The sequence below is a fragment of the Streptomyces sp. NBC_00631 genome (assembly GCF_045206895.1).
Taxonomy (GTDB): Bacteria; Actinomycetota; Actinomycetes; order Streptomycetales; family Streptomycetaceae; genus Streptomyces.
In genome coordinates this window covers 10,775,915-10,833,585 of record NZ_CP107734.1, presented here as the reverse complement: position 1 = coordinate 10,833,585, position 57,671 = coordinate 10,775,915, and the positions used below count along the sequence as shown (strand labels likewise).

42 protein-coding genes, 1 tRNA gene and 2 pseudogenes (2 of these 45 running past the window's edge) are annotated in these 57,671 nt (G+C 71.0%); 23 read left to right on the top strand and 22 right to left on the bottom strand.

Annotated elements, in window-relative coordinates; genetic code table 11:
• Window positions 1-1,302, bottom strand: the 5' portion of a protein-coding gene (locus tag OHB00_RS48905; protein WP_406445243.1) for an ATP-binding cassette domain-containing protein. Its footprint begins 1,083 nt before the window's first position; 1,302 of the gene's 2,385 nt are visible here — the first part of the coding sequence; its start codon is at window positions 1,300-1,302; the stop codon falls past the left edge of the window.
• A 323-nt stretch (window positions 1,303-1,625) separates the two neighbouring features.
• On the opposite strand from OHB00_RS48905, the gene OHB00_RS48900 reads away from it, so the two are divergent.
• The 3 genes from OHB00_RS48900 (at window position 1,626) to OHB00_RS48890 (ending at window position 5,801) form a co-directional block, all read left to right on the top strand.
• The gene (locus OHB00_RS48900) at window positions 1,626-2,618 is read left to right on the top strand and encodes a phospholipase D-like domain-containing protein (RefSeq protein ID WP_406445241.1); all 993 of its coding nucleotides are present in this window, start codon (window positions 1,626-1,628) and stop codon (window positions 2,616-2,618) included.
• A 131-nt stretch (window positions 2,619-2,749) separates the two neighbouring features.
• Window positions 2,750-3,586: a PaaX family transcriptional regulator C-terminal domain-containing protein gene (locus OHB00_RS48895; RefSeq protein ID WP_406445239.1), complete on the top strand. Its 837-nt coding sequence runs from the start codon at window positions 2,750-2,752 to the stop codon at window positions 3,584-3,586.
• 184 nt (window positions 3,587-3,770) lie between these two features.
• Window positions 3,771-5,801: an NAD(+) synthase gene (locus tag OHB00_RS48890; RefSeq protein WP_406445237.1), complete on the top strand. Its 2,031-nt coding sequence runs from the start codon at window positions 3,771-3,773 to the stop codon at window positions 5,799-5,801.
• A 141-nt stretch (window positions 5,802-5,942) separates the two neighbouring features.
• Here the strand turns inward: OHB00_RS48890 and OHB00_RS48885 are convergent, their stop codons facing one another.
• Window positions 5,943-6,407, bottom strand: a complete 465-nt coding sequence (locus OHB00_RS48885) for a PaaI family thioesterase (protein WP_406445235.1) — start codon at window positions 6,405-6,407, stop codon at window positions 5,943-5,945.
• 79 nt (window positions 6,408-6,486) lie between these two features.
• Window positions 6,487-7,071, bottom strand: a complete 585-nt coding sequence (locus OHB00_RS48880; protein WP_406445233.1) for a TetR/AcrR family transcriptional regulator — start codon at window positions 7,069-7,071, stop codon at window positions 6,487-6,489.
• A gap of 186 nt (window positions 7,072-7,257) precedes the next feature.
• On the opposite strand from OHB00_RS48880, the gene OHB00_RS48875 reads away from it, so the two are divergent.
• Both OHB00_RS48875 and OHB00_RS48870 read left to right on the top strand, forming a co-directional pair.
• A tRNA-Gly gene (locus OHB00_RS48875) sits at window positions 7,258-7,330 on the top strand.
• Between the two features lie 249 nt (window positions 7,331-7,579).
• Complete coding sequence (locus OHB00_RS48870; protein ID WP_406445232.1) at window positions 7,580-8,191, top strand: hypothetical protein; 612 nt, start codon at window positions 7,580-7,582, stop codon at window positions 8,189-8,191.
• Between the two features lie 89 nt (window positions 8,192-8,280).
• Here OHB00_RS48870 and OHB00_RS48865 read toward each other — a convergent pair whose 3' ends face one another.
• Window positions 8,281-8,970: a DUF6215 domain-containing protein gene (locus OHB00_RS48865; RefSeq protein WP_406445230.1), complete on the bottom strand. Its 690-nt coding sequence runs from the start codon at window positions 8,968-8,970 to the stop codon at window positions 8,281-8,283.
• Between the two features lie 159 nt (window positions 8,971-9,129).
• Here OHB00_RS48865 and OHB00_RS48860 point away from each other — a divergent pair, with 159 nt between their 5' ends.
• Both OHB00_RS48860 and OHB00_RS48855 read left to right on the top strand, forming a co-directional pair.
• Window positions 9,130-9,834 (top strand): alpha/beta fold hydrolase, encoded by a 705-nt coding sequence (locus OHB00_RS48860; protein ID WP_406445228.1) that lies wholly within the window; start codon window positions 9,130-9,132, stop codon window positions 9,832-9,834.
• Window positions 9,835-9,890: 56 nt separating this feature from the next.
• Window positions 9,891-11,813 (top strand): glycoside hydrolase family 5 protein, encoded by a 1,923-nt coding sequence (locus OHB00_RS48855; RefSeq protein WP_406445226.1) that lies wholly within the window; start codon window positions 9,891-9,893, stop codon window positions 11,811-11,813.
• A 13-nt stretch (window positions 11,814-11,826) separates the two neighbouring features.
• Here OHB00_RS48855 and OHB00_RS48850 read toward each other — a convergent pair whose 3' ends face one another.
• The 5 genes from OHB00_RS48850 to OHB00_RS48830 all read right to left on the bottom strand — a co-directional run bounded on the left by OHB00_RS48850 (window position 11,827) and on the right by OHB00_RS48830 (window position 24,519).
• Window positions 11,827-12,297, bottom strand: a complete 471-nt coding sequence (locus OHB00_RS48850; protein ID WP_406445224.1) for a hypothetical protein — start codon at window positions 12,295-12,297, stop codon at window positions 11,827-11,829.
• Window positions 12,298-12,320: 23 nt separating this feature from the next.
• Window positions 12,321-12,659 (bottom strand): hypothetical protein, encoded by a 339-nt coding sequence (locus tag OHB00_RS48845; protein WP_406445223.1) that lies wholly within the window; start codon window positions 12,657-12,659, stop codon window positions 12,321-12,323.
• Window positions 12,660-12,772: 113 nt separating this feature from the next.
• Window positions 12,773-13,858: a hypothetical protein gene (locus tag OHB00_RS48840; RefSeq protein ID WP_406445221.1), complete on the bottom strand. Its 1,086-nt coding sequence runs from the start codon at window positions 13,856-13,858 to the stop codon at window positions 12,773-12,775.
• Window positions 13,858-23,409, bottom strand: a complete 9,552-nt coding sequence (locus tag OHB00_RS48835) for a LamG-like jellyroll fold domain-containing protein (RefSeq protein WP_406445219.1) — start codon at window positions 23,407-23,409, stop codon at window positions 13,858-13,860. The genes OHB00_RS48840 and OHB00_RS48835 overlap by 1 nt, the downstream gene beginning before the upstream one ends.
• A 252-nt stretch (window positions 23,410-23,661) precedes the next feature.
• On the bottom strand, window positions 23,662-24,519 hold the full coding sequence (locus OHB00_RS48830; protein WP_406445218.1) for a BTAD domain-containing putative transcriptional regulator: 858 nt from the start codon (window positions 24,517-24,519) through the stop codon (window positions 23,662-23,664).
• Between the two features lie 654 nt (window positions 24,520-25,173).
• On the opposite strand from OHB00_RS48830, the gene OHB00_RS48825 reads away from it, so the two are divergent.
• The gene (locus OHB00_RS48825) at window positions 25,174-26,445 is read left to right on the top strand and encodes an FAD-dependent oxidoreductase (protein WP_406445216.1); all 1,272 of its coding nucleotides are present in this window, start codon (window positions 25,174-25,176) and stop codon (window positions 26,443-26,445) included.
• Window positions 26,446-26,474: 29 nt separating this feature from the next.
• Here OHB00_RS48825 and OHB00_RS48820 read toward each other — a convergent pair.
• The 5 genes and pseudogenes from OHB00_RS48820 to OHB00_RS48800 all read right to left on the bottom strand — a co-directional run.
• Window positions 26,475-26,924: pseudogene (locus tag OHB00_RS48820) on the bottom strand (AfsR/SARP family transcriptional regulator); the annotation flags it as partial.
• Window positions 26,925-26,996: 72 nt separating this feature from the next.
• Window positions 26,997-27,653 carry a ScbR family autoregulator-binding transcription factor gene (locus OHB00_RS48815; protein ID WP_406445214.1) on the bottom strand — a complete coding sequence of 219 codons (657 nt, stop codon included), beginning with the start codon at window positions 27,651-27,653 and terminating at the stop codon, window positions 26,997-26,999.
• Between the two features lie 220 nt (window positions 27,654-27,873).
• Window positions 27,874-28,539, bottom strand: a complete 666-nt coding sequence (locus OHB00_RS48810; protein ID WP_406445212.1) for a ScbR family autoregulator-binding transcription factor — start codon at window positions 28,537-28,539, stop codon at window positions 27,874-27,876.
• Between the two features lie 142 nt (window positions 28,540-28,681).
• Window positions 28,682-29,455: an SDR family NAD(P)-dependent oxidoreductase gene (locus OHB00_RS48805; protein WP_406445210.1), complete on the bottom strand. Its 774-nt coding sequence runs from the start codon at window positions 29,453-29,455 to the stop codon at window positions 28,682-28,684.
• Window positions 29,452-30,183, bottom strand: coding sequence for an HAD family phosphatase (locus OHB00_RS48800; RefSeq protein WP_406445208.1), 732 nt, complete (start codon window positions 30,181-30,183; stop codon window positions 29,452-29,454). Before OHB00_RS48800 ends, OHB00_RS48805 begins: the two co-directional genes overlap by 4 nt.
• Before the next feature lie 395 nt (window positions 30,184-30,578).
• Here OHB00_RS48800 and OHB00_RS48795 point away from each other — a divergent pair, with 395 nt between their 5' ends.
• Window positions 30,579-31,535, top strand: coding sequence for a ScbA/BarX family gamma-butyrolactone biosynthesis protein (locus tag OHB00_RS48795; RefSeq protein WP_406445206.1), 957 nt, complete (start codon window positions 30,579-30,581; stop codon window positions 31,533-31,535).
• 75 nt (window positions 31,536-31,610) lie between these two features.
• Here OHB00_RS48795 and OHB00_RS48790 read toward each other — a convergent pair whose 3' ends face one another.
• A complete protein-coding gene (locus tag OHB00_RS48790) occupies window positions 31,611-32,159 on the bottom strand; it encodes a lamin tail domain-containing protein (RefSeq protein WP_406445204.1) in 549 nt (182 codons plus the stop codon).
• A 508-nt stretch (window positions 32,160-32,667) separates the two neighbouring features.
• On the opposite strand from OHB00_RS48790, the pseudogene OHB00_RS48785 reads away from it, so the two are divergent.
• From OHB00_RS48785 to OHB00_RS48775, 3 genes and pseudogenes are all read left to right on the top strand, one after another.
• Window positions 32,668-34,004, top strand: a pseudogene (locus OHB00_RS48785) (jacalin-like lectin).
• A 170-nt stretch (window positions 34,005-34,174) separates the two neighbouring features.
• Window positions 34,175-34,669, top strand: coding sequence for a DUF5990 family protein (locus OHB00_RS48780; RefSeq protein WP_406446332.1), 495 nt, complete (start codon window positions 34,175-34,177; stop codon window positions 34,667-34,669).
• Window positions 34,670-34,934: 265 nt separating this feature from the next.
• Window positions 34,935-37,232 (top strand): nitrate- and nitrite sensing domain-containing protein, encoded by a 2,298-nt coding sequence (locus OHB00_RS48775; RefSeq protein ID WP_406445202.1) that lies wholly within the window; start codon window positions 34,935-34,937, stop codon window positions 37,230-37,232.
• Window positions 37,233-37,247: 15 nt separating this feature from the next.
• Here the strand turns inward: OHB00_RS48775 and OHB00_RS48770 are convergent, their stop codons facing one another.
• A complete protein-coding gene (locus OHB00_RS48770) occupies window positions 37,248-38,426 on the bottom strand; it encodes an AI-2E family transporter (protein ID WP_406445201.1) in 1,179 nt (392 codons plus the stop codon).
• Between the two features lie 86 nt (window positions 38,427-38,512).
• Window positions 38,513-39,316: a serine hydrolase gene (locus tag OHB00_RS48765; RefSeq protein WP_406445199.1), complete on the bottom strand. Its 804-nt coding sequence runs from the start codon at window positions 39,314-39,316 to the stop codon at window positions 38,513-38,515.
• A gap of 264 nt (window positions 39,317-39,580) precedes the next feature.
• On the opposite strand from OHB00_RS48765, the gene OHB00_RS48760 reads away from it, so the two are divergent.
• On the top strand, window positions 39,581-41,032 hold the full coding sequence (locus OHB00_RS48760; protein ID WP_406445197.1) for a purine-cytosine permease family protein: 1,452 nt from the start codon (window positions 39,581-39,583) through the stop codon (window positions 41,030-41,032).
• 34 nt (window positions 41,033-41,066) lie between these two features.
• Here OHB00_RS48760 and OHB00_RS48755 read toward each other — a convergent pair whose 3' ends face one another.
• Complete coding sequence (locus tag OHB00_RS48755; RefSeq protein ID WP_406446330.1) at window positions 41,067-41,585, bottom strand: transglycosylase SLT domain-containing protein; 519 nt, start codon at window positions 41,583-41,585, stop codon at window positions 41,067-41,069.
• A gap of 402 nt (window positions 41,586-41,987) precedes the next feature.
• On the opposite strand from OHB00_RS48755, the gene OHB00_RS48750 reads away from it, so the two are divergent.
• The 5 genes from OHB00_RS48750 (at window position 41,988) to OHB00_RS48730 (ending at window position 48,344) form a co-directional block, all read left to right on the top strand.
• Window positions 41,988-42,716, top strand: coding sequence for a response regulator transcription factor (locus OHB00_RS48750; RefSeq protein WP_406445195.1), 729 nt, complete (start codon window positions 41,988-41,990; stop codon window positions 42,714-42,716).
• Entirely contained in the window at window positions 42,713-44,314 is a 1,602-nt protein-coding gene (locus OHB00_RS48745; RefSeq protein WP_406445194.1) for a sensor histidine kinase, read from the top strand. Before OHB00_RS48750 ends, OHB00_RS48745 begins: the two co-directional genes overlap by 4 nt.
• A gap of 176 nt (window positions 44,315-44,490) precedes the next feature.
• On the top strand, window positions 44,491-45,096 hold the full coding sequence (locus OHB00_RS48740) for a GPP34 family phosphoprotein (protein WP_406445192.1): 606 nt from the start codon (window positions 44,491-44,493) through the stop codon (window positions 45,094-45,096).
• A 427-nt stretch (window positions 45,097-45,523) separates the two neighbouring features.
• Window positions 45,524-46,939 (top strand): hypothetical protein, encoded by a 1,416-nt coding sequence (locus OHB00_RS48735; RefSeq protein WP_406445190.1) that lies wholly within the window; start codon window positions 45,524-45,526, stop codon window positions 46,937-46,939.
• 28 nt (window positions 46,940-46,967) lie between these two features.
• Window positions 46,968-48,344, top strand: coding sequence for an alpha/beta hydrolase-fold protein (locus OHB00_RS48730; RefSeq protein ID WP_406445189.1), 1,377 nt, complete (start codon window positions 46,968-46,970; stop codon window positions 48,342-48,344).
• A 203-nt stretch (window positions 48,345-48,547) separates the two neighbouring features.
• On the opposite strand, the gene OHB00_RS48725 is transcribed toward OHB00_RS48730, so the two are convergent.
• Window positions 48,548-48,715, bottom strand: a complete 168-nt coding sequence (locus OHB00_RS48725) for a hypothetical protein (protein ID WP_406445187.1) — start codon at window positions 48,713-48,715, stop codon at window positions 48,548-48,550.
• A 324-nt stretch (window positions 48,716-49,039) separates the two neighbouring features.
• Between OHB00_RS48725 and OHB00_RS48720 the strand changes: the two genes are divergently transcribed.
• From OHB00_RS48720 to OHB00_RS48700, 5 genes are all read left to right on the top strand, one after another.
• The gene (locus OHB00_RS48720; protein WP_406445185.1) at window positions 49,040-49,834 is read left to right on the top strand and encodes a helix-turn-helix transcriptional regulator; all 795 of its coding nucleotides are present in this window, start codon (window positions 49,040-49,042) and stop codon (window positions 49,832-49,834) included.
• 257 nt (window positions 49,835-50,091) lie between these two features.
• Window positions 50,092-50,673 (top strand): carboxymuconolactone decarboxylase family protein, encoded by a 582-nt coding sequence (locus OHB00_RS48715; protein ID WP_406445183.1) that lies wholly within the window; start codon window positions 50,092-50,094, stop codon window positions 50,671-50,673.
• 69 nt (window positions 50,674-50,742) lie between these two features.
• A complete protein-coding gene (locus OHB00_RS48710; RefSeq protein WP_406445181.1) occupies window positions 50,743-52,035 on the top strand; it encodes an MFS transporter in 1,293 nt (430 codons plus the stop codon).
• 44 nt (window positions 52,036-52,079) lie between these two features.
• On the top strand, window positions 52,080-53,408 hold the full coding sequence (locus OHB00_RS48705) for a neutral/alkaline non-lysosomal ceramidase N-terminal domain-containing protein (RefSeq protein WP_406445180.1): 1,329 nt from the start codon (window positions 52,080-52,082) through the stop codon (window positions 53,406-53,408).
• Window positions 53,405-54,703, top strand: a complete 1,299-nt coding sequence (locus tag OHB00_RS48700; protein ID WP_406445179.1) for a hypothetical protein — start codon at window positions 53,405-53,407, stop codon at window positions 54,701-54,703. The genes OHB00_RS48705 and OHB00_RS48700 overlap by 4 nt, the downstream gene beginning before the upstream one ends.
• 130 nt (window positions 54,704-54,833) lie before the next feature.
• Here the strand turns inward: OHB00_RS48700 and OHB00_RS48695 are convergent, their stop codons facing one another.
• The 3 genes in view from OHB00_RS48695 to OHB00_RS48685 are tightly spaced (each overlapping or abutting the next) and all read right to left on the bottom strand, a layout consistent with a single transcriptional unit that may run on beyond the window.
• Window positions 54,834-55,703: a carbohydrate ABC transporter permease gene (locus OHB00_RS48695; protein WP_406445177.1), complete on the bottom strand. Its 870-nt coding sequence runs from the start codon at window positions 55,701-55,703 to the stop codon at window positions 54,834-54,836.
• Window positions 55,700-56,662 (bottom strand): carbohydrate ABC transporter permease, encoded by a 963-nt coding sequence (locus OHB00_RS48690; RefSeq protein WP_406445175.1) that lies wholly within the window; start codon window positions 56,660-56,662, stop codon window positions 55,700-55,702. The genes OHB00_RS48695 and OHB00_RS48690 overlap by 4 nt, the downstream gene beginning before the upstream one ends.
• On the bottom strand, window positions 56,656-57,671 hold the 3' portion of the coding sequence (locus tag OHB00_RS48685; protein WP_406445173.1) for an ABC transporter substrate-binding protein. The gene runs 286 nt beyond the window's last position; 1,016 of the gene's 1,302 nt are visible here — the last part of the coding sequence; its start codon lies beyond the right edge, outside the window; it ends in the stop codon at window positions 56,656-56,658. The genes OHB00_RS48690 and OHB00_RS48685 overlap by 7 nt, the downstream gene beginning before the upstream one ends.

Sequence of the window (57,671 nt, the reverse complement as noted above, 5' to 3'; positions counted from 1 at the left end):
CTTGTGCTCCACGACGAGCACGGTATTGCCCTTGTCGCGCAGCCGCAGCAGCAGGGCGTTCATGCGCTGGATGTCGTGCGGGTGCAGGCCGGTGGTGGGCTCGTCGAAGACGTAGGTGACGTCGGTGAGCGAGGAGCCGAGGTGGCGGATCATCTTGGTGCGCTGGGCCTCGCCGCCGGACAGGGTGCCGGCCGGCCGGTCGAGCGAGAGGTAGCCGAGGCCGATCTCCACGAAGGACTCCAGGGTGTGCCGGAGCGCCCCGAGGAGGGGAGCCACCGACGGCTCGCCGAGTCCCCCGACCCAGGCGGCTAGGTCGCTGATCTGCATCGCACAGGCGTCGGCGATGCTGATCCCGTCGATCTTCGAGGAGCGGGCGCCCTCGCTCAGCCGGGTGCCGTCGCAGTCGGGGCAGGTGGCGAAGGTGACCGCCCGTTCCACGAACTCGCGGATGTGCGGCTGCATCGACTCCTTGTCCTTGGAGAGCATCGACTTCTGGATGCGCGGGATCAGACCCTCGTAGGTCATGTTGATGCCGGCGATCTTCATCCGGGTCGGCTCCCGGTGCAGGAAGTCCTGCAGCTCCTTCTTGGTGAACTTGCTGATCGGCTTGTCCGGGTCGAAGAAGCCGGACTCGATGTAGAGGCGGGAGTTCCAGCCGCCGCCCTTGTAGCCGGGGACGGTGATCGCACCCTCGTTGAGGGACAGGGTCTCGTCGTAGAGCTGGGCGAGGTCGAGGTCGGTGACGGCGCCGCGGCCCTCGCAGCGCGGGCACATCCCGCCGGTGATGCTGAAGCTGCGGCGCTCCTTCACCTTCTGCCCGGCGCGTTCGACGGTGACGGCACCCGCCCCGCTGATCGAGGCGATGTTGAAGGAGAACGCCTTGGGCGAGCCGATGTGCGGCTTGCCGAGGCGGCTGAAGAGGATGCGCAACAGGGCGTTGGCGTCGGTGGCGGTGCCGACGGTGGAGCGCGGGTCGCCGCCCATCCGCTGCTGGTCGACGATGATCGCGGTGGTCAGTCCTTCGAGGACGTCGACCTCGGGGCGGGCCAGGTTGGGCATGAAGCCCTGGACGAAGGCGGGGTAGGTCTCGTTGATCAGCCGCTGCGACTCGGCGGCGATGGTGTCGAACACCAGCGAGCTCTTGCCCGAGCCGGAGACTCCGGTGAAGACCGTCAGCCGGCGCTTCGGGATCTCGATACTGACGTCCCTGAGGTTGTTCTCCCGCGCGCCGTGCACGCGGATCAGGCCGTGGCTGTCGGCCACGTGCGGTGTGGGCGTCGTCGTCCCGGTCTCTCTGGCCATGCTCGAACCCGTCTCCGTCTGCTGCGCGGCGTCTGCGTCGATCGCCGCCACGCTAGCCGGGGAGGAAGATCCGTGCTTCTCCATTCCTGACCGGCCCCGCCCGCCCGCCTGCTCCCAGGCGTTCGGCTACGAAGATTTTGCGTTCTCGCGGGATGCCCATGAACCGGCCCCCACCTGGGGCGAGTCCGTTATGTCCGCCTGCTCGCCCCACAGGTAACGGCGAGTTCACCCGCCTTCCCTTCCTCGGCAGTCTACGCGCGTGGTGTCATGCCCACGCTCACCCACCCCCCACGTGAGCGTCTACTCGACTAGGAGTCACGCACATGCTGTCGAAGCTTCTCGTTCGCGCGGGTGTCGCCCTGGCGGCCGGCACGGCCGTGGTCGCCACCGCGGTCCCCGCGAACGCCGCGAGCTACTCCGCGTTCGCCTTCTCGCTGAGCAGCAGCGAGCCCACGATCTACGACTTCGTCAACTCGGCCACCACCTCCCTCGACATGACGATGTACGAGCTGGAGGACACCACGGCCGTCAACGACCTCATCGCCCTGAAGAACAAGGGCGTCACCGTGCGGGTCGTCCTCGACCAGGCACACAAGAGCGCCAACAACTCCGCCTACACCGCCCTCACCAACGCGGGTGTGGGCGTGGCGTGGTCGCCGTCCAGCTTCGTCTACACCCACCAGAAGACCATCACGGTCGACGGCACCAAGTCGCTGGTCCTGACGGGCAATCTGACGTCCCAGTACTACTCGACCGGCCGGGACTACGGCGTCTTCACCGACGACACCCGGGACGTCGCGGCGATCGAGAAGGTCTTCAACGCCGACTACGCCGGCACCTCGATCACCCCCACCGACGGCGACCACCTGCTCTGGTCCCCCACCGACTCGCGCAGCCGCCTGCTGACCGTGATCAACGCCGCCACCAAGACGCTCGACGTCGAGGAACTGGAGTTCAGCGACAGCACGGTGGTCAACGCCATCGTCGCCAGAGCCGAGGCGGGCGTGAAGGTGCGGGTCGTCCTGGAGACACCGGGCGACTACTCCAGCGAGGTCTCCGCCATCAAGGCCGCCGGCGGCACGGTCGTCGGTTACTCCGACCCCGCCGGCTTCTACATCCACGCCAAGGCCATGGTCGCCGACTACGGCCTGTCCACCCAGGAGGTGGAGGCCGGCTCCATGAACATCAGCAGCAACTCCCTCTCCAGCAACCGTGAGTTGGGCATCATCCTCACGGGCACCGGGGTGGCGCAGTCGGTGGCCACGACCGTCGAGACCACGTTCAACAGCGACTACGCGGGCGGCACCGCCGCGTAGCGATCCGGGTTCACCGCCCCGTCCCGGCCGCGCCTCGGCACGGCCGGGACGGGTGTTCCAGGCCGTCGCGTCAGCGCCCGGTGGACGCCCCGTCTCCTTTACGTCCGCCGCATGGCCGTAATCTTGCGCACGTGAACGCCGAGATCGCCCTGGAACCCCTGGACGCCCCGCAACCCCGGCCGCAGTCGCTCCTGCTCGCCTTCTTCGGCAACCACGTACTGGAGCAGGGTCCGCTGGCCGTCTACTCGGGCAGCATCATCACGGTCCTGGGCCGGGCGGGCGTGGGCGAACAGGCCGTGCGCTCCACGCTCACCCGCATGGTCAACCGGAACCTGCTGCAACGCCAACGCCAGGGCCGCAGGATGTACTTCGGCCTGACGCCCCTCGCCGCCCAGATCCTGCACGACGGCCGGCGCCGCATCTGGGAGAACGGTGCCGTCAACGACGACTGGGACGGCTCCTGGACCCTGCTCGGCTTCTCGCTGCCGGAGTCCTGGCAGCGCCAGCGGCACGATCTGCGCTCCCAGCTCGGCTGGTCGGGTTTCGGGCCGCTCTACAGCGGCCTGTGGATCGCGCCCGGCCGGGTGGACGTCTCCGCCGTCGTCGCCGAACTCGGACTCTCCGCGCACGTGAAGATCTTCCACGCGCTGGCCGACCAGGCGACGGACATCGACCTCATGATCCGCGACACCTGGGACCTTGAGTCGATCGCTGCCCGGTACGAGGACTTCCGCACCCGCTGGGAGGCCTGGCGTGCCGGTCCCGGCGACGACGCCGTCGTCACCCGGCTGCGGCTGGTCAGCGAGTGGCTGGACATCATCCGCACCGATCCGCGGCTGCCCGTCCGGCACCTGCCGGCCGGCTGGCCGGCCCACGAGGCGGAGACCACCTTCCACCGCGTCGCGGCCGAGACCGAGGCTCCGGCCCGCCGGATGGCCGCGGCCCTGCTGGAGACCACGCCCCTGTGACCCGGCCGTGCGGCGGCCGGCCGTCGCACGGCCTGCCCGCAATCCCTGGTCAGCCGAGATCATCGGGCGATCTATGCTGCTCGGGGCAGGAGGTTCGCCAGATCGCCGCAGAAGAGGGTACCCGTGTACGGCGACGCTCTCTGTCCGGCATCCGCACCATGTCCGTCTCTCCCGAGGAACCCCGTTGAACTTCTGGTCGATCTATGAGCACGGCTTCGCGCGCATCGCCTCGTGCACGGGCCACACCGTCATCGCCGACCCGCTCGCCAACGCCGAGGCGGTCCTGCGGCAGGCCCGCCGCCGCTCCGAGGAGGGCGTCGCGGTGGCGGTCTTCCCGGAGCTCGGCCTGACCGGTTACTCGATCGAGGACCTGCTGCTCCAGGACGCGGTGCTCGACCGGGTGGAGGAGGCCGTCGCCGCGGTCGCGGCCGGCTCGGCCGGGCTGCTGCCGGTCCTCGTCGTCGGCGCGCCGCTGCGGCACCGCAACCGGGTCTACAACTGCGCGGTCATCGTGCACCGCGGCCGGATCCTCGGGGTCGTGCCCAAGTCGTACCCGCCGAACTACCGGGAGTTCTACGAACGCCGCCAGATCGCCGGGGGCGACGACGAGCGGGGCGGCACCATCCGGATCGGCGGCGAGAGCGTGCCGTTCGGGGTGGACCTGCTGTTCGAGGCGGAGGACGTCCCCGGACTCGTGCTGCACGCCGAGATCTGCGAGGACATGTGGGTGCCGGTGCCGCCCAGCGCGGAGGCCGCGCTGGCGGGCGCGACCGTACTGGTCAACCTCTCGGGCAGCCCCATCACGGTCGGCCGGGCGGACGACCGGAAGCTGCTGTGCCGCTCCGCGTCGCAGCGCTGTCTCTCCGCCTACGTCTACGCGGCGGCCGGGCTCGGCGAGTCGTCGACGGACCTGTCCTGGGACGGCCAGACCATGATCTACGAGAACGGCGCACTGCTGGCGGAGACGGACCGGTTCCCCCTGGGCGACCAGTACGCGGTGGCCGACGTGGACCTGGACCTGCTGCGGCAGGAGCGGGCCCGGATGGGCTCCTTCGACGACAACCGCCGTACCCACGCGGCCCGCACCGGCGGCTTCCGGACCGTTCCCTTCCGGCTCGACCCGCCGACGGCGGACCTCGGACTGCGCCGCCGCGTCGAGCGCTTTCCCTTCGTCCCGGCCGACCCGCAGCGGCTCGCCCAGGACTGCTACGAGGCGTACAACATCCAGGTCGCCGCGCTCCAGCAGCGACTGGCCGCGATCGGCGGCCCGAAGGTGGTCATCGGGGTGTCCGGCGGCCTCGACTCCACGCACGCGCTGATCGTCGCCGCCCGGGCCATGGACCGCGCGGGCCGCCCGCGCAGCGACATCCTGGCCTTCACCCTGCCGGGCTTCGCCACCGGCGAGCACACCAAGGGCAACGCGCACCGCCTGATGAACTCGCTCGGCGTGACCGCGGCCGAGCTGGACATCACGCCGACCGCGCGGCTGATGCTCCAGGAGATGGGCCATCCCTTCGCCGCCGGCGAGCCGGTCTACGACGTCACCTTCGAGAACGTCCAGGCCGGTCTGCGCACCGACTACCTGTTCCGGCTGGCCAACCAGCGCGGTGGCATCGTCCTCGGCACCGGCGACCTGTCGGAGCTGGCGCTGGGCTGGTCGACGTACGGCGTCGGCGACCAGATGAGCCACTACAACGTCAACTCCGGGGTGCCGAAGACGCTGATCCAGCACCTGATCCGCTGGGTCATCAGCAGCGAGCAGTTCGACCCGGAGACCGGCCGGACCCTTGCCGCGATCCTCGACACGGAGATCAGCCCGGAGCTGGTGCCGGGCGAGGAACTGCAGTCCACCGAGTCCAAGATCGGCCCGTACGCGCTGCACGACTTCACCCTCTACCAGGTGCTGCGGCACGGGTTCAGGCCGTCGAAGATCGCCTTCCTGGCGTGGCACGCCTGGCACGACCGGGACGCGGGCGCCTGGCCGCCCGGCTTCCCCGAGGCCGAGCGCAAGGCGTACGACCTGGCGGAGATCCGGCACTGGCTGGAGTACTTCTGCCGCCGGTTCTTCGCCTTCGCCCAGTTCAAGCGCTCGGCGATGCCGAACGGCCCGAAGGTCTCGGCGGGCGGCTCGCTCTCCCCGCGCGGTGACTGGCGTGCCCCGTCGGACAGTTCAGCGAAGGCCTGGCTGCACGACCTGGCCCGCGTCCCGGAGTAACCGCCCGGCCACGAGCGTCCGTGGCCGGGTACGTGCGTGGCCGGGTACGTGCGTGGCCGGGTGCGTGCGTGGCCGGGTGCGTGCGTGGCCGGGTGCGTGCGTGGCCGGGTGCGTGCGTGGCCGGGTGCGTCCGGTCGGCCTTCAGCCGCCGGCCGGATGCATGACAAGGCAGGTGGTGGTGGCGTGGGCGATCAGTTTCCCGCGCTCGTCCAGCACCTTGCCCTCGGCCGTGGCGGTGGAGCGGCCGACGTGGATGACGTTGCCCTCGGCCGTGAGGGTCTGGCCCGCGGTGTGGGCGGCGCGGATGTAGTTGACCTTGAGTTCGAGGGTGGTGTAGCCGACGCCGGCGGGCAGGGTGGTGTGTACGGCGCAGCCCATCGCGGAGTCGAGGAGGGTGGCCGCGATGCCGCCATGGACGATGCCCAGGGGGTTGGCGAAGTCGGGGCGGGTGTCGAGCGAGATGACCATGCGGCCGTGCTCCACCTCGTCGAATCGCATGCCCAGCAGCCGGCCGATGGAAGGGGTCGCGGAGTCGGCGGGCGGCGCGGTCTGTATCCAGCGCATCAGTTCGAGGCCGGACAGGGCGGCGAGGTCGGTGGTGGACACGGGTGGCTCCTCGGTGTGCTGGTGGTGGTGCGGGCCGGTCCGCCTTCGGGCAGCGGGCCGCGGTGGGTGACACTGGTCTTCACCGGCCGTGGAAGGCGTGGCTCAGCAGTTCGCGCAGTTCGGTGGCGGCCGCGTCCAGCGGTGCGGTGGTCTGTTCGGCACGGCACAGGATCACGGCGCCTTCGAGGGCGGCGATGACGAAGGCCGCCAGCCGGGCGCTGCGTGCCTGCGGGACACCGTGCCGGCAGAAGTGCGCGGCCAGCGTCTTCTGCCAGCGCGCGAAGACGGCGGCGGCCGAGCGGGCGAGCTGGGGCGCCTCGTCGTTGGTCTCCGCGGCCACGGCCACGACCGGGCAGCCGACGCGGTAGTCGCTCTCCGCCAGCCGCTGCCGCCACAGCGCGAAGAAGGAGTCGACCGCTTCCAGGGGGTCCTCGGCCTCCATGGCGGCGTCGATCCGCCTCGCCATGAGGTCGCCGGAGCGGGTCACCGCCTCCTCGATCAGCTGAGCGCGGCCGCCGGGAAAGTGGTGGTAGACGGAGCCGCGGGGGGCGCCGGTGCGGGCGAGGACACGGTCGATGCTGGTGGCGCCGGCGCCGTACTCGCGCAGCAGCTCCGACGCACCGCGGAGCATGCGTTCCCGGCTGTCGCTTCTGCGCGGGCTCACGCGACCACCGCTTCCTTCCTTGGGGCCTTGGAGGACCCACCGCTTCCCTACGATGCGGTAACTTATGGTGTACACCATAGAAGATGCAAGAGCTCCTGCCGAGCACCCGGGCCGGTTCGTGGCCGGCGTCCCGGCCGGGGTAGACCCGATCTTGAGCGAGGCGCCCAACTCCGGGTGGCGCGCGTTGCGTTGGTGGTCCAAGGAAAGACGCCCCGCTTCCTGCGGGGAGATGCGGGTGCGAGGCCTGCCCGGCGCTCCACTCGAAGAGCCCCGCTCCTGATCCGTCAGGGGCGGGGCTCTTCGCATGGGCGGCCCGCACCGGCGGCCGGGCGCACTCTGACGGGCGAACATCCGCCCGACACTCGGACGGAGCCAGGCGGCGGGGCAAACCACAGGTCAGGGCCATTGCCGTGACCCGGTCGGCGCTGTGCGTGGCCCGTGACCGGTTGCGGGGCCTCTCCCCGCTTCCCACGGTGGGCGCAAGACAGCAGTTCTCGAAAGGAATCCCATGCGCGCCCTAGTCTCCCGCGGCCTCCTCGTCTCCCCTGTAGTCTGTGCCGCCCTGGTCCTCGGCCCGGCGGCCGCCTCCGCTGCCGCCGCCGACGCCGGCCGAGAAGCGACGGGACCCGGTGTCGCGCGGACGGCTCTGCGGCCCGGCGCCGACCTCGCCGCACTCCTCGACCGGTTCGCCGCGACGGGCACGACGCGGCACGACCGCGTCCTCGCACCCCTCCTGGACGCACTGCCTGGCCTCACCACGGCGCAGGGCACCCGGATCGACCCGGCACGGGCAGCCGCCTACGCCAAGGCGCTGCGGGTGTGGAGCAACGAACTCCAGGAGCGGCTGCGGCACCTGGACGCGGGCTCCGCCGGCCGCGCGCACCGGGCCGCGCCTCGGGCGGCCGACCCCGTCACGGACCTGCTGAACGCCATCGAGTCCGCCGTCGACAAACTGCTCAGCTCGCTGACCTCGCTCGACCTCGGCGGGGTGGTGAGTGCCGTCACCGGGCTGCTGGACCCCCTCCTCGACGCGGTCACCGGTCTCCTCGGCGCCGTGCCCGCGCTGCCGGCGCTGCCTTCCGCGGACAGCCTCGCCTCCACGACGACGGTCGCCCCGTGAGGAACTGACACAACGCCGGCGAAGTGCCCCGCCTCGGACCGCCCGGAGACCCGGTCGGTCCGGCGCTACACCGGGTCCCTGCCGGGGCGTCAGCCCTTGTTCCAGCCCGGGACGGTCGGCAGTACCTGCTCCGCCACCCGCACCAGGGCCATGTCGTCCGGCGGTACGTCGTCCTGCCGCCAGATCGCGACTTCGAACGTGCCCGTGCCGTCGTCCTCGCCGTGTCTGGAGACCAGGACGCAGCGTGCGGTGCCGCCGGGGCCCGTGGTCGCCTTGCCACCGCCGAGGCTGAAGCCGATGGAGATGGTCGGGCTGGAGTAGAGAACGGCGGGGTGGCCGAGGACGGTCGTCCCGCGGGCCTCGCCCAGCAGGCCGCCCGCCTCGGAGACGGTCATGTCGTCGTACGACGCCGTCAGTTTCACGGAGTACGTGTCCAGGGTGACCGTGGCCTCGGGCTCGGCGATCTTCCTGCCGCCGGCCAGTGTCAGCCACTCCCCGCTGCCGTCGGCGGTCTCGACGTGCTCGCGCGAGGTCCCGAGCAGGGCGGGCAGGTCCGGGCGGTTGAGCGCGGCGCACAACTTGGCGCCGGAGACATAGCGGGCCGGCAGGTGGTCGTGCGGCTTCGAGCAGGCCGCCGGTTCGCCGGCCGTGTCCTTCTGGTGGACGAACGCCTTCTGCGCCCACAGCGCGCCCAGGACGACCGCGAACAAGGCCACCGCCGCCACCGCCTGGAGCCCCGGTCTGCCGTCCTTTTCGGGCTCGGCGAAGCCTTCGGTCATGTCCCCCACCCCCGCTGTGCGTCCCCTGTGCGCCGTGGAGCCTAACCGATGTTCACGGGGAAGGCACGCGCCGCACATGCCCCTCGGTGGCAGGGGATCGCTCCGAGAGTGTTTGATGGCGGGTGCACGCTGCAGGCCGGAGAGGGCAGGGGGGACGCGGTGGCCGACGGACGGGTCGTCGAGGCGGGCGGGAGCGCCCTGGTGGTGCGTCGCAGGCCGCGGGACCGGACCCGGGCGGCGGTGCTCGTCCTGCACGGCGGGCAGGAGAACGGACGCCGTCCGGCGCGCTCCTGGCATCCGGCGGCGCTGCGCATGCGCCCCTTCCTCAGCGCCGCCGCCTCGGCCTCCTCGCCCCGGGACGTGCTGGTCGGCCAGGTGCGCTACCGCTACCAGGGCTGGAACGACGCCGCCGACCCGCTCCAGGACACCCTGCGCGCCCTCGACGAGCTGCGCGGCCTGACCGGCGACGCGTCGGTGGTACTCATCGGCCACTCGATGGGCGGCCGGGCGGCGCTGCGCGCGGCGGCCGATCCCTCGGTGTGCGGTGTGCTCACGCTGGCTCCCTGGTGCCCGCCCGGCGATCCCGTGGACGATCTCACCGGGACGCGGATCCTCGTCCTGCACGGGGACCGTGACCGGACCACCGGCCCAGCCGACTCGGCGGCGTACGTACGGCAGGCCCGTACCGCCGGCGCGGAGGCCGGGATGGTGCTGCTCAAGGGCGGCGATCACGCGATGCTCCGCCGCAGCCGCGACTGGCACCGCGCCTCGGCCGCCGCCCTCAGGCGGCTGCTGCGCCCCGAACGCGCCCTCGACGGGTGGACGGCCGCGGCCTGCGCCTCGCAGGAGCCGCTTCTGCGCTGACCCGTGCCCTGGTAGGGTGCCTCGCCCCCACGGGACATCCACTCAGAGGACTGCCGATGCCGATCGCACGATCGTTCCGGATTGTCACGTACCTGACAGCAATGTTCCTGGTACTCACCCTGTTCGGCACCGCCCCGGCCACCGCCGGTCAGCGGACCGCGCAGTCCGCCACGCCGGCACCGGCCGCGTCGGCCACGGGAACCTGGCAGCCCCCGCTGTCCACCCGCGGCCGCTACATCGTCGACGCCGCCGGCAACCGATTCCGCCTCAAGGCCGCCAACTGGGACGGCGCACAGGGCTCCTGGACGGGCAGCGGCAGCAGCACCGATCCCGCGAACCACCACGCGGGCCAGGACTCCCACGGCATCCCCCTCGGCCTGGACCGCGCACCTCTCGCCCAGCTCCTGTCGGACTTCCAGGCCCTGGGCATCAACAGCATCCGGCTGCCGTTCTCGAACGAGATGATCCATACGACGGCTCCGGTGCCGGACTCCGCGGTCACCGCCAATCCGCAGCTGCGCGGCAGGACACCGCTGGAGGTCTACGACGCCGTCGTGACCGCCCTCACCGGCGCCGGCTTCGCCGTCATCCTCAACAACCACACCAACACCTCCCGCTGGTGCTGCGGAGTCGACGGCAACGAGCGCTGGAACAGCGGCCAGTCGACGCAGCAGTGGGCCGACGACTGGGTCTTCATGGCCCGCCGCTACGCCGCGAACTCCCGTGTCGTCGGCGCCGATCTCTACAACGAGGTGCGCCGGGACGTGCTCGACGACCCCAACTGGGGCCTGGGCGACGACCACGACTGGTACGCGGCGGCCCAGCTCACCGCCGACCGCATCCTCACCGAGGCGAACCCGAACCTCCTCATCGTCATCGAGGGCATCAACTGGACCGGCCTGCCGGTCGACGGCCTCCCCCACGGCCGCCCCGTGCTCACCCCCGTCCGCACCCTCTCGAACACCCTCGTCGACGCCCACAAGCTGGTCTACTCGGCCCACTTCTACGGCTACACCGGCCCCAGGCACAGCGGCGCCACCGGCATCGGCGAGACCAGTGACCCCCGCTACCAGGACCTGTCCCGCGACGACCTGTACCAGGCCCTCGCCGACGAGACGTTCTTCGTCACCGCCGAGGGCAAGCACTACACCACGCCCGTGTGGGTCAGCGAGTTCGGCATCGGCGCGAACGAGACGGGCACCGCGGCCCGCACCTGGTTCGGCAACATCACCGACTACTTCGCCGACCACGACACCGACTTCGCCTACTGGCCGCTGGTCGGCTGGGAGGGCCACGACGACTGGGCGCTGCTGCGCTACGACACCACCGGGCACCGGTCCGGCATCCTCGACGGAGGCGACTGGCGGGCCACCGCCTGGGACCACCTCAACACGTCTCCCATCCTCAGCGGGTATGTCGAGCCCGGGACGACCTGGCGCATGCTCTCCACGGACCACGGCGACCAGGTCGAGTCCCTGCGGGTGCGGTCGGGCGGCGACTGGGACTCGGGCGCGTACAAGGCGGTCTGCCCGGACGGGCTGCGACTGATCGGTCTCGCGCACTCCGGTGGACGCGGACTGTGCACCGACGCGACGGCCGGCGATCTGCGCGCCGCGGGCAACGCCCGGACGGTGGTCACGGACGAGCGGTACGTCCCGGCGGGCGGCGACTGGGCGTCCGGGTACACCAAACTGCAGTGCCCGGCGGGCCAGTTCGTCATCGGCTACAGCCGTCGCGGGGAGCGGGTGTCGGCGGTGCTGTGCGCCCCGGCACGCGTCGCGTCGGGCGCCGGGGGCCGGACGGTGTGGTTCGACCGGTCCGACAACCGGCCCGCCGACGGGGCGGGCGACGACTTCGCGTACGGCGCCTACAAGGGCCAGTGCGCCGCCGGCGAGTACATGGCGGGCGTCGCCTTCACCACCCGGGTGGGCAGCGCACAGGGGCCTGCCGCCGCGCTGTGCGTCCCGTTGCCGTCCTGAGCGGATCCGTCGGTCACCGGCCCGCCGCTCCGGTCACCACCTCGGACAGGGCCCGGACGCTCACCGCGTCCGGACTCAGGTGGGTGGTGCCGGTCAGCGGGCGGTCGCCGACCACCACGAACCGCGCCTTCGGGAGCGGCCGTTCGGTGAGGCGGGCGGCGACCGCCGAACGGGCCGCGTCGTCCGTGGTGACGACGGTGGAACAGCCCATCACTAGCAGGGAGTTGACGTAGGCCGCGGGCTTGACCCCGGTCGGTATCCGATAACTCTGCACGATCAGGCGCCCGCTGCTCGCGCGGGCCACCTGGCCGAGCGCCGCCCAGGTGCCCGTCGTGTCCGTGTCCGCCGTGGTGAGCAGGCAGGCCCGGGTGGCGGCGTCGATGTGGGAGACAGGGGCCGGGGCGGACGGCGCGGCGCCGCTTCCGGCCAGCAGCGACCACGCGGCGAGCGCCGCTCCCGCTGTCACCGTTCCGGCAGCGGCCATGACGGCTCGTCTCCTGCTCCGGCTCACGGCCGTTCGTCCCATGCCCGGTTCACCTCGCTCTCCTGCATGCCCGCCCCCGTGACGATGCCGTGCCGGGCGCGTACCGCGCCGATGGCCGGATCCCGCACCGAGACTGACAACCGCCATTCGGACTGGTGGGTCATGGCGTCCACGAGCTCGTGCCACGTCGTACCCGTGCCGTTCATCGCCTCGGTCAGCCGGATGTCCAGCGCGAAGTCTCCGGCACCGTCCGACCCGGCAACCGGTACGTCGGCCGGCCGCAGGACGTCACCGTTCGGCCCGCCGATCCGCACGGTGCAGGTGACCGGGTCGCTCAGCGCCGGGTCCAGGGTGGCCGGCACGCGCAGGAGAACGAGGCCGCGGATCTCCTCCCAGCGCCGCGCTCCACTCCCGTACGGGGCGGCGGGAGCAGCCCGGTCAGAGGGCTCAGCAGGGGGCGCACTGGCCTTTCCTTTCACGGCCACATCGCCATGGCGATGTCGACGGCGCTCTCCTGCATGTTGTGGCCGACGACTATGCCGTCCCGGGCACGGGCGCGACCGATCGCCGGATCCTGTACCCACACGTCGAGCGTCCAGTCCCTCTCCCGGTTCATGGCGTTCACGATCTCCGGCCATGTCATGCCGGTGTCGTTCATCTCCTCGGGCAACCGGATGTCGAGCACGAGGAGGCCGTTCACCCGCTCGACCGTCGCGGCCGCTCCCCTTCGGTCCAGGAAGCCGCCATGAGGTGACTCGATGGACACCCTCGCCCGCACGGGTTCACCGATCTCCACGTCCAGGGTCGCTGTGATCCGCAGCGCGTCATCGTCCACCCCGAACCCCTCGATCGTCATGCGGGGTGTCGGGGGGAGGTCGTACGTGGGCCGACCCGGTCCCGAGATCCAGGTGACCGGTCCCTGTTCCGCTCGCTCGCGCTCACGCTGTGCCAAGAACCTGTCCACGTACTCCGTGGGGTCCTGCCCCGCAGCCAAGGCCGCATATTCCTCCCGCGCGGGCATGAACCGGGAATGCGGATGGCCGAGAACGCCTGGCAGGTCTGCCGGGCGGTCGGCCGGATCTCCGAGCATACGGGCGAGGAATTCCGCCATTCCGAAGGGATATTCGTATGCCGCACCCTCGCGGTATCCGACGAGAACCACCGGCCAGTCGTCCGGATCCCCACCCGAGACCCGCCACATCAGGTCGTAGCCGACCGGAGTGACTCCCCATCCCAGCAGAGACCCCGGGGCCGGCCACGCCGGAAAGTGCCTCTTCCCGTAGAAGGTCCAATGTTCGCTCGCGACTGTCGGGGTCATGAGCCGCACAGTGAGGTAACCGGGCTCGTCCCGGTTCTCAGGTGTGGCGACCGCAATGATGCCGTCGATTCCGCCCGCGCCGTAGACATTCATGAAGTCGCGGTAGTCCCGCGGAAAAGCTGTTCCCCAGCGGGCTTCGATGTCGTCCCAGGGCAATGTGTCGACACCGGCGCTCGGGGGAGGAAGCATCTGTGCCAGCCGTTGCACTGCGGGATGCATGTGGTCCTCCTTCTCCGCCGTCATCACAGGACGCCGGGGGTCGGCAGGGAACTGGAGCAGGTGGAACACGAGGTGAGCCCGATGTTCACCCAGGCATGCCGATTCGGACTGTAGATCACATTGGGCACCACGTCGGTGCGGAGTTCTCCAGTCGTGCTCGCCGCCACCATCACGAACGCGTAGGGCACCGTCCGGTTGCCCGCGTACATGGGTTCCACGTGGTAGTGGACGTCAGCGCCGGACAACACCTCTGCCCTCGTGTCGTTCTCGAAGTCCCGCATGTTGCCGGGGCGCCCGGGGTCGGTCAGGTCCGAACGGGAGGCGTTCGTGGACCGGCCGCAGGTGGCCTCGTTGTCGAGGACGCCCTTTCCGCCGAGCTGAGCTCCGAGAAGGTGGCAGGCATTCACCGAGCGTTGTGGCATGCTCACACCAAGTTCGGTGGAGTACTGCCGGGCCCACAGGTAGCCAGGCACGCCACCGGTGTTCGAGCCGCTCCCTTTCGCCAGAGGACGAGTGAGGCAGGCGTCCACGCCCGTGGCCCGATTCCCGTTTGCGGCGTCACGCGGCCCGTAGACCGGGGCGGAGCTGCCGCCGCATCCACTCGACTCCTCGTCAGAGGCCCCGCCCGAGAAGTAGAAGTTCTCCGTCGCCCCCATCCTGACCGCCGCCAGCGAAAGCGTGATCTTCAGTTTGGTCACCGGGTCGGTGTGCTGCAGATGCGCACTGTGCGTGACACTCAGCGTCGCCGTGCCGATCGAGTGGGTCAGCTTCACCGCGTGGGCGCGGATCGCCGCGCGGATCGCGGCCCTGCGGGCGGCGGCGATGCGGGCCGCGCGAGCGGCCTCGGCGGCGCGTTCCGCGGCGGTGGGGCCCCGGTAGGAGTATCGGTACGAGGAACGGTACGACGAGCGGTATGTGGACCGGCCGCCGCGCGAGGAGCGCGAGCCGCTCCCCTCTTCCTCGTCCTCGTAGCGCTCCTCCTCGTAACGGGCCTCCTCGCGCTTGGCGTTGGCGATGTCCTCTTCGTCGTCCTCGTAGGAGTAGTCGCTCTCGGACGCCTCGGCGGCCTCGTCCGCGGCCTCGCTCGCCTCCCAGCTCTCGTACGCCTCGTAGCCCTCCTCGATGCCCTCGCCGAGCAGCTCGGCGCCTTCGTAGAGGGCGATGCCCTCGCCGATGCACAGGTCCTCAAGGCAGTGGCCGCTGTGGTCGGTGTTGGTGAGCGGGGCGTCGCCGCCGTACGCGTACGGGTTGGCGTTCGTGCTGTCGCCCACCGCCGGGTTGTCGACCGTGTCGGCGGAGTCGAAGGAGCCGGTGTCCGGGGTGTACCAGCGGGCGTGCATGTCGACGGCGCCGGTGGCGGGGTCGGTGAACTCGCCCTGGTAGCCGAGGTCACCGGTGAGGTTGCCGGAGATGACGGTGCCCCAGGGGTCGTAGCCGGCGGAGCCGGTCAGGGTGGTGCCGGTCGCGGTGAACTGGCCGATGAGGTCGCCGTGCAGGTCGTTCAGGGCGAGGGTGGCGCCGGTCGCCGCGGACGACTCGCCGGTGAGGGCGCCGGACGCGTCGCGGCTGTAGGTGGTGGTCCCGTCGGATGCGACCAGGTTGTCGGTGCCGGAGTAGGTGAGGGTCGCGGAACCCGCGGTGAGGGCGCGGCCGAGGGCGTCGTAGGTGTAGGTCGTGGAACCGGCGGTGATCTGCTGGCCGTAGGCGTCGAACGTGTACGGCGTGGAGTCCTTGGCCGCCAGGGTGCCGCGCGCCGTGTAGGTGTAGGTGTGGGTGCCGTCCGAGGTCAGCTGGTCGCGGGCGTTGTAGGTGTAGGTCGTGGCGCCCGCGGTCAGGCGGTTGCCGTCGCCGTCGTAGGTGTAGCCGGTGGTGGTGGAGCCGGCGGTCCAGGAGGTGAGTCGGTCGGCGTAGTCGTAGGCGTAGGTGTCGGTGGCGGCGCCGCGGACCCCGGTCGTGGTCTTGCCGGTGAGGTTGCCGTCGTCGTCCCAGGCGTAGGCGATCGAGGCGATCGTGGTGCCGGCGGGAGTGGAGAGGGTGTCGGTCTGCTCGCGGTGCTGGGCGTCGTAGCCGTAGGTGCGTACGTCGCCCGAGCTGCCGTAGGTGATGGTCCTGGGCTGGGAGAGGGCGTTGTACTGGTAGGTGAGGGTGGTGCCGGTGGCCGCGTCCGTGTCGGTGCTGAGGCGGCCGTCGGTGTCGTAGGCGTAGGTGCTGGTGCCGGCGGCGTCGGTGCGGGTGAGCGGGGATTCGTCGGCGTTGTAGGTGAAGGAGGAGTCGCCGGCCGGGCCGGAGGCGGTGAGGACGTCGCCGAGGGCGTTGGTGTCGTAGGTCTCCCAGGTGTCGCCGACCGCGCCGGCCACCAGGTGGCCGTTGAGGGAGTAGCGGAAGCTGCGGGTCGCGGTGGTCGCGTCGGCGCCGGTCGCGCTCTGTCCGGTCAGGTCGTCGAGGGCGTCGTAGGTGTCGGTGAGGGTGACGCCACCCGGATCGGTCCGGGTGACCAGGCGGCCGCGTTCGTCGTAGGTGTAGCTGGTGGTCCGGTCGGCGTCGCTGGTGTAGCCGGCGACCGCCGGGACCTCCTTGGTGGCGGGCAGGCCGAGCGCGTTGTACGTGTAGTACGTGGTGTCGCCGTTGCCGTCGGTGTAGGCGGTCTGGCGGCCGGTCGCGTCGTAGCCGTACTCGGTGGTGAGGGACGCGGTGTCGCTGACGGGTTCGGTCTGCTGGGTCAGGTCGCCGGCGGCGTCGTACTGGTAGCCGGTGGTGTGGTGGCGGGCGTCCGTCGCCGTCTTCAGCCGGCCGTCGTCGGTGTAGGTCGCCGAGGTCGAGGACAGCGTGGTGCCGTCGGTGTCCAGGTTCGCGGTGGCCGTCTCGCGGCCGGCCGCGTCGTAGGTGGCGGTGGTGGCGGTGCGGTCCGGCAGGACGGTCCTGATGACGTCGTCGCGCAGGTCGTAGGTGTACGCCGTGGTGTCGCCGGTGGTGTCGGCGGCCGTGCGGGTGCGGCCCAGCGCGTCGTAGGTGTACTTCGCCGTGACTCCGCTGACCGAGGCGGTCTGCGCGACCTGGCCGGCCGTGTTGTAGGCGGTGTCGGTCTCCTGCCTCGACTGGGCGGTGGTCGAGGTGTAGACGTACGCCCAGTCGCTGCTCCGGCGGCCGAGGTCGTCGTAGCTGTGGTGGGTGACCGAGCCGTAGGGCGAGGTCTCGGTCAGCCGGTCGCCGGCCAGGTCGTAGGAGTAGGTGAGGACGCCGCGGGTGTCGGTGCCGTCGACGGAGATGGCGGGGTTGGTCTGCTGGACCAGGTCACCGAGCTGGTCGTAGACGTAGTCGGTCTCGCCCTTGGCGTCGGACTCGCTCAGGGTGTCGCCCGCGGCGTCGTAGGTCCAGGCGGTGGTGGCGGAGGTGCCGTCGTACGCCGGGAGGGTGGTGCCGGTCCTGCGGCCGTCGCGGTCGTAGGCGGTGGCGGTGATGTGGTGCCCGGCGTCCTCGGACTCGGTGCGGTCACCGAAGGTGTCGTAGCCGTCGAGGGTGATCGGGTAGTCGGTGGCGGTGGCGCCGGTACCCGGGGTGGTGACGGTGATCGCGGGGCTGGTGGTCGTGGTCAGCCGGCCGGCCTGGTCGTTGGTGTAGTGGGTGACCTGGTGCTCGGCGTCGGTGGAGGTGACCTTCAGACCGCGCTCGTCGTAGGTGGCGCTCGTGGTGAGGGTAAGGGCGCTGGAGACGTACTGCGCGGAGGAGAGCACGTCACCGGCGGGGTCGTAGGTGTACGTCCACTTCTGTGCGGGGTCGCCGGCCGCGTCGGTCTCCGTGGAGGTCAGGACGTGGGAGTCCGCGTCGAAGGTGTACGTGGTCGACCGGTCGAGGGTGTCCGGGTCCTCGGTGGTGCCCGTGGTGCGGCCGGCCGCGTCGACCGTGTACGTCGTGGTGAGCGTGCCGTTGGCGGTGGTCCTGCCGGTGAGGTCGCCGGCGTCGTCGTAGGAGTCCTGCTCGTCGACGAGGGTGGTGCCCGCGGAGCCGGTGCGGGTGACCTGCTCGGTCAGGCCGTTGTCGTAGTAGGCGTAGGTCGTGGTGACGCCGATGCCGTCGGTGAGGGTGTGGAGGCGGCCGGCCGGGTCGTACGTCCGCTGTTCCAGGAGCTTGGCGGCGGCCGTGCCGGGAGTCGCCGAGGAACCGGTGTAGTTGGTGAGGGTCCTGGTGAGCGGGTTGCCGTTGGCGTCGTGGGTGAAGGCGTAGGCCTGACCGTCCGGGTCGGTCTCGGTCTGCTTGTTGCCGTAGGCGTCGTACGTGAAGGCCGTGGTGTGCTGTTCGGGGTCGGTGACCGTCTTCGGTTCGCCGAAGTCGTTGTAGGCGGTGCTGGTGGTGCGGGCGGTGTCGCCGCCGGTGGTGTCGGAGACGGTGCTGGTGAGGGTGTTGCCGTCGGCGTCGTAGGTGCGGGTGGTCAGGGCGGTGTGCACGATCGCCTGGTTGACGGCGTTGGGGGCGGCGGGGTCGAGTTCGGTGAGGACGCGGCCCAGCGGGTCGTAGGTGTACTGGGTGACCAGGCCCGCCGGGTAGGTGTCGGAGATCTCGGTCCTGGTCAGGACGCGGCCGACGGCGTCGTACGTGTACCGGGTGACCAGGCCGAGCGGCGAGGTCTCCTGGGCGAGGTCGCCGTTCGCGTAGTAGACGTACGAGGTGATCGCGCCGCCGGGGGTGGTGGTCGAGGCGAGCAGGCCCGCAGGGGCGACGGTGCCGGAGACGTAACCGGCCGTGGTGGCACTGGTGTACGTCTTCTTCGTGGTCAGGCCCGCGCTGTGGCCGGTGACCGGCGGACTGGTGCTGGTGAGCAGGTTGCCGTTGGTGTCATAGGTGTCGACGGTCTGGTAGGTGGTGTCCGTCGAACTGGCCGAGCGGCCGTCGGAGGAGGTCAGCAGCTGGTCGTTGCGCGGGTCGGTGTCCGAGTCCGCGTTGAGGTAGTAGGTGTAGTACGACGTCGAGCACTTGGCGGCCGACTGGTCCTGGCAGGTGGTCCGGGAGACCACGTCACCTCGGGAGTTGTGGCCGGTGGTGGTCACGTCCCCGTTGCCGTCGGTCGTGGTGTGGACGAAGCCCGAGGTGTCGTAGCCGTAGGAGGTGGTGGCACCCGTGCCGTCGGTGTCCGTGAGGATCCGGCCGCCGTCGGACAGGTCGTAGGTGCTGCTGAGCGTGTTGTTCCCGGGGTCGGTGACGTCGACCGAGGCGGTGGCGATGGTGCCGCCCGCCTGCTTGTACGCGTTCCACTGGGTGGCGACCTGCGCGGAGGTCAGGTTGTGGCCGTAGAAGGCGACCTCGGCGATGGAGCCCTTGAAGTAGCTGACGTCACCGGGTGAGTCGAGCCAGCTCTTGGCGAAGCCCGCGCCGATGTAGGTGAGGGTGTTGGACTGGTCGGCGGGGGTGCCGGAGAAGGTGTCCTGCTTGGTTCCGTCCAGGAACAGTGCCTGGCTGTCGACGTCGCAGCTGAGCACCGCGTAGTGCCAGGCGTTGTCGGTGACCGCGCCGGTGGAGCCGAAGTCGGCGCTGCCGGAGCCGCTCACGCTCCACCAGTGGCCGTGCAGCTTGCCGTCGGAGCCCACGTACAGCACCGGCGTCCAGGTGCCGGAGGCCGAGGTCGCCCCGTCGATGGCCGTCGACTGGTCGCCGATGAGCACGCCGGACGTGGAGGTCTTGAACCAGATGCCGATGCTGCGCTTGGTGCCGGTGTGCAGCAGGTCGGCGGGGACGGAGACGTAGGAGTCGGTGCCGTCGAAGGAGGCGGCGGTGTTCGCGGTGCTGTCCTTGGCGCTGAACGGGCCGCTCACCCCGAGGGTGACGTTGTTGAAGGTACCGTCGCCGCCGTCGACCTCGTCGTCCGCGTAGGCCGCCGAACCGTCGTCGGCGTCGTCGCCGAGCTGCCAGTAGCCGGCCGGATCGGCGCCCAGGACCGAGCCGCGGAAGACCGCGCTGGAACCGGCCACGGTGGGGGCGCCGAGCTTCCAGCTGCCGCCGTGCTCGTCGGTGACCTGTGTCAGACGGTCGGCGTCGGTGTCGTAGGACACGGCCGCGGTGGTGCGCCCGGCCGGGCTCACCTCCTTGGTCAGCAGGGCCGCGCTCGCCGTGCCGGCCGTGTACAGGTCGCCGGCCTGCGAGGCGGTGAGGGGGTGGCTGTAGAAGGAGACGTCGGAGATGGAGCCGGTGAAGTAGCTGACGGCGCCCGGGGAGTCGATCCAGGAGTCCGCGAAGCCGGCGCCGATGTAGGTGTCGGCGTTGGACTGGTCGTCCGGGGTGCCGGAGAAGGTGTCCTGCTTGGTGCCGTCCAGGTACAGGGTCTGGGTGCTGCCGTCGGAGCTGAGCACGGCGTGGTGCCAGGTGTTGTCCGTGACGGTGCTCGTCGAACCGAAGTCGGTGCTGCCGGAGCCGCTCACGCTCCACCAGTGGCCGCGCAGCTTGCCGTCGGAGCCGATGTAGAGCACGGGTGTCCAGGTGCCGGAGGCCGCCGTGGCACCGGTGACGGACGTGGACTGGTCGCCGATCAGGACGCCCTTCTTGGACGTCTTGAACCACAGTGACACCGCACGGGTGGTGCTGGCGTGCAGCAGTCCGGCCGGGACCTTGACGTAACCGGTGCCCGCGAAGGTCGCGGCGGTGGCGGAGGCGCCGGTGAGCGGGCCGGAGGTGCCGCCCAGGGTGGCGTTCTGGTAACTGCCCGCGTCCGTCTGCTCGTTGGCGAGGACCGAGGAGGCCGCGGTGGTGGCGCCGGATGCCTGGTCCAGGCGCCAGTAGCCGCTCGGGTTCGCGTCCAGGGCGGCGGCCGGGTAGTTGGAGCCGGACTCGTAGGTGTACGCGTAGCAGGAGGTGGACGCGGTGGAGGCGCTGCTGCTGGACGGCGGGCATACGGAGGTGAGCTGGTCGCCGGTGTAGCCGTAGCTCCACAGGGCGGCGGTGCTCGTGTCACCGCTGGTGGCGGCGTCGGTGGTGACCGTCTGCACGTGGTAGTGGACGGCGCCGGACGGCTTGGACCAGGTGAAGTACAGGGTGCGGCCCGAGACGTTGTTCTTGATGGTGCTCAGGCGGTGCGACGTGTCGTAGGTGAGCGTCTCGGTGAGCCCGGCGTGGGTCTTGATCTGCGACAGCAGCCAGATGTTCGTGCCGCCGCCGGTGTCGAAGGTGTACGTCGTGCCCGAGGTCTCGGTCAGCGAATAACCGGCCGAGAGGGCCTTGAAGGTGCCGTAGGTGCCGGTGGGCGGGGTGTAGCCGGAGGCCGAGTAGCCCCAACGCTGCTGCTTGCCGCCGTCGTCGGTGGTCACCACGCTCTTGGAGCCGTCGTCGTCCATGACGGCCCGCATGTCGGCGAGCGCCGACCAGCCCGCGCCGAAGGCACCGGCGGTGCTGGTGTCCAGGGAGTTGTAGGAGCGGGTCACCTCCAGGGCCGGGCCGACGGTGGTGACCGACGCGTCGGTGGCGGCGGTGGTGAAGTTGCCCGCCTCCTCGTCGTAGCCGTGCCCGCCGTTCTGCGCCAGACGTGAGGCGACCAGGGGCTGGGCGACCAGGGTGGACAGGGCTCTGCTACCGCTCGTGGTCGTGGACCAGCCGTCGTTGGCGGAGACCGTCCAGTAGTACGACGCCGACCAGTCCAGGTCCCCCGACGGAACGGTCCACTTGGCGGAGGTCTGCCAGCCGGAGGTGTCGATCTGCTTGCCCGCCGAGGTGTAGACGGCGAAGTCGTACTTGAGGGAGGAGTTGGGGAAGGTGTCCGGGTCGACGGCCTTGGCCTGGAGTTGCGGGCGCAGCGACGGCGAGACGAAGTTGGCCGCCGGGTTGGTGCGTTCGATGTCCGGTGCCGAGTTCTTGCTGTAGGTCAGCGTGATGTAGGGGGCGTGGGAGTCGACCTGGGAGGAGTCGAACTTCTTCCACTGGTTGGAGCTGGTGCCCGAGGAGAACACCGACAGGCCGTAGTTGCCGGTCTCGCCGAGGGCGACCTCCTGGAACCAGTCCGTGTCCAGGTCGGTGGTCTGCCACTGGCCGGTGCCGGTGGAGACGGAGGTGTTGCCACACACCGTGTCGGAGACCGTGCCCGACCAGGTGCCGATGGAAGCGGCGGTCGAAGGCCGGTCCGACCAGGACTTGCTGCCGGTCACCCACCACTGCTCCGTGATCGGCATGACGTTGTACGAGGTGGCGGAACTGCACGTGTACGCCCACACGTCGAACAGGTGCAGGGCCGCGGCACTGATGTGGTAGCCGTCGGTGTCCGGCAGCCCGAGGAACTTCATGAACGCCTGGCCGATGTAGGCGCCACCGTCCGGGGTGCCGACGCGCATGGTCGTGTCCGACGAGTAGTCGGCGGTGTTCGGGTAGTAGACGTACGTCGTCAGGGTCTGGCCCGCGGTCGACACCGTCATCGTCGGGTCGACGGTCACCGGGAAGGCGATGCCGGATCCGGACAGCCAGGACGGATCCAGGGACATCTTCACGGCCGGGGTGCCGTCGACGTCGGTGACGCTGTACGTCATGCCCCAGTTGTCGTGGGACTCGCCGGTGGTGGGGTCGACGTAGGAGTCCCGGGCGAACGGCTGCGGCAGCGTCGCGGCGACCGTGCCGCTGCCGTCCACCAGCTCCACCGTGCCGTCGGCGGCGGTGGTCAGCGTCAGTCCCTTGAGCGACATCGGGAACACCCAGCTGGTGGGCGCGTTCGCCGAGGTCAGCACAAGGGACTCCTTGACGCCGTCGGCGGTCGGCGCGAGCACGAGGTTCGTGTCGGTGAGGACGCCGTCGTACTCGACGGAGGAGCCGGAGGCGGTGCCGGTGACCGCGTCGGCGCCGGCGAGGGACCAGGACACCGACTCGCTGTCGGAGAGGGTCAGGGTGGCCAGGTCGCCCTGGGCGGAGGTGCCGGAGCTGACGGTGGGGCTGGGCGCGGCGGTCGGGTCGTCGGAGGCGGTGGCCTCGCCGGAGGCCGCGGTCTTCCAGGTGAGCGCGGCGGGGACGACGGAGCCGCCGCTCCCCCGCAGCACGGACTGCTGAATCGATTCCTCAGCTCCGGTGGCGGGCGCGAAGGAGACCCCGAGGGAGTTGGCCTTCTCGTGCCAGCGGCCGTCCTCGCCCCGCGCGACCTTGGTGTCGATCGGCTTCCAGGTGCCGGCGGAGTCCTGGAAGTTGACCGTGGACTGCCAGATCTTCCGGGTGAAGGAGCCGTCGGTGTTCCGGTAGTAGTCGAACCGGGCGCCGGACTTGGCCGCCACCCGCTTGCTCGTCCTGGGGTCGAACCCGGTCGCGGCGGCGCCCGACCGCGCCTGCTCCGCGGTGGTGTGCGGCGCCTTCCAGGGAGCGAGCTGCCCCCTGCCCTTGCCGGCCTCGTGCCCGGCCGGGTGGCCCTTGACGTCCTTGGCCGGGTTGACGTCGGCGGCCGAGCCGGTCCTCGAACCCGGTCCGGAGCCGTCCTTGCCGGCGAGCCACTTCCACAGGTGCCCGAGATCGGCGCCCAGGGAGCCGGCGGGCCGGGTGGCGGCATAGGCGGCACCGCCCTCCTGCGCCCAGAAGGACACCACCAGCGCCAGGACGACGCCCCAGACACGCCAGACATGCCACCGCACCAGCGGACGCACTCCACCCACCGACTTTCCCACGCACCGCTACAGGACAGGAGCAGCCGATGCGTCAGGTCGTCGCCGTGTTCATGCAGGCTGTGGCAGCAAGTTGTAAGTGCACTGTGAAAGCACGAGCAAGATCTCTTGTGAATGCCGGAAGCAACCCTTTGCCCGGAGAGGGAACAACCCACAGGTTCGCAACCGTTCGTTCACTCCCGACTCGACTGCCGGACATCCCGTGGGCCGGTGTGTGGAGATTCAGGGAACGCGGGCCAGCCCGCCGCCCGGTGCCGGTGCGGCCAGGTCGTCGTGGTGCGATGGCGTACCGGGGTTCTCGACGGTGGCCGTGAGGATGGACTGCTGGAGGCGGCGCAGGCGCACCGACGGCTCCAGTCCCAGGTCCCTGACGAGGAGGGTGCGCAGCTGCTGGTAGACGAGGAGGGCCTCACCGCGTCGGCCCGAGCGGTAGAGGGCCAGCATGAACTGCGCGTGCAGGTTCTCGTGGGAGCGGTAGCGGCTGGTCAGGACGGTGAGTTCGGCGAGCAGTTCGCGGTGCCGGCCGAGCCGCAGGTCGGCCTCGATGCGCATGTCCAGTGCGCAGAGCCTGCTCTCCTCCAGCCGACGCGCCTCCATGCCCAGGTGGGCTCCGGTGGGTACGTCGGCGAAGGGCGGGCCGGTCCACAGGTCCAGCGCCTGGCGCAGGGTGCCGGAGGCACCCGCGAAGTTCCCGTCGTCCATGGCGCGACAGCCCTGTTCGCTCAGCCGCTCGAACTCCCGGATGTCGCTGCCGCCGCCTTCGGCGGCGAGCAGATAACCACCCGGCAGGGTCGCCAGCACGTCCTTCGCGGACCGGGTGTCCACGTGCCCGGCACCCGCGCCCCGGCGCAGCGCCGTCGCGATGAGCTCCCTGAGCTGGAGCACATAGGTCTGCAGAGTGGTGCGGGCACTGCGCGGTGGGGTGCCCGCCCAGACTTCCTCGATCAGGGTCGGGACGGACACCACCTGGTCGGCGCGCAGCGCCAGCAGGGCCAGTACCTGGCGGGGCTTCGGTGCGGTCGGGGCGATGGAGACCCCGTTCTCCCTCACGTTCAGTGCGCCCAGCAGCCCGATGTCCACACGCGTCTCCCGGTTCCTCTCATCTGACACTTCGCCAGTCAGTAGAAAACAGCACGAGCGGTCTGTCAACAGGCCCATGGCTAGAGCGTTGCTAACGAATCCCCGGAGAACGGCCGCAGGACCGCGCGCCACCCCTGCCGATCACCGAAGCAGCAGTACACAGCAGCTTTTTCGGAGGCCGACGGGGTGGTTCACGGTGTTCCGGCCCGCTGGAATCGGTCAGTACATCAGGCGGGATCTCACCCCAGGAAGCCCCTGCAAAGAGACCGTCCGGTCGGTTATTTGACTGCCGCTCAGGTCCGGTGTCCCGGCCGCGGGTGCCCACGGGAACAGCGAGGAGCACGATGCCGAGCGCCAGCACCGCCAGTCCGCACCAGGAGACGCCCGGCAGGCGCTCCCGCCGGCCGACCGTTCCTGTCAGTTCATGATCGTCGGCATGCGTCCGCCGCACGTCAATGACATGGCCGGCGTCACTTGTCGTATGGTTCGACCAAGTTTTGGCCAACGTGCGTCGATATCGTTTCTCGGCACCCGCCCGTGGGACAGACTCACCCGCGGAGGGGGGACGAGCACGGCCGTTTCACGCCGGACGTGCCATCCCGCAGTGTCGCGCCGCCCAGGGGAAAGGCGGCGAGCAGACCAGCGGAGGAATGCATGACGCAGTCGCTTCCGGGGCAGCGCCCTGCCCAGGAGCAGGCGTTCACCGGCCACGGGCGGCCACCCGTCGTCGTGATCGGCGCCGGACCGTACGGACTGTCGGTGGCCGCCCACTTGCGGGCGGCGGGGACGCCGGTGCGGGTCTTCGGTGACGTGATGGGCAGTTGGCGGCACGCCATGGCCACCGGGATGTACCTGAAATCGACGCCGGCCGCGACCGACCTGTCGGCGCCGGAGCCCGGCGGTCGGCTGGCCGATTTCCGGCGCGAGCACGGCGAGCCGGAACTGACCGAGCTGACGCCGATCCCGTGCGACGTCTTCGTACGGTACGGGCAGTGGTTCCAGAAGCGGTACGTCGGTGAGGTCGAGCCGGCCCGGGTGACGGCGGTCGAGCGCCCGGACTCCGGGCCCGGCTTCGTCGTCGGGCTGGACGACGGAAAGGAGATGGCGGCCTCGGCCGTCGTGGTGGCGACCGGCCTGAACGGGCTCGCCCATGTCCCTGACGAGTTGCGGCAGCTGGCCCCCGAGGGTCCGGGCCCCCGGGCGCGCGTGTCGCACACCAGCCACCACACGGATCTGTCCGTGTACGCGGGACGGCGGGTGGCCGTCATCGGTGGTGGGCAGTCCGCGCTGGAGAGTGCCGCGTTGCTGCACGAGGCCGGCGCCCAGACGCAGGTCCTGGTGCGTGAGCGGACGGTGCTGTGGGGCATGACGCCCGACCTGGCGCGGCCCTGGACGCAGCGGGTGGCCAAGCCGGCCTCGCCGCTCGGCACAGGATGGATCCTGGCCGGGGTCTGCGCGTCACCCGGCAGTGTGCGCCGGCTGCCCGCGGCGGCCCGGCTGCTGCTGTTCCGGCGCGCGCTCGGCCCCTCGGGCGGCTGGTGGCTGCGGGACCGGGTGGAGGGTGTCGTACCCGTGCACACCTCGCGCCGGGTCACGGCTGCCGCGGTCCATGGGCCGGAGGTGCGGCTGGATGTCGCCGGCCCCGGGAGCGAGCACGAGTCCCTCGCCGTCGACCATGTGCTGGCGGCCACCGGCTACCGGCTGGATCTGGACGCGCTGCCCTTCCTGTCCCCCACGATGCGGCGCACCGTGGCCTGCGTGCCCGGCTCCAAGGCGCCCGCGCTGCGGGGGACGTTCGAGTCGTCGGTGCGCGGCCTGTACTTCACCGGTTCGCTCGCGGCGCCGATGTTCGGGCCGATGATGCGGTTCGTGGCGGGCACCGAGTTCGCCGCCGTCCGCATCGCCCGGCACATCGCGGCCACCTGAGGAAACCGTCGGCCGGTCAGGCGGGCCCGTCAGCCGATGCCGGCGAGCGGGTCCGCCGCGCCGGGCGCCGGTGTCGTCGGGGCCGCCAGCACCGACTGCCGTATTCCGCCCAGCGCGGCCGAGGGTTCCAGGCCTTGGTCGCGCACTAGGGTGGTGGACAGTCGCCGGTAGGCGTCCAGGGCGTCGCTCCGGCGGCCCGAGCGGTGCAGGGCGAGCATCAGCCGGCCGCACAGACTCTCGTGGGTGGGGTGCCGGGCGGCCGGCACGGTGAGGTCGGGGATCAGCTCGCGATGCCGGCCGAGCCGCAGGCCGGTCTCGATGCGCTGGTCCAGCGCGCACAGCCGGCTCTCCTCCAGGCCCCGGATCCGGGTGCGCGGATACTCCCCCGCGGGGACGTCGGCCAGGGCCGGCCCCCGCCACAGCTCCGGCGCGGCGCGCGACAGCCGGGCGGCCCCGCGCCGGTCCGCCTCCCTGGCCCCTGCTCGTCCACCACCGCGGGTGGTGCGGAGCGGCTCCGGGGCCCCCGATTCACAAACGGCGCGGACGGTTTGTCAAACCGGACTCCGGCCGGTCTGCGCCGCCTTGGCCAGAGGCCAGGAGTCGGAGAGCGCCACGTCGGCGAACTGGTCACCGCGCGCCGCGAGTTGGGGCAGCACCAGGGACCAGAACTGCTCGACGTGCCGGGGAGCGATCCGGTCGCGGTCCTGCACACCCAGCACCTCGAAGCCGACCGTCGCGGCGACTATCACCGCGGCCACCCGGTCCGGTGACACCCCGTCGGCCAGTTCCCCCGCACGCTGCGCCCGCAGAAGTTCTTCGCACACCCAGGCACGCCACCAGCAGCCGAACCCCATGCCGTTCTTGCGGGAGGGATCGACACTCAGTTTGAAGCCGGCCCGGACCACGACATCGGCGGCGACCGAGACCAGGACCTCCCGGGTGACCGTGACCAGCAGGTGCAGCGCGGAGGCGGCCGACGGCCGCCGGTCGGCGACCAGTTGCTCGACGGACTGCCGGGCCGCGCTCTCCACCTCGATCGCGAGGGCGTCCTTGCTGGGAAAGTGGAAGTGCAGCGCTCCGGCGCTCACTCCCGCCCGTCGGCTGATCGCGGGCAGCGAGGACATCGCGTACCCGTCGGCGGCGAAGATCTCGGCGGCGGCGAGAACGAGGGCCTGGCGGGTTCGGGCCGCCCGGAGCTGCTTGACCATCGCGTCCCCTTGTCGATCCGGGCGAATCCGGAATTGGACGGTCCGATTCCCCCTGGGCCTGCAACATTCCGATTCGAGAACCTTAGCAAACAGCATGATTGGTAGGTTTGCCGACGGTCGAGCCCGACCGGGCGGCGCGAACGGCCCTCGCACGCCACGCAGGAGCACGGTCTCCGGTACGGGCGTGACAAACCAGGCAGACGGTTTGGTCCGAGGCTGGTCAGGCCTCGGTGGCCACGAGCGTTTCCCGCCGGTGACGCTCGACTTCCTCCACGACCCGGGCGCCCCGGTCGGGCGCGGTGTCCAGCCGGATCAGCGCCGCGGGAGTGGCTATGGCCGGCAGTACGTGGTTGTAGAGGACCGAGATGCGGTCGTTGAGGTCGGTCCAGTCGGAGACCACCTCTGACATGAACTGGGTCCCGATCCAGGCCCCGAGGAAACATTCGGCGGTCTCGCGCGGGGTGACGTGCGGCAGCACCTCACCGCGCTCCTTGGCCTCCACGAGCTTGTCCGTCACCAGCTGGGTCCAGGCGGGCCAGGCACTGCCGAACAGGGAGCGCCCCTGGAGGTCGGCGGAGAGCCGTATGCCGGCGAGGAGAATGACCTCCTTGGGGATCCGGTGGGCCAGCGTCATGCCGATGTCCACCCACTCCTGGAGCTTCAGCTCGCGCGGCACCCAGTAGTCGTCGCTGATCTGGGCGTTGATGACGCCCCGCGCGAGAGCTTCCTTGGAGTCGAAGTGGAAGTAGAGGGCGCCCTTGGTGACTCCGGCCCGCTCAAGGATCTCGGCGATCGTCGCCGCCGTGTAGCCGCGCTCGGCGAAGACCGCCGCGGCGGCCTCGACAACAGCGCGTCGGGTCCGGATCGCACGCTCCTGACGCGCCATGGGGACCCCTCCTCGGTCAAAACAAAACCGGACGTGACGTACCTTACCCCAAACGGGGGTCGGTATTTCGGTCGCACAGCACCGATTCCCGGTCGCTCCCGCGCCGGAGCCGGAGCAGCCGGCGCGGGGCCCGCGGGGCAGTTCACCAGGCGGTGCGTCCGCCGTCCACGGTAAGTGTGGCACCCGTGACGAAGCTCGCCTTGTCACCGCACAGCCAGGCGGCGGCCTCCGCGACCTCCTCCGGGTCGGCGGCACGGGCCTGCGGGGCGGAACGGTAGGCGCGCGCCTCGTTCTCGGGCGACCTGGCGAACCAGTCGTCGATCATCTCGGAGCGGGTCAGGCCGGGGGCGATGGCGTTCACACGGATGTGGTGCGGGGCGTACTCGACGGCGGCGGCCTTGGTCAGTCCGATCACCGCGTGCTTGGAGGCGATGTAGGGGGCGGCGGTCGAGGAGGCGACCAGGCCGCCCACGCTGCTGGTGTTGACGATCGAGCCGCCCCCGCCCGCCAGCATCGCGGTGATCTCGTGCCGCAGGCAGTTCCACACGCCCCGCACGTTGGTCTCGGTGACCCGGTCGTAGTCGGTGTCGTCGATGAGGTGCATCGGCGTCTTCGGAAGGGCGACGCCCGCGTTGTTGAAGGCGGCGTCGAGGCGGCCGTACCGCTCGACGGTGAACTCGACGGTCCGCCGCACCTCTTCGGTGTCGCGCACGTCCAGGGTGCGATGGCTCGCCTCGGCACCCTGGGCACGCAGTTCGCCGGCGAGTTCGCGCAGCCTGTCCTCGCGGCGGGCGGTGAGGACGACGGTGGCGCCCTGCCGGGCGAACACCCGGGCCGCGGCGGCCCCGATGCCGCTGCTGGCGCCGGTGATGAGCGCGACCCGGCCCGCGAGCGCGCTCCCCTCCCCCGCGGTCACCTGACCCCCTCACGCGTACCGGAGAGGGCGTCGGCGTTCCGCCAGACGGTGCCGAGCCCGGCCTCGCGGTCGAGGGTGCGCAGGCGCTCCTCGTCGATCTCGGCGAGGCCGCCGACCAGGTGCCGGACGCCGAGTTCCCGCATCAGCTCGCGCTGGAAGCCGTGTTCGAAGGTACTGGGGTGACCGACGAAGGGCACGTCCAGTTCCTTGGCATGGCCGGCGAAGCGGGCGACGTCGTCGACGAAGAGGGCCTGGTGGTAGTCGAGGCCGAAGCGGTCCCGGACGATCTCCCGGATGCCGGGGCGGAAATCGTCGGTGCAGATGTAGTGCGGTGGGGTGAACAGGTGTTCCCAGGCGCCGAGATGCCGGCGGAAGTGGTCCTCGTCGAGGCCGCCGTAGCAGATGACGTCCAGGCCCAGGGCGCGCAGCAGGTGCAGGAGTTCCCCGGCACCGTCGAGGATGTGGACGGGGTGGTCACGCAGGTGCTGCTCGCGCTCGGCGAAGTAGTCGGCGATGGCCTCCTGTTCACTCACCCCGGCGCCGGTCTCCTCCAGCAGCACCCTCGCGGCCGCGAGCCGGGACTGCGAGAAGAGCCGCTGCTCCAGCTCCCGGGTGTACGCGCCGCCGTACTTGAGGACGAGGCGGTACAGGACGGGACTGAAACTGTCGTTGAGCAGGACGCCGTCGATGTTGACGGCGGCGAGGCGCAGGGTGCGCAGTGGTTCCATCGGGTCTCCCTCTCGCAGGCCGTTCGACAATCATGCAGGGGCTGTCGAGGCCGAGCGGCGCCCGGGCGCCGCGTCAGGAGGCGCTGGTCCCGGGGAACTTGGCCAAAAGAGACCGCCGGACAGGTTTCTTCGCGGGTGATCCCGGCATCGGACCCATCGACAGCAAGCCGTCGACATCTGCCGCTTAGTCCGTTTTTCGCCGTGCGTTCGGCGCGGTTGAGCGCAAAAATACTTGGCCAAACCACTACCGAGCGGAGTCATGCATGGATCGAGTCGAACCACGCTTGGTGAATCCTTTACCTGGTGGCCGACCCGAGAAAACCGGTAGGTCCGTATCTTATAGGCGTCGAACAGAGCTTCAAGCCAACGAAGAGCTTTCCGACGGGGGGTCATCGATGAGTCTGTCCGCCAGCGAGATCGGAGTCGGTCTGCCCGTACTGCCTCGGCTGACCACGACGGTCCCCAAGGAGTACGTCCACCGCGCGTCCCTCGCCGAGGTGTTCCTCACCGGTTGTACCGCCCAGGACGACGGACTGCGGTTCTCCCTCACCGGGCAGTGGCCCCGCGCCCACACGTTCTTCAACAGCGCCGACGGTTCGAGGCATGACCCGCTCCAGGCCGCAGAGACGTTTCGGCAGGCCGGCATGTTCGTGACGCACGCGGAACACGGGGTTCCGCTCGGCCATCACTTCGTGCTGTGGTCGCTCAGCTGCCACACCGATCTGGACCGGCTGCGGATCGCCTCCCGTCCCACCGACTTCGAACTCGACGTGGCCTGCCCGGACTCGGCACCGCGCGGCCGGGCCTCGGCGCGCCGGATGGGCATCGGGTTCGTCCTGCGTCGGGACGGGCTGACCGTGGCCCACGGGGAGGGGCGGTACTCCATCGTCACACCACCTGTCTACGCCCGGCTGCGCGCCAACCGGCCCGGAAGGCAAGGGGCTTCGGCCGGCCCCGCCGTCACGGCCGACCCGATGCCACCGGCGGCGGTGGGCCGCACCTCTTCCGCCGACGTGGTGCTGACGGCCACGGACGCACCCGGCCGCTGGCTGCTCACCCCTGACCTGGACCACCCGATCCTGTTCGACCACGGCGGCGACCACCTGCCCGGCATGGTCCTGATGGAGGGCGCGCGGCAGGCCGCCTGCGCCCGGCTGGCGCCACGAACGCTGATCCCGGCGAGCACGTCCACGTCGTTCAACCGCTACGTCGAACTCGACAGTCCCTGCTGGATCGACGTCACGGGGGTGACGGCCCGGGGCGACGGCACGGCGACCGTCGACGTCGTCGGTGTGCAGGACGACGAGATCGTCTTCACGTCCACGGTGAACGGGCCGGTCGTCCAGAGCTGACACGGGGGTTCTGCTCTGGCACGCATCCGCCGCCAAGCCCCCCTCGAACGGGCCTGGCGGCGGATGTCTCACGTGTCAGCGACGGTGACCGAAGGCGTGCCGGTCGTCCGCGTCACGGTGCCCGAAGGCACGCCGGCCGTCCGCGTCACGCCGGTGATGCAGGCCCCAGGAGGCGGAGTCGACGTAGCGCCCGTGGTCGTTGCGCAGGGTGGCGGTGTCGGCGTCGCGGTTCCACACGGAGGACCGGCGGTCCTGGTAGAGGTCCGACATGGTGTCCCGGCCCTCCCCGGTGTGGACGCGGACCATGGCGCCGCCCGCCAGCCGGTAGTGACGGAAGGTGTAGCTGTGACCGTCGGCGTCCGACAGCGTCCAGCCACTGAGGTTCACGTCCCGGTGTGAGGTGTTGCTGACGTCCACCCACTCCCGGTTCAGGGCACGGGCGGAGAAGGCTGCCCGGCCTTGCAGGTCGTGCCGTACGGCGCTGATGACGACGGCGTCGCGGTGCGACACCCCGGGGTGCGTAGCGGCCGCCGCGGCCGGCAGGGCCGTGACACCCAGCAGAGCGGCCGCCACGGCGGCGGTGGAGCCGAGACGGCGGGTGGTCGCGGATGCGGAAACGGACACGTGGTCCCCCTTCACGGGGTTCGAGCACACTCCAGCCGCATGCGGCACGAAGCCGCAGGCCACAAGGGGTGTGTGGGGCGAGGTGGCGGCCGGTCGGCCGCGCATCCACACCCTGCGCCCCGACCGGGCGACCTACGCGACGAACACGTCGCCTATTACGTATCCTTCGCTTTCCCGTGACTCTCGGATGTAACGTCCATTTATTAGGTGAATGATGAGATTTGGCGCTATATCGGGCATGGCGACCCCGCAGCGACGGGCCCCGGCGGCCCTTCCGCCTCACGGGCCACTCCCCCAACAAGGCTCGGCTCACCCGAAAGTGAGTAACAGCCATCGCCCGACCGGGCCGCCCGCCGGGGCGAAAGTCGATCTTCCTGGTGTCATGCGGAATTTCCAAACTGGTTAGTAACAAGGGGGGTCGGGAGAAAGCGTTTGCCGCTACGTTTTGGCGTGCCTCATTGGCATGCTCACACCCCTCAGCGCACACCTCCCCGTAGGAGACACCCCCATGCGCAGACTCGTTGCCTGTCTGGCGGCCGCCGTAGCCGCTCTCGGCGGGCTCACGGCGACGGCCACGCCCGCCGCGGCGGCCGGCTCGGGCACGTTCAGCGTGCTCGCGTACAACGTCGCCGGACTTCCGGAAGGCCTGTCGAGCGCGTCGACGCCGCGCGACACCAGCACCACGGAGATCGGAAAGCGCATCGCGCCGTACGACATCGTCAACGTCCAGGAGGACTTCAACTACCACGCGTACCTGTACTCCACCGACACCCACCCCTACCGCACCGCGACCAGCGGTGGCGCGGGCATCGGCAGCGGCCTCAACACCGTCTCCAACTACGCCTGGGACGAGGACGACTTCCAGCGCGTCGGCTGGAACTCCTGCCAGGTCGACTCCGGCGACTGCCTCACGCCGAAGGGTTTCACCTTCATGCGCGAGCGGCTCGCCGAGGGCGTCTACGTCGACTTCTACAACCTGCACACCAACGCGGGCACGAACGACGGCGACGAGGCCTCCCGCGCGGACAACCTCAGCCAGCTGACCGACTTCATCAGCACCCACTCGGCCGGCAACGCGGTCGTGGTGATGGGTGACACCAACACCCGCTACACCCGCAGCGCCGACACCATCGCCGAGTTCGCCTCGAACAACGGGCTCACCGACGCCTGGGTGCAGCTGATCCGCGGCGGCAGCGCGCCGGCCAAGGGCAGCGACGCGCTGGTCTGCGACCAGACCGGGGCGACCGTGCCCAACACCTGCGAGGTCGTCGACAAGGTGCTGTACCGGAGCAGCAAGCTCGTCAACCTCAACGCGACCTCGTACAACAACGAGCACGCCAAGTTCCTGACGAGCGACGGCCTGATGCTCTCCACCACGACCCGATCACGGTCGGCTTCTCCTGGTCCGAGAACGCCAATTTCCAGCTGAGCGACCAGTTCGGCGGTCCGCACGGCGACTACTACCAGGACATCGACAAGGTGGCCGCCGGCGCCCGCGCCACGAGCATCTCGCTGCGCTCCGGCTCCCGGGTCGACCAGGTCGGCATCACGCTCACCGACGGCACGACGCTGACCCACGGCGGCACCGGCGGCACGGGGTCCTCGCTGACGCTCGGCAGCACCGAGTACGTGACGACGGCGTACCTGTGCGAGGGCAAGTACAGCAACACCACCCGCATCTTCTACGCCAAGTTCACCACCAACCTGGGCAACACCCTCGCCGGTGGTACGACGACCTCGGACTGCGTGACGCGCACCGCTCCGTCGGGCTGGCAGATCGCCGGCTTCCACGGCCGCTCCGGTGACGAGCTCGACAAGGTCGGTTTCATCTACACCAAGCGCTGACCACGCCCGGCCGGCCGGCAAGCGCCGCGAACGCTTTGCCGGCCGGCTGGAGACACGGCGCGCATCGGCCCATCGCCGCATCGGCGCATCGGCGCATCGGCACATCGCCGCATCGGCACATCGCCGCATCGCCGCATCGCCGCATCGGCGATGATGGCCGCATGGCTGCCATGGACCTCCGCATCGACGCCACCGGCCTGCCCGGACGCTCCTGCCCGGCGCCCGCGGACAGCGGTCTCTCGGGCTACCGCGACATCCACGTCGGCGTGCAGCGCCGCAACCGCCCCACCGAACTGCTCGGCCCGCAGCCCGGCGACGCGGCCTCCGCGACCTGGACCCTGCCCTGCACGGCCTCCCTCTCGGCCACCGGCGTCGACTTCAGGGGGCCTTACGTCCAGGGCGGTCCCGGCGGCCGGTTCGTCTACCTGTCCTGGGTGACCGTGGACAGCGAGGGCGCCTTCGTGATGTTCCGGCGGGCCAAGCTGATGCTCGACGCCGTCCCCGGGGCCGTGGCCGAGGCGGCGGCGCGGGACGGGCTGCTGGTCGGCCGGGTCGGGCTGACCGACGCCCGGGGGATGCCGCTGTGCGCGCGGGTCGTACCCCCGGCCGTCGTCTGGAGTGCCGGGAGCGGTTCTCGGCCTCGTCAACCGAGTGCCTCGCGGTAGTCGGCGAGAGCGGTTTCGGTCCCCGCGCCGTGGCTGATTCGGGACGTGCCGGTTCGGCCGATCGAACAGAACAAGCGGCTCAGGCCACCTGGCTCATCATCCGTGCGTTGACCATCCATGGCTTTGGTTGAGCTTTGTTCCTTTTTCGAGAAACCGCTTCACCCAAACACCGGTCGATCCCGGTCGCTGGGTGTTAGAACTTGGCCACAGAACGTCGGGCTGTGCACAGCCCTGCGCACCAGCCCTGTTGTGAAAAGGGACGATCTTGTCCAAGTCCAGACCGCTGACTGCCAATTGGCGCGTCGCAAGACGCCTCCAGGCCATTCTGCTCATTCCGGTGCTCGTCGCCCTCGGCCTCGGCGGCCTCCGGGTGAAGAACTCGATCGACACGCTGCAGGACGCCAACGACGCGGTCCATGTGGCGGAGTTGGTGCAGGCGGCGAACACCTACGCCAGTGACGCGATCAACGAGCGCGACGTGTCGGTCATCCCTCTCCTGGAGGGCAAACGGGACGCGCCCGCCGTGGTGGCGGCGCGCAAGGTCACCGACGCCGACGCGGAGGCGTTCGACGCGGCGGTGGCCCGGGCCCCGAAGACCGCGGGCCTCGCCCGGCGGATCGAGCTGGTGCGGGCGGGCGAGAAGCAGCTGCCCGTGGTGCGGGCCGACGCGTTCACGGCCAGGTCGTCGGGGGTGCAGACGGAGGAGAGCTACCACGCCGTCCAGCACCCGCTGATGGAGATCTCGAACGAACTGGGCTTCGGCAGCAGCAACCAGGCGAGCTTCGGGCGCACCCTCTACGCCATCTCCCTGACCCAGGCGGCGGAGTCCCTGGTGCGTTCCATCGGCACGCATCTGCTGGTCGAGAACCGCGACGCGCTCGCCCAGGGCGAACTGCAGACCCAGCTCGGCTCGTTCAGCTCCTACGCCTATCTGGAGCAGGTCGGCCTCCAGGAGTACGCGGGCGCCGGTACCGCCGGGGACATGACCCGGCTGCGGGCGGCGCTGGCGGACGCGCAGAAGAAGGGTGCGCAGCAGACGGCCAAGGCCGCCGAAGAGGCCAAGGCGGCCGGCCAGGCCTTCGTGACGCCGCCGGCCCTGCAGAAGATGATCAACGAGATCGCCGCCGGGACGCCGACCGAACAGCTGGCCGCCCAGGGCATCACGCCCGAGTCGTTCTTCGCGGCATCCGCGCTCGCCTTCAACGCCTACCGCGGCATCGAGGTCCATCTCACCGACACCGCCCTCGCCGATGCCCGCAGCATCGCCGCCGACGCCAAGCGGGACGCGATCGTCAACGGCTCCTTCGCGCTCGGCGCCGTACTCGTCGCCCTCCTGCTCGCCGCGTGGGTGGCCCGCTCCATGAGCCGGGGCATGCGCAGGCTCAGCGCCTCGGCCATGGAGATCGCCGAGCAGCGGCTGCCTGCGGTGATCACCCAGCTCTCCCAGGCCGTGCCCGGCCAGGTGGACACCGGAGTCACGCCGATTCCGATCACCACCACCGACGAGATCGGCGAGGTCGCCCGCGCCTTCGACCATGTGCACCGGGAGGCGGTCCGGCTCGCCGCCGAACAGGCCGCGCTGCGCGGCAACGTCAACACGATCTTCACCAACCTCTCCCGTCGCAACCAGTCGCTGATCGAGCGGCAGCTCGCCCTGATCACCCACCTGGAGGAGCGCGAGGCCGACCCCGAGCAGCTGTCGAACCTGTTCAGGCTGGACCACCTGGCCACCCGGGTGCGCCGCAACGGCGAGAACCTGCTGGTCCTCGGCGGCGAACGCCCCACCCAGCAGTGGGACCACCCGCTCCCCCTGGTCGACGTCATCCGGGCTGCGGCCTCCGAGGTGGAGCAGTACGAGCGGATCGAGCTGTCCGGCGTCCCGGAGGTGGAGATCCACGGCCGCGCCGTCACCGACCTGGTGCATCTGCTCGCCGAGCTCCTGGAGAACGCCACCTCGTTCTCCTCGCCGCGCTCGACGGTCCGGGTCACGGCGACCCGGCTGCCGGACACCCGGATCATGGTCGAGATCCATGACCAGGGCATCGGTCTGCGGCCCGAGGACTTCGCGCAGATCAACCACAAGCTGGCGAATCCGCCGACCGCCGACGCCGACGTCTACCAGTACATGGGCCTGTTCGTGGTGGGCAGGCTCGCCGACCGGCACGGCATCCGGGTCCAGCTGCGGCCGGCGGGCGGGGAGTCCGGCACGACCTCGCTCGTCATGCTCCCGTCCACCATCACCTGGCACGGCGGCACCGAGTCCGACGCCGACACGCTGGCACTGGCAGCCTTCAGGGCTCGCGCCACGCCCGGGTCGGCGGCCCTGCTCGCGGACGGGCCCGCCGACCCGTTCGGCGCGCACGAGGCGTGGGAGGACGGCATCCCGGCCCCCGGCCCCGCGACACCCTCCGGCGCCCCCGCCGCCGCTGCGGCTTCCGCCGCCTTCGGCGCCCCCGCGGTGCCCGACGTCCCCGCGCCTTCCGGGCCGGCCGCGTCGCCCCCGCCGTCCGGCCGTCCCCGTCACACGTCGAAGCGCAGCCGCCGCCCCGCCAAGGACGGCTGAGCCGCCGGCCCGGAGTCAGGGCGGCGGCGCCGGGCGCAGAGCCCGCACCACCGCCCAGACGACGGAGATGAACGGCACGGCCACGACGGCGCCGATCACCCCCGCGACGATGCTGCCCGCGATGACGGACACGGCGACGGCAAGGGGGTGCAGCCGCACCGCCCAGCTCATCACGAGCGGGTGCAGCACATGCCCCTCCAGCTGGCCGATGACGACGATGAGCACGAGGACGGCGGCAGCCGTGAGCGGACCGCGCCCGGCCAGTGCCACCACCGTGGCCACGCTGAGCGCGACCGGTGAACCCACCAGCGGAACGAACGCGGCGAAGAACTCCAGCAGGGTGAGCGGCAGCGCGAGCGGCACCCGCAGCACGAGCAGGGCGACGCCGACGAGGACCGCGTTGGTCGCGGCCACGATGATGATGCCGCGGGTGTATCCGGCGAACGTCCGCCAGGCCGCGTTCCCCGCCCGGTCCCAGGCGCTGCGGGCACCGGCGGGCAGCAGTTCGCGACTCGTCCAGGCCCAGAGCCGTTCGCCGGAGTGGATGAAGAAGACCGAGGTGAAGAGCGCGAGCGCGCCGCCGGTGACCAGTTCGACAAGGGTGCCGAAGCCGCTGAGTGCCCTGCTCGCCAGGTTGGAGCGGTGGGACTGGATGTAGGTGACGATCTGCTGCTGGAGGTGTGACAGGGCGCCCGGGCCGAGCCGGAAGGGCGGGCGCTGCAGAAAGACCTCGATGCGGTGGATGCCGCCGCGGAACTCGTCGGCCAGTGTCGCCGACTCCTGCGCGACCGCGTTGCCCACCAGGGCCAGCAGACCGAGGAACAGGCAGATGCTGCCGACCAGGCTCACCGTCACGGACAGCGGCCTGGGGAGCCGGCGGGCCAGCAGGTCGGCGAGGGGGCGCAGCACCGAGGTGATGACCAGGGCCAGGAACACGGCGACGGCGATCAGCTGGAAGCGGCCGAGGACGACGAAGACGCCGTAGACGACGATGCCGACCGCGATGAGCCGCCAGGCGTAGGCGGCGGCGATCCGCAGGGCGGGGACGACGACCGCGCTGACGGAGGCGGAGGCGCGCGGGTCGCGGGCCCGCTTCGGGATCCGGATCGCGCGGGCGGTCCGGCTGTCCGGTGGCGTGCCCCGGGCCCGCCGCGCGCGGCCCCGCCCGGCCGTAGGCCCGCCCGCACCCACCACCGTGCCTCCCGTCGCCGGCCAACGTCGCCTCTAGTGCACGTTAGGGGCATTCGTGGCGGCGGGCGGGCGGCAGTGGGCCAAGGGGGTCAGTGGGCCGCCGACTCGGAGACGGCGGTGCGGACGGCTCGTTCCACCAGGTTCACACCGTCCGGCATGGACGCGTTGCCGTCGGAGAGGACCGCGACGAGGTAGTGGTGGCCGCCGGCCGTGACCCGTCCGATGCTGTTGATGTCCCACAGGCCGGTCGTGGTCCGCATGAGCCAGCCGTTCTTCAGGGCCCACCCGGCGTCGGCGGCGGCCGAGACGCCCCAGGACTGGCCGGCGGCGATCTCGGTCATCAGAGTGCCGATCCGGCTGCGGGACGCCGCGTCGAGGGGCGTGGGGCCGGTGCCGAATATCGCGCGCAGCAGTCGTATCTGATCGGTGGCGGTGGTGCGGGTGAGCCCCCAGAGGCCGCCGGGGCCGCCCTGCGTCGAGGTCAGTCCGAGCCGCCTGTTGGCCGACTCCAGGCCGGGGGCCTTGCCGATGGCCCGCCACAGGGCGCTGGCCGCCGTGTTGTCGCTGTCGCGGATCATCACCTCGGCCTGCGCGCTCTCCCGTGCGGTGAGGTCGCGCCGGTGGTCCCGGGCGTGGAGCAGCATGGCGGCGAGGATGTCGACCTTGACGATACTCGCCGTGTCGTACGGCGTGTCGTCGCCGTGGACGGTGGGTTCCCGGCCGGTGCCGTCCAGGTCGAGGACGGCGGCTGTCACCCGGGCCTGGCCCTGTGCCTGGACCGCGGTGCGGAAGTCGGCGGGGCCGGACCCGGCGCCGGCGGCCATGGCCGCCGGCGCGGCTCCGACGAACAGGGTCACCGCCGCGGCCACGACGGACAGGGTTCGGTTGAGCATGACGGAGGCCTTCGCAGTTCGGGTCGGGGGACGCAGAACTGCGAACGTAGACAAAATGCCCGGCTCGCGACATGACGGCCGCCACGATGCGACCGGTTCGGGGCCGATTGTGAGCAGGGCAACAGGGCCGTCGGCGACCGGAGCGACCCATTCGTGCGCGCGAGGGACCTTCCGGTGTACGGAACGTGGTTTCCGCATGCCTCATCCGCATCACTACGGGGGAAGAATGAGGTCAGAGCGACGGACCGGCCTCTGGGAGGTGCCATGAGCACATCGGCGGAACCGCGGGTGAGCGGTCTGGAGGTCCGGTCCATCGACTACGTGCCGCTGGACGAGCGGCACGGCAAGCTGTGGCATCTGGGACCGCTGTGGTTCATGTCCAACGCGCAGATCGCCACCCTGGCGGTGGGGCTGATCAGCATCACGGAGGGCGGCAATCTGATCTGGTCGCTGCTCGCGATCGTCGCGGGCACCCTGATCGGCACGTTCTTCATGGCGTTCCACTCGGCGCAGGGGCCGCAGCTGGGTCTGCCGCAGATGATCCAGTCCCGCCCGCAGTTCGGCTATGTCGGGGCGCTGCTGGTGTGGCTGTTCGCCTATGTGCAGTACGCGGGCTTCAACGTGTTCAACACCGTCCTGGCCGGTCAGGCGCTGGACACCACGATCCACGGCGGTGTGAAGCTGTGGGTGGTCGTGGTCACCGTGATCGCCCTGGTCGTGGCGCTGGTGGGGTACGACATCATCCACAAGGCCGAGCGGTTTCTGACCTACACGTTCCTGGTCGTCTTCGGGATCTTCACCGTCGGTGTGCTGGTCACCCTGCACTACCCGGCGGGCTCCTTCGACCTCGGCGCCTTCAAGGTCACCCCGTTCCTGGCGCAGTTCGGCGTGGTCGCCGGCTACCAGATCAGCTGGGCCATCTACGTCTCGGACTACTCGCGTTACCTGCCGCCGGACGTCACGGTCCGCAAGACGTTCTACTGGACCTACTTCGGCTCGGCGCTCGGCGGCATCTGGCTGATGGTGCTCGGGACGCTGCTGGCCGCGTGGGCAGGCGACAGCTTCGACACGATCCCGTCGATCAACGCCGCCGGCGACAAGGTCTTCGACGGCTTCGGCGCGATCGTCCTGCTGTTCTCCGCGCTGGGCCTGATCTCCGTCACCGCGCTCAACATGTACGGCGGTTCACTGACCCTGATCAGTGCCATCGACTCGTTCAAACGGGTGCGGCCGACCCTGGGCGTGCGTCTGCTCACCCTAGGGGTGACCGCGGGGCTCTCCCTCATCGGCGCACTGGCGGCGACGTCGAACTTCCTGACGAACTTCAACAACTTCCTGCTGCTGGTGCTGTACCTGTTCATCCCGTGGACGTCCGTGAACCTGATGGACTACTACGTGGTGCGCCGGGGCCACTACGCGATCGCCGAGATCTTCAAGCCGAACGGCATCTACGGCCGCTGGGGCTGGCAGGGGATCGTCTCGTACCTGGTCGGGTTCGCGGTCATGGTCCCGTTCTTCTCGGTCGGCACCCTCTTCGTCGGCCCCGTGGCCAAGGCCCTGGACGGGGCGGACATCTCCCTGTTCATCGGGCTTCCGGTGTCGGCACTGCTGTACTGGTGGCTGACCCGCTCGATCGACGTCGAGGCGGAGACCCGTATCGCCGAGGCGGAGGCCGCCGCCCTGGAGCAGGCGGCCCACGAACACCGTGAGCCGTAGCGCCTGACCCCGATGGGACGCGTCGCCGTGTGCGTCAGTACGCGGAGTTGACGTTGTCGATGGAGCCGTACCGGTGGGCGGCGTAGTTGGCGGCCGCGGTGATGTTGGCCACCGGGTCGGTGACGCTGTGGGCGGTGCCGGAGACGTGGTACGCGTTGAAGGTGGGGTCGATGACCTGGAGCAGACCCTTGGAGGGGGTGCCCTTCTGGGCGTTGACGTCCCAGTTGTTCTGCGCGCTCGGGTTGCCGCCGGACTCACGCATGATGTTGCGCTTGAGGCCCTCGTAGCTGCCCGGGATGCCCTTGGCCTTCATGACCTGCAGGGACTGCTTGATCCAGCCGTCGAGGTTGTTGGCGGAGCCGGTCCGCTGGGAGGCGGTGCGGCTGCTGTCGCCGGAGGAGGCCGTGACCGTGGCCGAGGTGTGCGCCTGCGTCATCTCGGCGGCCTGCGCGTTGGCCGGCACCAGGGTGAGGGCGGCGGCCGCGGCACCGGTGGTGGCGAGGCCGGCGAGGCCGAGGGTGCGCAGGCGGGCGATGCGGGTGCGAGTGGTCATGGTCATGTGAAAGAAACTCTCCGGTGTGGGACGGCGTCGGCGCCGGCCGCTGTGGGCGGCGGCGTGGGGGCGAGGCCCCGTTCTACCGGCGGGAGTGGGCGGGCCCGGCGGGGATCCGCTCGGCCCGTCGCCCTGTGCTCCCGGCGACGACAGCAATGGTTAGCGGCGCCGGGAGCAGGCCGCAACGATGTGACGTACTACCCGACTTCGTACCGAATGGATTCAATGCCCGATATATGACCCTTACGGCCACTTCAGGGCGCTCCGTTCCTACGACGGTGGATAGGATGTGATCTGGCTCCTATGGGGGGTGTCACGCCTCCGGGGCCCATCACGGCGCCCGCGGCGCGAGCTCGGCGCACTCCACAGCTCCCGTACAGCACGCCGCGAGAGCATCCACCCATGGCTGACACCCCCACACCGGCGCCGGGCGCGATCCGGGTGCTGATCGTCGACGACGAGCCCGAGCTGACCGAGCTGCTCTCGGCCGCCGTCAGCGCGGCGGGCTGGCAACCGTTCGTGGCACGCAACGGGTACGGCGCGCTGCGCGCCGCCCGCACCTGCGGACCGCAGGCCGTCGTGCTGGACGGCATGCTGCCCGACCTGGACGGGATCCAGGTGCTGCGGCGGCTGCGGTACGAGAACGCCAGGCTGCCCGTGCTGATGCTGACCGCCCGGGACGCGGTGGAGCACCGGCTCGACGGGCTCACCACCGGCGCCGACGACTACGTGACCAAGCCCTTCTCCCTGGAGGAGGTGATGCTCCGGCTGAGCGGACTGCTGCGCCGCTCCGGGGCCGGCGAGGCCGGTGCGGAGGAGGAGGGGGTGCGGGTCGTCGGCGATCTGGTGCTGGGTGAGCGGAGCCGCGAGGTGCGCCGGGGCAGCACACCGATCTCGCTCACCGCCAAGGAGTTCGACCTGCTGCGGTTCCTGATGGACCACCCCCGCCAGGTGCTCAGCAAGAACCAGATCCTCGACCACGTGTGGCACAGCTCGTTCGACGGCGGCGGAAACCTGGTGGAGGTGTACGTCTACGGTCTGCGCGCGAAGATCGACAAGGAGCGCCGGCCGATGATCCACACCGTGCGCGGCGCCGGGTACGTCATCAGACCGGCGGACGACGAGGCATGACGGCCGTCGGGCGGGCCCTCACCCGTCTGCGCGCACGCTCGCTGCGGGCCCGGATGGTCCTCGTCCACTCCCTCACCCTGGCCGCCGTGTGCACAACGATGGCGCTGGCCACCGTGCTCGTCCAGCGTTACTACCTGATCAAGGACCTGGACCAGCGGGTCACCGACGCCGCCGAGCACAGCCAGGGCGGCCGGGAGCACGCGCCGCCCGGCGCGAGTCTCGGCTTCCTGCACGAGCGCGGCCAGCACACCGGCACCCTCGCCGCCCTCATGAACGGCGACGCGATCGCCACGGCCGAGGTGGTGACCGACGACGGACCGCGCTCCCTGACCGCGGCCCAGTGCGCCGCCCTGAGCGGCATCCCGGCCGACGGGACCCTGCACACCCGGACCGTCCCGGGCCTCGGCGCCTACCGGCTGACGGCCGTCACCGAGGGCGGCACCGCCATGCTGGCCGGGCTGCCCGTGAGCGGCGTGCAGCGCATGATCGACTCCCTGGTCGTGATCGAGGCCTGCATCGCCGGGGTCGGGCTGGTGCTGGCGGGTTCCGTGTCGGCGGTGGCGATCCGGCGTCAGCTGCGGCCGCTGCGGCGGGTCGCCGCCACCGCCGTCGAGGTCTCGCAGGCACCGCTCGACCGGGGCGAGGTGAGCGGGCTCACCCGGGTGCCGGTGCCGGACACCGACCCTGGCACCGAGGTCGGCCAGGTGGGCGTCGCGCTGAACCGGCTGATCGACCATGTCGAGTGGTCCCTGTCCGAACGCCAGCGCGCCGAGGAGCACATGCGGCGCTTCCTCGCCGACGCCAGCCATGAGCTGCGCACCCCGCTTGCCTCGATCGCCGGATACGCGGAGCTGATGCTGATGGGCGTGGAGACCCGGAAGATCGAACCGGAGCTGGCCTGGCGCCGGGTCTCCGACCAGTCGGCGCGGATGACCGGACTGGTCGAGGACCTGCTGCTGCTCGCCCGGCTTGAGGAGGGCAGACCGCTTGAGGCCACCGAGGTGAACCTGGCGACCCTGGTCGGGGACGCGGTCTGGGACGCACGGGCGGCGGGTCCGGACCACCACTGGCAGCTGGTGCTCTGCCTCGACGCGCCCGCCACGGTGATCGGCGAGCCGTCCCGGCTGCACCAAGTGGTGGCCAACCTGCTGGCCAACGCCCGGGTGCACACCCCCGCCGGGACGCGGATCACCGTCACGGTGGAGGCGGCGGACGGGCACTGCGCGATCCGTGTGCACGACGACGGGCCGGGCATCCCGGGCGACCTTCTGCCGACGGTCTTCGACCGCTTCACCCGGGGTGACGCCTCCCGCTCCCGCGCCCCCGGCAGCGCGGGCGGAGCGGGGCTCGGACTGGCCATCGCGGCCGCGATCACCCAGGCGCACGGCGGTCGCGTCGAGGTGGACAGCGCGCCCGGCGACACCCGGTTCACCGTCACGCTGCCGCTCGCCGGCACCGCCACCCGGCTTTCCCCTGCAAGTTCCCTGACCGGATCCGCCGGCGCGGCCCCACGTCCCGCACCGCCGGCAGGCCCTCCCCCGGCCGGGCTTCCACCGCAGACGGACGCTCTCTTCCCCCGGCCCGGCCCGCGGCAGTGACAGGCTGGACCGCACGGCGCCGGTGCGGTACGGCCGAGGGCGCAGGACTGCGAGGCGCCCGACCCGGCATCGTTTTCACCGGCGCCGCCGTTGTCTCTGGTACCTCTGTTAGGTCTGTTACCTCTGGTGCCTCAGAAACCTCTGGCGCCTCCGTCGTCTCTGTTGGGGAGTCCGACATGACCACACCCCGGGACCTGTTCCTCGTCACCGTGTACGACGCCGCCGCCCGGCCCGTCGAACAGGGCGACCTCTCGCTGGCGCTCGCGGGAGCCGAGCTGGTCGATCTCATCGACGCCGGGGCGGCCACGCTCGACGGCGACCTCATCGTGCCCGCCGCGGCGGGCGGGGCGGGTGACCGGCTCCTCGACGAGGCGGTGGCGGCGCTGCGGCGGGAGACGCCGTACGAGTCGGTCGAGGACTGGCTGTGGCGGCGGGGGCGCGGCCTGGGCGCGGCCTATCTCGACGCCCTGGAGGCGGACGGGACGGTCGCCCAGCAACGGCGGCGCTGGCTGCCGCTGCCGACCGGCCGGACGGAGCCGGCCGACTCGCCCGAGCGCGTCCGGGCGCACGAACGCTGGACGTCCGGCGAGCCGGTGCTCGCCGCCCTGGCCGCCGCCGTGGGAATCCCGGACGAGGCGGCGAAGGACCTCACGGGCGCGGCTCCCGACGCGACCGTGACGGTGGTGGCCGCGGTGAGCGACGCCGTGACGGAACTCGCCGCGGTACGGCAGCGCCGGGAGATCGAGGACGCGGCCTTCGACAACGTGTGGCGTGGCCTGTGACGGTCGCCGTCCACGACTGAACGGCCCGCACTCCCGTCACCGCCGGTTCTCGGCCAGTGGTCCAGCGGCTGCCTGTTCGCGCAGCCGTTGGACCGCACCCCCTATTGGCGGACTTCCCCCCTGTCAAGGCCGCCTGGAAGTCCCCTTTCATATACTCCTCATAAACTTGCTCAGGAATCCGACAGGAATTGCCTGCCCATGCGACATACAGCGCCGATGGCATGCTGCCGTCGCGTGCAATCATAGGTTCCGCGTCATCTCCGTTGACGGCCCGTTATGCCGGTGCAACGATCACGGCGCGTCGACATGGCATTCCCGGTTTTCTGCTTTACCCGGCGCCGCAAATTATCGACGAGAACAGCGGATAATCGCCCGCCATTTCCCGGGAGGCCGAATAGGGGCGGTCGGTTGTTCCCGCTGGAAGGAGATGACTTTGAGGCCGATCAACGAGGACAACACGGCCGGGGCGGACGGCCGGCTGCACCGGCGGTCGTTTCTGAACGGCTCCATCGCCGCCACCGTGGCGGCCGCGTCCCTCGCGGGCGGCGGGGGTGCGGCCCGGGCGGCCGAGGCCTCGTCGGCCGTGAGCTCGTCGGCCGAACCCCGGCTGAAGGTGGGTGCGGGCCGGTCCGCCATCGGCATTCCGGCCTCCCTGCTGCCGCTGGACGGCTTCACCACCGTCCACGACGACCTCTATGTGCGCGTCCTGCTGCTGGAGAGCGGCTCCGGCCGCGTCGCCCTCGTGGTGCTGGACCTGACGTCGATCAGCGCGGAGGCGATCGCGCAGATACGCGCGGTCGTCTCCAGGACCGCCTCGGTGGCGACCGGCGACATCGTGGTGACGGTGACCCACACCTTCTCCGCCCCGCACGTGCAGGCGAGCACCAGCAGCGCCGGGGCCGCCCAGTACGTGCAGAACATCACCGCGGCGGCCTCGACCGCGGTGACGGCTGCCGTACAGGGGCTGCGGACCGCCCGGGTCGGTTACGCAACCGGCACGTGCGACGTCAACGTCAACCGGGACGTCCACACGGCCGACGGCTGGTGGCTGGGCACCGGTGAGTCGGGGCCGTCCGACAAGAGCGTCGGCGTCACCCGCTTCGACGACGTCGACGGCAACCCGATCGCGGTACTCGTGAACTACAGCGTGCAGTCCTCGGTCATGATGGAGTCGGTCATGGCCAACGGGGACCTGCCGATCAGCGCAGACCTGGCCGGCGCGGCAGTGGCGCACGTCGAGAAGGAGTACGGCGGTGACGTCGTCGGGTTCTTCCTGGTCGGGTCCTGCAGCGACCAGTCCCCCGCGTTCAGGTCCAAGCGCTACACCATCGACAAGGACCGGAACTGGTCCCAGGTCGACGCCCGGGACGCCGGCTGGATCCTGCTGACCGTACAGGGCGAGCGACTGGGCACCGAAGCCGTCCGGGTCAGCGAGACCATCAGGACGTCGGGCTCGCACGCGGGGGCCGCGCTGCGTCTGCTGACCGACACGGTCACGGTCAGGACGGTGGCCATGGGCCATCCGACGGCGCCCACCACGTCGTACGACTTCACGCCGATCGGCACGGCCGACGTGCCGATCTGGGTCCTGCAGGTCGGCGACGGTGCGTTCGTCGGAGTGGAGCCGGAGCTGTCCACCGACACCGCGCTGGGCATCCGGAAGCACTCCCCGTTCCCGCACACCGCGGTCATGTCGATGCTTGAGGGCGGCGCGAAGAACATGGCCGAGGCGCAGAGTTACGCCCGCATCACGTACGAGGCGATGGACTCCTCCTACGCCCAGGGTGCCGCCGAAACGGTCGCGGCCAAGGCCGGCGAGATGCTGCGTTCGCTGCGCGGCTGACATCCCCCCACCGACAGAGGAGTTTGTTTTGGTTACCAGGCGTGCGCTCATCGCCGGCTCCGCCGGGCTCGGCACCGCGGCCGTACTCGGCGGCGGGGCGGTCGCGGCCGCCGCGGGCTCGGACGAGCCGGCGTCGGAGGGCCGGCACATCGTCGGCGCCACGGCGATCACCAAGGTGTACGGCGAAGGACAGAAGCTGACAGCGGTGGCGGTCGAGTACGACCGTGACATCGACGGCTCGTCCCTGACGACGTCGGCGTTCGCGGTCACCGACCGCACCGTCACCAAGGTCTACGCGAACCGCACCACCGCGGTCGCCGACCGGGGCGAGGACGGCCGGTACGTCATCGTCGAACTCTCGCCCGAGGACAAGGCCGCCCTGCTCTGGGGAAAGGACGCCGTCGGCGCGTCGAGCAGCCCGACACCCAGCCCGTCGGGCAGTGCGGGTGGCGGCACCGGTGGCGGCGGTCCGACGGCCGGCGACACCACCCCGGGCGGCCCGATCGTGCCCGCGAAGGCCACCGTGACCCAGACCGGCACCGTCACCACCGTACGGGGCAGGCGCTATGCAGCGGACGGAACCGCGGTGACGACCAGCGCGGTGGTCAACCCGATCGTCGACGACTTCCGGCAGTTCACCTTCGACGACCCGGCGACCGGGCGGAGCCTCAAGTACAACCTCTTCGTCCCCAAGCGCTACGACCCGCGCAGGAAGTACCCGCTGGTGCTGTTCATGCACGACGCCAGCGTCGTCAACGTCGACACCGTCGGCCCGCTGGTCCAGGGCCTCGGCGCGGTCTGCTGGGCCAGCCCCGAGGACCAGGCGCGGCACGAGTCGTTCGTGCTCGCGCCCGAGTACGGCGAGGTCGTGATCGACGACAACTACGTGCCGACCTCGCTCTTCGAGACCACCGCCCACCTGGTGGAGGCGGTGACGGAGAAGTACAGCATCGACACCAGGCGGCGCTACACCACCGGGCAGTCGATGGGCGCGATGCTCTCGCTCGGACTGAACATCCGGTACCCGGACCTCTTCGCCGCCGGCTACATCGTCGCCGGGCAGTGGCCGGACAGCCAGGCCGCGCCGCTCGCGGACAAGAAGCTCTGGATCCTCGTCGCGCAGGACGACACCAAGGCCTTTCCCGGTGAGAACGCCATCACCGCGGTCATCGAGGCCGCCGGCACCAAGGTCGGCACCGCGGTGTGGGACGCGGGTGCCGGCGCCGCGCAGTTCGCCGCGGACGTACGTGCCCTGGAGAAGCAGAAGGCGCCGGTGAACTACGCGACCTTCCTGACGGGCACGGTCACCGCCACGACCGGCGCGTCCAACGCGCACACGGGGACCTGGCAGATCGCCTACTCGATCCCCGGCATCCGGGAGTGGCTCATGAAGCAGTCCATGTGACCCCGGGGCAGAACGGGAATCTCTAAGCGTGCGAGGTCCGTGGGCAGGGCGACGGGCCTCGCACGCTGTCGCATGCCGCCCGGCGGGTCACTGGTCCATCAGGATCCGGTACAGCGTCCGGCGGGCGCCGCGGACGGCGGCGACCGCTTCCTCCAGTTGCTCCGGGGACGCTTCCGAGGCCGGCACCTGGCGTGCGGCGGCCTTCAGCCGTTCCCTCTCGCCCGCAGCGGTGAGTGGTGCTCGTCCGCGGCGGAGGGCGCCTGCTCCGCGGTGTCGTCCCACTGCTGGGGCGCATGCTCGCGGCCGGCTTCGGTCAGCGCGAGGACCCGGCGTCCCCGGGCTTCCTGCCCCTCGACCAGGCCGCTGTCCACGAACGACCGCCGCAGGCCCGGGCGGCGGGCGGCTTCCCTTCGCCATCATCCCGCCTGCCGATACGTCGTGACACGCTCGGCGGGCCGCGGCGGCGACGCCATGGCGATGCCACCCTGCTCCACAGGACGACGGAGATCATGAACGTGGCGAGCTCGGCCCGGCGCGGCGGTGTCCCGATGGCCACGCAGGCCCGCTCGGGGCGGACGACTGGCCGCTGCCGCCGTGCGGGCTCAGCCCGGTACGGTGTTTGTACGTTTCAGGGTCGGCCGCAGGTGCGGTCCGGCGCTTGCGTTCCACGTCGAGAACGAAGTGGGTGGGTGGCCATGGCCGAGTTGTCCGACAAGGTCGATGCGCTGATCGCGTCGGCCGTACCGCTGCCGCCACCGGCCGAGCGCAGGCGCCTGCGTGTCGAGCACGGCCTGACGCAGGGGCAGGTCGCCGACGCACTGCACGTCCGTCGGCCGACGGTGAGCGACTGGGAAGCGGGCAGGGCGGAGCCGCGGCGGCCGGAACGGGAGGCGTACGCCGACCTGTTGAGGAAGCTGGCCGAGCTGCACCCGGACACGTCGGCCGAACGGCCGGACACCGGCCGCATCATCGGCGCCCACGAGTTCGCCGGCATGTTCGCGGAGTTCGAGCGCAACGCCTGGCGGCTCGAAGGACGCCGTCGTTATGCCTGGCACGAACGGCGCCCCGAGTACGCGGCTTTCACCGCCGGACGGCATGTGCACTGGGACGCCGAGGATCCCTGGTGCCGTGACCGCCGTGCGCAGGCCGCGCTGGGCAAGCGGTTCCGGCGGGTGCGGGTCATCGACGAGCCGTACACGGAATGCCAGGTGTACCTGCTCCTGCAGAACACCCCGCGCAACGCCGCCGCGGGTGAGGACATCCGGTTCCTCACTCGCGGCAAGGCCCGTGAACTGGGCCTGCCCGCCGAGGACTTCTGGCTCTTCGACACCCGCGCCGTCGCCGTCCTGCACTTCGACGACGCCGACGAGGCGGGGGCCGTCGAGCTGTTCACCGCGCCGGCCGATGTGCTGCGCTACGCCCAGGCACGGGATGCCGCCTGGCACCACGCCGTCTCCCAGGAGCGGATGGCCGACGGTCTCGGAGTCTGACACCGAGCGCGGCGAGGCCCGCGCCCCTCGGGATCGGTGCGCGAGGCGCACGGTGAGCGTGCGCGCGAGGTGCTCGACCCGGCCTCCCCGGTGCGCCGTGTGCCAGGCGACGGTACTGAGCGCCCGTGAACCTCGCTGGCAAGCAACGTATGCCTGCCGTCTGCGGTGGTGCCGGCACGTAGACGGCGCCGCTCGGACTCGGTCATGTTTTCGGCGGGCCACTTCCCCGTTCCCGGCCCCTGTGAGCAGGAGGCATCGTGCGACTGACACCGCTTCACGACCTGACCCCGGAACAGGCGCGTCTGCGGGCTCGGCTCCAGGAACGCCGGGGTGGCGTCAACGGTCCCTTCGGGGTGCTTCTGCACAGTCCGGAGCTGGGCTCGCGGCTGGAGGAGCTCAGCACGTCCATCATGCGGGACGCGGCGCTGCCGCCGCGGCTGCGGGAGCTCACGCTGCTGATCGTGGCCCGCCGCCTCGACGCGCAGCATTCGTGGCTCGCCCACCTGGACAAGGGCCTGGCTGCCGGCCTGGATGCGGCGGCCCTCGCCAGACTCGCCCGCGGCGAGGAGCCGGGCTTCCCCCGGGCCGACGAACAGATCCTCCACGAGTTCGTCGGTCAGGCGCTGGAGACCCACTTCGTCGACGACGCCACCTACGCCGCGGCGCTGGCGCGGTTCGGGGAGCGGGCGCTGGTCGATCTGGTCGTCGCGATCGGCGGGTTCGCGGCCCTCGCTCTCGTCCTCAACACCTTTCAGGTGGACCTCCCGTCCGGCACCGAGCCGCCGTTCCCCGATGTGACCGGTTTCCGGCGCACACGGCGCGCGGGTGCCACCTCCTGACACAGCCGCACCAGAACCGCGGGAGTGTCCCGCCTGCCGTCCCCCCAGAAGCGAAAGGGGCACATCGACGTGTCCACAACCGCAGTCCACCCCCACCCCCGTCCCCGTCCCTGGCGCACCGCCACGCTCGGCGGTATGGCGTCCTACCTGGACGGCGCCACGATCGTCACCGTCGGCATGGCGTCGGTCATCCTGCAGAAGCACTTCGCGCTGAGCACCTGGTCGGTCGGCGCCCTGAACTCCGTCCTGATGTTCATGTTCGCCACCGGCGCGGTCGTGGGCGGCCGGCTCGGCGACCTGCTGGGCCGGCGCGCCGTCTACTCCGTCGACCTGGTCGTCTACGCGGTCGGCGTCCTGGTCGTCCTCCTCGCCCCCGACCAGACCTGCCTGTTCATCGGCGTCGTCATCACCGGCCTCGCCATGGGTGCCGACGTGCCCACCTCCCTGGCACTGATGGCCGAGGAGTCCGCCGCGGGGCGCCAGAGCAGCACCGTCGCCTACGCGCAGACGCTCTGGCTGGCCGGTGTCGCCGTCACCCAGATCATCGGCTACTTCGTCGGCGACATGGGGATGACGGGCGCCCAGATCATGTTCGGGCACCTGCTGGTCGTCTCGGTCGTGGTGTGGGTGCTGCGCCGCGGGGTGACCGAGTCGGCCGACTGGCAGCGCTCCCGCACCGCGCCCGCCGGCCGTCCCGACCTGCGCTCCGCCTTCCGCAAGCCGTACGGTGCCGGCCTGCTCGCGACCGGCCTGTACTTCGTGATCAGCGGCATCATGCCCAACACCGTCGGCCAGTTCGGCAGCTTCCTCGTGGTGGATCTCGGCCACTCCACCGTCCGGGTGTTCAGTCTGATCGGCTGGGGCACGATGGCCGTGGGCATCGCGGTCGCCCTGCTCTTCCAGCGCCTGGCCGACTCACCGACGCGCCGGGTGCTGATGGTGGTCGGCCTGGTCTCCCTGGCCGCCGGTCCGCTGGCCGCCATCGTGGGCGGCTACTCGCTGGCTTCCCTGGTGGTGCTGTTCCTCGCGAACACCGTCGCGGGCACCTGGGCGGGCGAGGGCCTGTACAAGGTGTGGAGCCAGGAGATCTTCCCGACCGGGATCCGCAGCACCGCGCAGGGTCTGACCTTCGGCGCCGCCCGGTACGTGATGGCGGTCTTCGGCCTGTTCACCCCGACGTTGGTGCAGGAGACGCCCACCCTGTTCATGGGCATCCTGATCGTGCTCGGCGCGGCCGCCACGGTCATCGGCCTGCTCTGGCTGCCCCGCCTGCCGCAGCACGGCCTGGCGGGCCCTGAGGACGGGCAGGTGTCCGGCACCGCGCCCACCGGCTCCGGCGCGTCCCTGTCCGGCTCGCCCTGACCCTGCACGTCTCCCCTTTCCCGTACCTCACAGGAGAGTCCACCTTGTCTTCCGAGCACCACCGTCGCCCCACCGCGACGGCCCCCACCGCCGCGGCAGCCGACCCGGCCACAGGCCGGCTTCGGGTCGGGGCCGCCAGGGCGGACATCACCCCCGAGGACCTGACGGGCCTGCATCCCATGCCCGGCGAGTTCTCCGGCGTCCACGACCCCCTCTTCCTCCGCGCGCTCTACCTCGACGACTCGGAGACCGAAGCCGCCCTCGTCTCCCTGGACCTCATCGAGGCCGGCGACGTCAGCGAGGTGCGCCGGCGCGTCGAGAGCGAGCTCGGCATCCCCGCGGACCACGTCGTCGTCACCGCCACGCACACCCACAACGCGCCGCGGATCGCCGGTGTCTCACCCGGCGCGCTGGCCCACGCGGGCGGCCCGGAGTCGTTCGCCTACACCGAGTTCGTCTACGACCGGATCCTCGCGGCCCTGCGCACCGCCCGGGACACGGCGCGGCCGGCCCGGTTCGGCGTGGGCACCGGCAGTGCCGACGTCAATGTCAACCGCGAGGTGTACGCCGACGGGCGCTGGAGCCTCGGCCACAACGCGGACGGCCCGTCCGACAAGACCGTCTGGGTGCTGAAGTTCGAGGATCTCACCGGGAGGCCGATCGCGCTCCTGGTCAACTACGCGGTGCACTGCACGGTGGCCTTCGGCACCTCGGAGATCAGCGGCGATCTCGCCGGTGCCGCGTGCCGGCACATGGAGGACGTGCTCCGGGACGACGGCTCCCCGGGCGCGGTCGCCCTGTGGACGCCCGGCCCGCTGGGCGACCAGGCCCCACGCATCGACCTCGGTGTCGCGTTCGGGGTGCGCCCGGGCGAGCGGCAGAAGGAACTCGCGTACGCGGCCATGGCGGCCCAGGGCCTGATGGTCGCCGCCGAGGCGCTGCGGGTGGCGCGCGGGCTCGGCGACCTCGACCCGGCGGTGCGCCTCGGCGCCCGGCAGCGCACGGTCGCGTGTTTGGTGAAGCCGGGCCAGGACGTCATGGAGACCATGCGGCAGGAGGCGGCGGACACGGTGCCGCTGCGGCTGTCCCTGATCCGGATCGGTGACGTGGCGCTGGCGGGGGTGTCGGGCGAGGTCGTCACCGAAGTCGGCCGGCGGCTCAGGGAGCGGTCGCCGCTGACCCGCACGATCCTCGTCTCCCTCGCCAACGACCGTATCGGGTACCTGCCCGACGACGCCCGGTTCGACCGCCCCGTCCACTCGGTCAACGGCTGCCCGGTCCGGCGCGGGTATGCCGAGAACGCCATCGTGGACGGGGTACTGGACATGCTCGCCGGCCGACCGGCCCGAGAACACCGCGGAGGACCGGCATGACGGGGGACGGCACCGTCCTCACCGCGGGAGCCGGCCGGGCGGAGGTCGAACTGCCCCCGGGCCTGCTGCCTTGGGAAGGGTTCACGTCCGTGCGCGACCCGCTCTGCGTGCGGGTGGCCGTCCTCGACGACGGGGTGACCCGGCTGGCCGTGGTGGTGATCGACCAGACGTCGGTGTTCGACGACCAGATCGACCGCACCCGGCAGGTCGTCCACCGCGTCTGTGCCGTGCAGCCGCCCGACTGCCTGGTGGTGGCGAGCCACACCTTCTCCGCACCGCACGTGCTGCCACCGGACCGGGTGCCCGAGGAGGGGGTGCGGAAGAACACCCTGCTGGCCGACGCCGTGCACGACGCGGTGGTACGGGCTGCGACCCTGGCCGCGCACACGATGCGCGCCGCCCGGATCGGCTTCGGCCGCGGCAGGTGTGCGGTGAACGTACAGCGGGACGTGCCCACGCCGGACGGCTGGTGGCTGGGCGCCGATACCGAAGGCGAGACCGACGACAGCGTGGGGGTGCTGCGCGTCGACGACCTCGACGGCCGGCCCGTCGCCCTGCTCGTCAACTTCGCCGTCCAGTCCTCGGTGCTGAAGGACGCGACGACCCGCACCGGCGGGCGGGAGGTGAGCGCCGACCTGGCGGGCGCGGCGGTCCGGCGGATCGAGGCGCGCTACGGCGACGGCACGGTGGCCCTCTTCCTGATCGGCGCCGCCGGAGACCAGGCACCGCGGCCGGTCGCAGCCCCTGCCGCGCCCGGCCCGGGCGGCACCGAACCGCGTCCCCGGCAACCGCCCCGCGATGCCTGTGAGGCGCTCGACCTGCTGGCCGAGCGCCTCGCAGACACGGCCGTGCGGGTGAGTGACGGTATCGGTACCGCACCGCTCGCCGTACCGTTGCGGGTTGTTCACGACCGGGTGCGGGTCCCCGCCCAGAAACCCCCGGCCGGGCTGGACGCGCTGCGCCCGTCGACCCGGTACGCCTTCGAACCCGACGGCACGGCCGAGGCGCCGCTGGTGGTGGTGCGGATCGGCGACACCGTTCTCGCCGGTGTCCAGGCCGAGTTGAACGCGCGCACGGGACTGGCCGTCAGACGGGCCTCGCCCTTCCCGCGGACCTGTGTGGTCACGATGGTCAACGGCGCCGCCAAGTACATGGCCGATCAAGGGAGTTACGACCGGATCACCTACGAGGCCATGAACTCCCGGTACGGCAGGGGCGCGGCCGAGACCGTCGCCGGTCGGATCGTCGGCATCCTGCGCTCGCTGGCCGCCGCGGACGGCACCGCCGACGCCTGACGTCACGCGGCCCCTGCGGTCTCCGGGGAACGGACACCGGCACCTGGCCTGGACCGGCAGTGGCCCCGGCGAGGCGAGCCACCGGGTCCTGCCGCTTCCGGCGCGGGCCGCGGGCGTGATGCCTCGGCCCTCACTTGAGGCCGCTGAGCATCACGCCTCTGATGTAGTACTTCTGCAGCAGCAGGAAGAGGACCAGCACCGGCAGGACGCTCAGGACGAGGCCGGCCATCACGATGGGCAGTGTGCGGGTGGGGTCGACGTAGTCCTGCAGAAACTGGATGCCGACGGGCAGGGTCATCACGGCCGGGTTGGCCGTCGAGACGAGCAGGGCCCAGATGTACTCGTTCCAGGCGTCGACGAAGGTGAGCAGGCCGAGGGTGACCAGGACCGGCTTGGTCTGCGGGACGACGATCCGCCACCACACGGTGAACTCGCCGCAGCCGTCGATACGTGCGGCCTCCAGGACCTCGTCCGGGATCGAGACCATGAACTGGCGGGTCAGGAAGATCCCGAAGCTGCTGACGAGGAACGGCACGGCGAGCGCCACGATACTGACGGTCAGTCCCGCGCCGCCGCGCCCGAGCAGGTCGTTGCCGCCCGCCAGCGGCCAGTGCACCAGGATCAGGAAGTGCGGGACGAAGAAGAGGAACGGCGGGAACATCATCGTCGACAGCACGAGACGGAAGACGAAGTCCCGGCCGGGGAACCGTAGTTTGGCGAGCGCGTAGCCCGCGAGCAACGACGTGAGCAGCACCGAACCGGTGATCGTGCCGGTGGCGACGACGCTGTTGCGGAAGAGCACCGGCAGATCGAGCTGGTGGATCGCCGCCCGGTAGTTGGACAGGTCGAAGGCCCTCGGCAGGAACCGGTAGGGCAGCGTGCCCGCCTCGTCGGGCCCCTTGAAGGACGTCATCAGCATGTCGGCGAACGGCACCACGGTGAGCACCGCGCCGGTGCCGACCAGCAGGTACGACAGCCACGGGAAACGGCGGCGGATCACGCGTCCTCCCCCTTGCGCCGGAAGAGCCACAACTGCACCAGCGTGACCGCGAGGACCACCGTGAACAGCACGAAGGCCGCGGCGCTCGCGGTGCCCCAGTCGCCGTAGGAGAAGGCCTGCCGGTACATCTCAAGGGCGGCCACGTCGGTAGCATCCCCGGGGCCGCCCCTGGTCATCACGATGATCAGCGCGAAGGACTGGAGGCCGGTGAGGAACTGGGTGACGCACACGAACAGCAGGGACGGCCGCAGCAGCGGCAGCGTGATCCGCCAGAAGACGGTCCCGGGCCCGGCGCCGTCGAGCGCGGCGGCCTCGTAGTACGACTCCGGGATGGACTTCAGCCCAGCGGTCAGGACGAGGATCGCCGAGCCGACGGAGGCCCAGGCCTGGACGACCACCACCGCGGGCAGCGCGGTGTCCGGGTCCTGGAGGAACGCCACGGAGCCGAGCCCGACGGCGTTGAGGACGCCGTTGACGAGGCCGCCCGGCTGGTACATGTACTTCCAGACGTTGCCGACGGCGACGACGGTGGTGACGATCGGCAGGAAGTACAGGGTGCGCCACAGCCCCTGGTAGCGCAGTTTGTCGATGCAGGTGGCGACCAGCACCGACCCGGCGAGCGCGAGGGCCACGGTGCCGACGGCGAACAGCAGCGTGTTGGTGAGGATCGGCGCCAGGAACGTCGAACCGCCGGCGAACAGGCCGGCGAAGTTGTCCAGGCCGACCGGCTCGATGTCGCCGAGGTCGAACCCGGCCCAGCGGGACGTCGAGAGCAGCATCGCGAAGCCGAGCGGCAGGGCGAGGAAGACGGCGTAGAACAGCAGTGTCGGCGCCAGGAAGAGGTAGGCGACGACGACTTGGCGGCGCCGGTGCCGGGTGCGGACACGGGCGGTGCGAGCGGCGGACCTCTCGCGTGCCGCCCGTTCGGTCGGCTCCGGTGCCAGGGTGGCGTTCACCATGACCGCGACACCTCCTGATCGACCTGGCGGCGGGTGGAGCGCAGGGCTTCGTCGACCGTCTGCTGACCGGTCCACAGGGCCTCGATGTTCTTGCGCAGCAGCGACTTGGCCTGCTGGGCGCCCGGCACGTTGGGTTCGGGTACGGCGTACGCCAGCGCGTCCAGGAACGGGTGCAGGTTGGGGTCGCCGCCCGTGCCGAGGAGGGTGCGCATGTCGTCGGCGCGGCCGGTGAGGGAGCCGGCCGACGCCTGCAGGGCGCTCATCCGGGTCGCGCCGCGCACCTTGTCCACGTTGAGCCAGCGCAGGAACTCCCAGGCCTCCCGCGGGTGTTCGCTGGCGGTGTTGACGCCGAGCATGAAGCCGGTGGAGAGCGTGGCGCGCTTGGCGTCCGGCTCGGGGAGGGGCACGGGCGCGACGCCGACCTCTCGGTAGGCCGTGCCCATCAGCGCCTTCAGGTTCGCGGTCCACCAGCCGGCGCTGATCACCATGGCGACCTGTCCGGAGGCGAACGCCTGGTAGACGTTGACGCCGGGGGCGCTCGCGCCCTTGTCGACGAGGCGGCGTTCCAGGTCGAACACGGCGCGGCCGGCCGGCGAGTCGATGGCGGTGCGCCTGCCGTCCGCGGAGACGAACCGTCCGCCGGCGGCGTTGAGCAGGGCGAGGGTCTGACCGACGGTGGTGGAGTCGTCGAAGGTCGACAGCCCGAATCCCTGGACCAGCGTGTTGCCGTACCGGTCCTGCCTGGAGGTCCGGTACGCGGCCTCCTCCAGTTCCGGCCAGGTGTGCGGCGGGCCGTCGACACCGGCCTCGCGCAGCAGCCGCCTGTTGTAGTAGAGGGCGTACGTCTGCATCTCGGTGGGGTAGCCGTAGACGGTGCCCGCGACCGATGCGGAGCCGACGGCGGCGGTGCCGTAACCGCGGCCGACCTCCTCGGCGTGCTCGGGCGGTGCCGGCCGCAGGACTCCGGCGCGGACGAGCTGGCCGTTCCACAGGCAGTACGGGTGCAGGA

Excerpts from the sequence above, each read along its gene's own strand:
- OHB00_RS48900 (WP_406445241.1), top strand. The coding sequence starts at position 1,626 with ATGCTGTCGAAGCTTCTCGTTCGCGCGGGTGTCGCCCTGGCGGCCGGC.
- OHB00_RS48870 (WP_406445232.1), top strand. The coding sequence starts at position 7,580 with ATGCGCGCCCTAGTCTCCCGCGGCCTCCTCGTCTCCCCTGTAGTCTGT.
- OHB00_RS48865 (WP_406445230.1), bottom strand. The coding sequence starts at position 8,970 with ATGACCGAAGGCTTCGCCGAGCCCGAAAAGGACGGCAGACCGGGGCTC.
- OHB00_RS48855 (WP_406445226.1), top strand. The coding sequence starts at position 9,891 with ATGCCGATCGCACGATCGTTCCGGATTGTCACGTACCTGACAGCAATG.
- OHB00_RS48850 (WP_406445224.1), bottom strand. The coding sequence starts at position 12,297 with ATGGCCGCTGCCGGAACGGTGACAGCGGGAGCGGCGCTCGCCGCGTGG.
- OHB00_RS48840 (WP_406445221.1), bottom strand. The coding sequence starts at position 13,858 with ATGACGGCGGAGAAGGAGGACCACATGCATCCCGCAGTGCAACGGCTG.
- OHB00_RS48825 (WP_406445216.1), top strand. The coding sequence starts at position 25,174 with ATGACGCAGTCGCTTCCGGGGCAGCGCCCTGCCCAGGAGCAGGCGTTC.
- OHB00_RS48815 (WP_406445214.1), bottom strand. The coding sequence starts at position 27,653 with ATGGTCAAGCAGCTCCGGGCGGCCCGAACCCGCCAGGCCCTCGTTCTC.
- OHB00_RS48810 (WP_406445212.1), bottom strand. The coding sequence starts at position 28,539 with ATGGCGCGTCAGGAGCGTGCGATCCGGACCCGACGCGCTGTTGTCGAG.
- OHB00_RS48800 (WP_406445208.1), bottom strand. The coding sequence starts at position 30,183 with ATGGAACCACTGCGCACCCTGCGCCTCGCCGCCGTCAACATCGACGGC.
- OHB00_RS48795 (WP_406445206.1), top strand. The coding sequence starts at position 30,579 with ATGAGTCTGTCCGCCAGCGAGATCGGAGTCGGTCTGCCCGTACTGCCT.
- OHB00_RS48780 (WP_406446332.1), top strand. The coding sequence starts at position 34,175 with ATGGACCTCCGCATCGACGCCACCGGCCTGCCCGGACGCTCCTGCCCG.
- OHB00_RS48765 (WP_406445199.1), bottom strand. The coding sequence starts at position 39,316 with ATGCTCAACCGAACCCTGTCCGTCGTGGCCGCGGCGGTGACCCTGTTC.
- OHB00_RS48760 (WP_406445197.1), top strand. The coding sequence starts at position 39,581 with ATGAGCACATCGGCGGAACCGCGGGTGAGCGGTCTGGAGGTCCGGTCC.
- OHB00_RS48755 (WP_406446330.1), bottom strand. The coding sequence starts at position 41,585 with ATGACCACTCGCACCCGCATCGCCCGCCTGCGCACCCTCGGCCTCGCC.
- OHB00_RS48750 (WP_406445195.1), top strand. The coding sequence starts at position 41,988 with ATGGCTGACACCCCCACACCGGCGCCGGGCGCGATCCGGGTGCTGATC.
- OHB00_RS48745 (WP_406445194.1), top strand. The coding sequence starts at position 42,713 with ATGACGGCCGTCGGGCGGGCCCTCACCCGTCTGCGCGCACGCTCGCTG.
- OHB00_RS48740 (WP_406445192.1), top strand. The coding sequence starts at position 44,491 with ATGACCACACCCCGGGACCTGTTCCTCGTCACCGTGTACGACGCCGCC.
- OHB00_RS48735 (WP_406445190.1), top strand. The coding sequence starts at position 45,524 with ATGACTTTGAGGCCGATCAACGAGGACAACACGGCCGGGGCGGACGGC.
- OHB00_RS48720 (WP_406445185.1), top strand. The coding sequence starts at position 49,040 with ATGGCCGAGTTGTCCGACAAGGTCGATGCGCTGATCGCGTCGGCCGTA.
- OHB00_RS48700 (WP_406445179.1), top strand. The coding sequence starts at position 53,405 with ATGACGGGGGACGGCACCGTCCTCACCGCGGGAGCCGGCCGGGCGGAG.
- OHB00_RS48690 (WP_406445175.1), bottom strand. The coding sequence starts at position 56,662 with ATGGTGAACGCCACCCTGGCACCGGAGCCGACCGAACGGGCGGCACGC.